The sequence below is a fragment of the Pseudomonas sp. YH-1 genome (assembly GCF_051990045.1).
Classification (GTDB): domain Bacteria; phylum Pseudomonadota; class Gammaproteobacteria; order Pseudomonadales; family Pseudomonadaceae; genus Pseudomonas; species Pseudomonas nicosulfuronedens.
Genome location: NZ_CP178184.1, coordinates 1,093,306 through 1,148,450 on the forward strand (window position 1 = coordinate 1,093,306; position 55,145 = coordinate 1,148,450).

At 65.4% G+C, this 55,145-nt stretch carries 51 protein-coding genes and 1 pseudogene; 26 read left to right on the forward strand and 26 right to left on the reverse strand.

All coding sequences use genetic code 11. The features are described from left to right. Positions 1–332: 332 nt before the first annotated feature. From dnaA to gyrB, 4 genes and pseudogenes are all read left to right on the forward strand, one after another. Positions 333–1,862, forward strand: a complete 1,530-nt coding sequence (gene dnaA / locus ACKI1H_RS04935) for a chromosomal replication initiator protein DnaA (RefSeq protein ID WP_138520021.1) — start codon at positions 333–335, stop codon at positions 1,860–1,862. Between the two features lie 29 nt (positions 1,863–1,891). Then, complete coding sequence (gene dnaN / locus ACKI1H_RS04940; protein ID WP_017518853.1) at positions 1,892–2,998, forward strand: DNA polymerase III subunit beta; 1,107 nt, start codon at positions 1,892–1,894, stop codon at positions 2,996–2,998. Between the two features lie 9 nt (positions 2,999–3,007). After that, positions 3,008–4,110, forward strand: a pseudogene (recF, locus tag ACKI1H_RS04945) (DNA replication/repair protein RecF). A 3-nt stretch (positions 4,111–4,113) separates the two neighbouring features. Next, a complete protein-coding gene (gyrB, locus tag ACKI1H_RS04950) occupies positions 4,114–6,531 on the forward strand; it encodes a DNA topoisomerase (ATP-hydrolyzing) subunit B (RefSeq protein WP_440467795.1) in 2,418 nt (805 codons plus the stop codon). Between the two features lie 70 nt (positions 6,532–6,601). On the opposite strand, the gene ACKI1H_RS04955 is transcribed toward gyrB, so the two are convergent. From ACKI1H_RS04955 to glyQ, 4 genes are all read right to left on the reverse strand, one after another. Then, positions 6,602–7,375, reverse strand: a complete 774-nt coding sequence (locus ACKI1H_RS04955; protein ID WP_440467796.1) for a lysophospholipid acyltransferase family protein — start codon at positions 7,373–7,375, stop codon at positions 6,602–6,604. A 13-nt stretch (positions 7,376–7,388) separates the two neighbouring features. Next, positions 7,389–7,919, reverse strand: coding sequence for a D-glycero-beta-D-manno-heptose 1,7-bisphosphate 7-phosphatase (gene gmhB / locus ACKI1H_RS04960; protein ID WP_440467797.1), 531 nt, complete (start codon positions 7,917–7,919; stop codon positions 7,389–7,391). A 93-nt stretch (positions 7,920–8,012) separates the two neighbouring features. Beyond that, positions 8,013–10,067, reverse strand: coding sequence for a glycine--tRNA ligase subunit beta (gene glyS / locus ACKI1H_RS04965; RefSeq protein ID WP_440467798.1), 2,055 nt, complete (start codon positions 10,065–10,067; stop codon positions 8,013–8,015). Continuing rightward, on the reverse strand, positions 10,067–11,014 hold the full coding sequence (glyQ, locus tag ACKI1H_RS04970) for a glycine--tRNA ligase subunit alpha (RefSeq protein ID WP_081518980.1): 948 nt from the start codon (positions 11,012–11,014) through the stop codon (positions 10,067–10,069). Before glyQ ends, glyS begins: the two co-directional genes overlap by 1 nt. Positions 11,015–11,202: 188 nt before the next feature. Here glyQ and ACKI1H_RS04975 point away from each other — a divergent pair, with 188 nt between their 5' ends. After that, entirely contained in the window at positions 11,203–11,757 is a 555-nt protein-coding gene (locus ACKI1H_RS04975; RefSeq protein ID WP_440467799.1) for a DNA-3-methyladenine glycosylase I, read from the forward strand. Here ACKI1H_RS04975 and xrtQ read toward each other — a convergent pair. Then, entirely contained in the window at positions 11,754–13,094 is a 1,341-nt protein-coding gene (xrtQ, locus tag ACKI1H_RS04980) for an exosortase Q (protein ID WP_440467800.1), read from the reverse strand. The genes ACKI1H_RS04975 and xrtQ overlap by 4 nt on opposite strands. Further along, entirely contained in the window at positions 13,091–15,082 is a 1,992-nt protein-coding gene (locus ACKI1H_RS04985) for a VIT and vWA domain-containing protein (RefSeq protein ID WP_440467801.1), read from the reverse strand. The genes xrtQ and ACKI1H_RS04985 overlap by 4 nt, the downstream gene beginning before the upstream one ends. A gap of 157 nt (positions 15,083–15,239) precedes the next feature. Between ACKI1H_RS04985 and ACKI1H_RS04990 the strand changes: the two genes are divergently transcribed. The 4 genes from ACKI1H_RS04990 (at position 15,240) to ACKI1H_RS05005 (ending at position 18,682) form a co-directional block, all read left to right on the forward strand. Continuing rightward, entirely contained in the window at positions 15,240–16,127 is an 888-nt protein-coding gene (locus ACKI1H_RS04990; RefSeq protein WP_440467802.1) for a lysophospholipid acyltransferase, read from the forward strand. 97 nt (positions 16,128–16,224) lie between these two features. Then, positions 16,225–17,538 carry an Nramp family divalent metal transporter gene (locus tag ACKI1H_RS04995; protein WP_138520013.1) on the forward strand — a complete coding sequence of 438 codons (1,314 nt, stop codon included), beginning with the start codon at positions 16,225–16,227 and terminating at the stop codon, positions 17,536–17,538. A gap of 58 nt (positions 17,539–17,596) precedes the next feature. After that, positions 17,597–17,863, forward strand: a complete 267-nt coding sequence (locus tag ACKI1H_RS05000) for a PilZ domain-containing protein (RefSeq protein ID WP_440467803.1) — start codon at positions 17,597–17,599, stop codon at positions 17,861–17,863. A 168-nt stretch (positions 17,864–18,031) separates the two neighbouring features. After that, complete coding sequence (locus tag ACKI1H_RS05005; RefSeq protein WP_440467804.1) at positions 18,032–18,682, forward strand: 7-cyano-7-deazaguanine/7-aminomethyl-7-deazaguanine transporter; 651 nt, start codon at positions 18,032–18,034, stop codon at positions 18,680–18,682. A 50-nt stretch (positions 18,683–18,732) separates the two neighbouring features. On the opposite strand, the gene ACKI1H_RS05010 is transcribed toward ACKI1H_RS05005, so the two are convergent. From ACKI1H_RS05010 to def, 6 genes are all read right to left on the reverse strand, one after another. Further along, on the reverse strand, positions 18,733–19,050 hold the full coding sequence (locus ACKI1H_RS05010; protein ID WP_138520010.1) for a tetratricopeptide repeat protein: 318 nt from the start codon (positions 19,048–19,050) through the stop codon (positions 18,733–18,735). A 47-nt stretch (positions 19,051–19,097) separates the two neighbouring features. Beyond that, positions 19,098–20,549, reverse strand: a complete 1,452-nt coding sequence (locus tag ACKI1H_RS05015) for a TrkH family potassium uptake protein (protein ID WP_440467805.1) — start codon at positions 20,547–20,549, stop codon at positions 19,098–19,100. Between the two features lie 127 nt (positions 20,550–20,676). Next, positions 20,677–22,050: a Trk system potassium transporter TrkA gene (trkA, locus tag ACKI1H_RS05020; protein WP_017518880.1), complete on the reverse strand. Its 1,374-nt coding sequence runs from the start codon at positions 22,048–22,050 to the stop codon at positions 20,677–20,679. Positions 22,051–22,095: 45 nt separating this feature from the next. Further along, positions 22,096–23,406: a 16S rRNA (cytosine(967)-C(5))-methyltransferase RsmB gene (gene rsmB, locus ACKI1H_RS05025; protein WP_440467806.1), complete on the reverse strand. Its 1,311-nt coding sequence runs from the start codon at positions 23,404–23,406 to the stop codon at positions 22,096–22,098. After that, on the reverse strand, positions 23,403–24,362 hold the full coding sequence (fmt, locus tag ACKI1H_RS05030) for a methionyl-tRNA formyltransferase (protein ID WP_440467807.1): 960 nt from the start codon (positions 24,360–24,362) through the stop codon (positions 23,403–23,405). Before fmt ends, rsmB begins: the two co-directional genes overlap by 4 nt. Positions 24,363–24,416: 54 nt before the next feature. Then, positions 24,417–24,923 (reverse strand): peptide deformylase, encoded by a 507-nt coding sequence (gene def, locus ACKI1H_RS05035; protein ID WP_138520006.1) that lies wholly within the window; start codon positions 24,921–24,923, stop codon positions 24,417–24,419. Between the two features lie 138 nt (positions 24,924–25,061). Here def and ACKI1H_RS05040 point away from each other — a divergent pair, with 138 nt between their 5' ends. The 3 genes from ACKI1H_RS05040 (at position 25,062) to ACKI1H_RS05050 (ending at position 27,918) form a co-directional block, all read left to right on the forward strand. Next, positions 25,062–26,087 (forward strand): LysM peptidoglycan-binding domain-containing protein, encoded by a 1,026-nt coding sequence (locus ACKI1H_RS05040; protein WP_138520005.1) that lies wholly within the window; start codon positions 25,062–25,064, stop codon positions 26,085–26,087. Between the two features lie 131 nt (positions 26,088–26,218). Further along, the gene (dprA, locus tag ACKI1H_RS05045; protein WP_440467808.1) at positions 26,219–27,319 is read left to right on the forward strand and encodes a DNA-processing protein DprA; all 1,101 of its coding nucleotides are present in this window, start codon (positions 26,219–26,221) and stop codon (positions 27,317–27,319) included. 41 nt (positions 27,320–27,360) lie between these two features. Beyond that, a complete protein-coding gene (locus tag ACKI1H_RS05050) occupies positions 27,361–27,918 on the forward strand; it encodes an L-threonylcarbamoyladenylate synthase (RefSeq protein WP_138520003.1) in 558 nt (185 codons plus the stop codon). An 83-nt stretch (positions 27,919–28,001) separates the two neighbouring features. Here the strand turns inward: ACKI1H_RS05050 and ACKI1H_RS05055 are convergent, their stop codons facing one another. Continuing rightward, on the reverse strand, positions 28,002–28,979 hold the full coding sequence (locus ACKI1H_RS05055) for an NADPH:quinone reductase (protein ID WP_440467809.1): 978 nt from the start codon (positions 28,977–28,979) through the stop codon (positions 28,002–28,004). Between the two features lie 182 nt (positions 28,980–29,161). Between ACKI1H_RS05055 and hemF the strand changes: the two genes are divergently transcribed. Both hemF and aroE read left to right on the forward strand, forming a co-directional pair. Next, entirely contained in the window at positions 29,162–30,076 is a 915-nt protein-coding gene (gene hemF / locus ACKI1H_RS05060; protein ID WP_081518953.1) for an oxygen-dependent coproporphyrinogen oxidase, read from the forward strand. 165 nt (positions 30,077–30,241) lie between these two features. After that, positions 30,242–31,063, forward strand: coding sequence for a shikimate dehydrogenase (gene aroE, locus ACKI1H_RS05065; protein WP_440467810.1), 822 nt, complete (start codon positions 30,242–30,244; stop codon positions 31,061–31,063). Between the two features lie 120 nt (positions 31,064–31,183). Here the strand turns inward: aroE and ACKI1H_RS05070 are convergent, their stop codons facing one another. The 3 genes from ACKI1H_RS05070 to betC are packed head-to-tail and all read right to left on the reverse strand — an operon-like array spanning position 31,184 to position 35,240. After that, positions 31,184–32,743, reverse strand: coding sequence for a SulP family inorganic anion transporter (locus tag ACKI1H_RS05070; protein WP_440467811.1), 1,560 nt, complete (start codon positions 32,741–32,743; stop codon positions 31,184–31,186). A gap of 7 nt (positions 32,744–32,750) precedes the next feature. Next, positions 32,751–33,692 carry a choline ABC transporter substrate-binding protein gene (choX, locus tag ACKI1H_RS05075; protein WP_440467812.1) on the reverse strand — a complete coding sequence of 314 codons (942 nt, stop codon included), beginning with the start codon at positions 33,690–33,692 and terminating at the stop codon, positions 32,751–32,753. Between the two features lie 33 nt (positions 33,693–33,725). After that, on the reverse strand, positions 33,726–35,240 hold the full coding sequence (gene betC, locus ACKI1H_RS05080) for a choline-sulfatase (RefSeq protein ID WP_440467813.1): 1,515 nt from the start codon (positions 35,238–35,240) through the stop codon (positions 33,726–33,728). Between the two features lie 114 nt (positions 35,241–35,354). On the opposite strand from betC, the gene ACKI1H_RS05085 reads away from it, so the two are divergent. From ACKI1H_RS05085 to ACKI1H_RS05105, 5 genes are all read left to right on the forward strand, one after another. Then, entirely contained in the window at positions 35,355–36,266 is a 912-nt protein-coding gene (locus ACKI1H_RS05085) for a choline sulfate utilization transcriptional regulator (RefSeq protein ID WP_440467814.1), read from the forward strand. Then, positions 36,263–36,595 carry a DOPA 4,5-dioxygenase family protein gene (locus ACKI1H_RS05090; protein ID WP_239744589.1) on the forward strand — a complete coding sequence of 111 codons (333 nt, stop codon included), beginning with the start codon at positions 36,263–36,265 and terminating at the stop codon, positions 36,593–36,595. Before ACKI1H_RS05085 ends, ACKI1H_RS05090 begins: the two co-directional genes overlap by 4 nt. Positions 36,596–36,698: 103 nt before the next feature. Continuing rightward, positions 36,699–37,220, forward strand: coding sequence for a sigma-70 family RNA polymerase sigma factor (locus ACKI1H_RS05095; protein WP_138519994.1), 522 nt, complete (start codon positions 36,699–36,701; stop codon positions 37,218–37,220). Next, on the forward strand, positions 37,217–38,155 hold the full coding sequence (locus tag ACKI1H_RS05100) for a FecR family protein (protein ID WP_440467815.1): 939 nt from the start codon (positions 37,217–37,219) through the stop codon (positions 38,153–38,155). Before ACKI1H_RS05095 ends, ACKI1H_RS05100 begins: the two co-directional genes overlap by 4 nt. A gap of 252 nt (positions 38,156–38,407) precedes the next feature. After that, positions 38,408–40,783: a TonB-dependent receptor gene (locus ACKI1H_RS05105; RefSeq protein ID WP_440467816.1), complete on the forward strand. Its 2,376-nt coding sequence runs from the start codon at positions 38,408–38,410 to the stop codon at positions 40,781–40,783. Between the two features lie 28 nt (positions 40,784–40,811). Here the strand turns inward: ACKI1H_RS05105 and ACKI1H_RS05110 are convergent, their stop codons facing one another. After that, positions 40,812–41,129 (reverse strand): antibiotic biosynthesis monooxygenase family protein, encoded by a 318-nt coding sequence (locus tag ACKI1H_RS05110; RefSeq protein WP_440467817.1) that lies wholly within the window; start codon positions 41,127–41,129, stop codon positions 40,812–40,814. A gap of 309 nt (positions 41,130–41,438) precedes the next feature. Between ACKI1H_RS05110 and ACKI1H_RS05115 the strand changes: the two genes are divergently transcribed. After that, positions 41,439–42,380 (forward strand): AraC family transcriptional regulator, encoded by a 942-nt coding sequence (locus ACKI1H_RS05115; protein WP_138519990.1) that lies wholly within the window; start codon positions 41,439–41,441, stop codon positions 42,378–42,380. 122 nt (positions 42,381–42,502) lie between these two features. On the opposite strand, the gene gloA2 is transcribed toward ACKI1H_RS05115, so the two are convergent. Further along, on the reverse strand, positions 42,503–42,889 hold the full coding sequence (gene gloA2, locus ACKI1H_RS05120; RefSeq protein WP_138519989.1) for an SMU1112c/YaeR family gloxylase I-like metalloprotein: 387 nt from the start codon (positions 42,887–42,889) through the stop codon (positions 42,503–42,505). A gap of 189 nt (positions 42,890–43,078) precedes the next feature. Here gloA2 and ACKI1H_RS05125 point away from each other — a divergent pair, with 189 nt between their 5' ends. Then, positions 43,079–44,587 (forward strand): YdgA family protein, encoded by a 1,509-nt coding sequence (locus ACKI1H_RS05125; RefSeq protein WP_440467818.1) that lies wholly within the window; start codon positions 43,079–43,081, stop codon positions 44,585–44,587. A gap of 240 nt (positions 44,588–44,827) precedes the next feature. Here the strand turns inward: ACKI1H_RS05125 and trpA are convergent, their stop codons facing one another. Continuing rightward, positions 44,828–45,634 carry a tryptophan synthase subunit alpha gene (gene trpA / locus ACKI1H_RS05130; protein ID WP_138519987.1) on the reverse strand — a complete coding sequence of 269 codons (807 nt, stop codon included), beginning with the start codon at positions 45,632–45,634 and terminating at the stop codon, positions 44,828–44,830. Beyond that, on the reverse strand, positions 45,631–46,839 hold the full coding sequence (gene trpB / locus ACKI1H_RS05135; protein ID WP_138519986.1) for a tryptophan synthase subunit beta: 1,209 nt from the start codon (positions 46,837–46,839) through the stop codon (positions 45,631–45,633). Before trpB ends, trpA begins: the two co-directional genes overlap by 4 nt. Positions 46,840–47,130: 291 nt before the next feature. On the opposite strand from trpB, the gene ACKI1H_RS05140 reads away from it, so the two are divergent. After that, positions 47,131–48,018, forward strand: coding sequence for a LysR family transcriptional regulator (locus ACKI1H_RS05140; RefSeq protein WP_440467819.1), 888 nt, complete (start codon positions 47,131–47,133; stop codon positions 48,016–48,018). A gap of 7 nt (positions 48,019–48,025) precedes the next feature. On the opposite strand, the gene ACKI1H_RS05145 is transcribed toward ACKI1H_RS05140, so the two are convergent. The 3 genes from ACKI1H_RS05145 to ACKI1H_RS05155 form a co-directional block, all read right to left on the reverse strand. Next, positions 48,026–50,428: a TonB-dependent siderophore receptor gene (locus ACKI1H_RS05145; RefSeq protein ID WP_440467820.1), complete on the reverse strand. Its 2,403-nt coding sequence runs from the start codon at positions 50,426–50,428 to the stop codon at positions 48,026–48,028. Positions 50,429–50,525: 97 nt separating this feature from the next. After that, positions 50,526–51,476 (reverse strand): FecR family protein, encoded by a 951-nt coding sequence (locus ACKI1H_RS05150; RefSeq protein ID WP_440467821.1) that lies wholly within the window; start codon positions 51,474–51,476, stop codon positions 50,526–50,528. Beyond that, the gene (locus ACKI1H_RS05155) at positions 51,473–51,979 is read right to left on the reverse strand and encodes a sigma-70 family RNA polymerase sigma factor (protein WP_440467822.1); all 507 of its coding nucleotides are present in this window, start codon (positions 51,977–51,979) and stop codon (positions 51,473–51,475) included. Before ACKI1H_RS05155 ends, ACKI1H_RS05150 begins: the two co-directional genes overlap by 4 nt. A gap of 166 nt (positions 51,980–52,145) precedes the next feature. On the opposite strand from ACKI1H_RS05155, the gene ACKI1H_RS05160 reads away from it, so the two are divergent. From ACKI1H_RS05160 to ACKI1H_RS05175, 4 genes are all read left to right on the forward strand, one after another. Then, a complete protein-coding gene (locus ACKI1H_RS05160) occupies positions 52,146–52,361 on the forward strand; it encodes a dodecin (RefSeq protein ID WP_017518905.1) in 216 nt (71 codons plus the stop codon). A gap of 160 nt (positions 52,362–52,521) precedes the next feature. Then, positions 52,522–52,743, forward strand: a complete 222-nt coding sequence (locus tag ACKI1H_RS05165) for a DUF1161 domain-containing protein (RefSeq protein ID WP_138519982.1) — start codon at positions 52,522–52,524, stop codon at positions 52,741–52,743. Between the two features lie 215 nt (positions 52,744–52,958). Further along, entirely contained in the window at positions 52,959–53,381 is a 423-nt protein-coding gene (locus ACKI1H_RS05170) for an OsmC family protein (protein ID WP_138519981.1), read from the forward strand. A gap of 121 nt (positions 53,382–53,502) precedes the next feature. After that, positions 53,503–53,709: a DUF1161 domain-containing protein gene (locus ACKI1H_RS05175; RefSeq protein ID WP_440468823.1), complete on the forward strand. Its 207-nt coding sequence runs from the start codon at positions 53,503–53,505 to the stop codon at positions 53,707–53,709. Between the two features lie 38 nt (positions 53,710–53,747). Here ACKI1H_RS05175 and ACKI1H_RS05180 read toward each other — a convergent pair whose 3' ends face one another. From ACKI1H_RS05180 to ACKI1H_RS05190, 3 genes are all read right to left on the reverse strand, one after another. Next, positions 53,748–54,110 (reverse strand): hypothetical protein, encoded by a 363-nt coding sequence (locus ACKI1H_RS05180; RefSeq protein WP_138519980.1) that lies wholly within the window; start codon positions 54,108–54,110, stop codon positions 53,748–53,750. Between the two features lie 131 nt (positions 54,111–54,241). Continuing rightward, positions 54,242–54,682: a PA0061/PA0062 family lipoprotein gene (locus ACKI1H_RS05185; protein WP_440467823.1), complete on the reverse strand. Its 441-nt coding sequence runs from the start codon at positions 54,680–54,682 to the stop codon at positions 54,242–54,244. A 43-nt stretch (positions 54,683–54,725) separates the two neighbouring features. Next, on the reverse strand, positions 54,726–55,142 hold the full coding sequence (locus tag ACKI1H_RS05190; RefSeq protein WP_017517676.1) for a PA0061/PA0062 family lipoprotein: 417 nt from the start codon (positions 55,140–55,142) through the stop codon (positions 54,726–54,728). Positions 55,143–55,145: the final 3 nt, after the last annotated feature.

Here is a 55,145-nt window from a genome sequence, read left to right on the forward strand (position 1 = left end):
ATAAGTCGTCAGGCGCCTTTGAATGAGCGGGTCAGGGGAAATGATAACCCTGTCGGGAAGGCGTGGGCTGCTTGTGGGGGGCCAGTTGGAAAGCTGGGTATGGAATGGGGATTTTTCCACAGGGATTTTTTCCACAGAACGATCACCAGGGTCTTCCCCTGCCCCATCAAGCTGTTATCCACAAGGTTCAAGACACTATTACCCGACCGCCGGTAAAATCATTAACACCTTGATTTTGCTTACATCCCTGCGTGCTTAACTGTGGATAAGTTGGTCCGGCGAGGCTACAATAGCGGCCTGTTTCGCTTTGCGACTTCTTTTGGGGGATATCCGTGTCCGTGGAACTTTGGCAGCAGTGCGTGGAGCTTCTGCGTGACGAGCTGCCGTCCCAGCAATTCAACACCTGGATCAGACCTCTACAGGTCGAGGCAGAAGGTGAGGAGTTGCGCGTCTACGCACCTAACCGCTTCGTACTCGACTGGGTCAATGAGAAGTACATGGGGCGTCTGCTCGAATTGCTGGGCGAACGTGGCAATGGCCAGATTCCGGCGATTTCGCTGTTGATTGGCAGCCGCCGTAGCCGCGCTCCGCGCCCGGCCCTGGTCCCGACACCGCAGGTGAGCGTGCAGGCGGCTCCCGTTGCCACTGCAGCTGCGCCGGTGGTTGCGCCAGCGCCGGTGGCTCTCTCCATGCCTGAGCCGCAGCCCGTCCAGACAGCGCCGGTGCAGACCATCGCCGATCTCGACGAGTCCAGCCCGGGGATCGATCCGCTGGCGGCGGCTATGCCGGCCGCGGCTGTGCGTACTGAGCGCAACGTGCAGGTAGAAGGTGCGCTCAAGCACACCAGCTATCTCAACCGCACCTTCACCTTCGAGAACTTCGTTGAAGGTAAATCCAACCAGCTGGCCCGCGCGGCCGCCTGGCAGGTGGCGGACAACCTCAAGCACGGCTACAACCCGCTCTTCCTTTATGGTGGCGTCGGCTTGGGCAAGACCCACCTGATGCACGCTGTGGGTAACCATCTGCTGAAGAAAAATCCCAATGCAAAGGTCGTGTACCTGCATTCGGAGCGCTTCGTCGCCGACATGGTGAAGGCGCTGCAGCTGAACGCCATCAACGAGTTCAAGCGTTTCTACCGTTCGGTGGATGCGCTGCTGATCGACGATATCCAGTTCTTCGCCCGCAAGGAGCGTTCCCAGGAAGAGTTCTTCCACACCTTCAACGCCCTTCTCGAAGGCGGTCAGCAGGTCATCCTGACCAGCGACCGCTACCCGAAGGAAATCGAAGGCCTCGAAGAGCGCCTGAAATCGCGCTTCGGCTGGGGTTTGACGGTGGCCGTGGAGCCGCCCGAGCTGGAAACCCGTGTGGCGATCCTGATGAAAAAGGCCGAGCAGGCCAAGGTCGAACTGCCGCACGACGCCGCGTTCTTCATTGCCCAGCGCATTCGCTCCAACGTGCGTGAGCTTGAAGGTGCGCTCAAGCGCGTGATCGCCCACTCCCACTTCATGGGCCGGCCGATCACCATCGAGCTGATCCGCGAGTCGTTGAAGGATCTGCTGGCCCTGCAGGACAAGCTGGTCAGCATCGACAACATCCAGCGTACCGTCGCTGAGTACTACAAGATCAAGATTGCCGACCTGTTGTCCAAGCGCCGCTCGCGCTCGGTGGCACGTCCGCGTCAGGTTGCCATGGCACTCTCCAAGGAACTGACCAACCACAGCCTGCCGGAGATCGGCGTGGCCTTCGGCGGTCGGGATCACACCACGGTGCTGCACGCCTGTCGTAAGATCGCTCAACTCAAGGAATCCGACGCGGATATCCGCGAGGACTACAAGAACCTGCTGCGTACTCTGACCACCTGACGCAGCCTCACGAGGCAAGGGACTAGACCATGCATTTCACTATTCAACGCGAAGCTCTGTTGAAACCCCTGCAACTGGTCGCTGGCGTTGTCGAGCGCCGCCAGACGCTGCCGGTTCTTTCCAACGTCCTGCTGGTCGTCGAAGGCCAGCAACTGTCGCTGACCGGCACCGACCTGGAAGTCGAGCTGGTAGGTCGCGTCACTCTGGAAGATGCCGCTGAGCCGGGTGAAATCACCGTGCCGGCGCGCAAGCTGATGGATATCTGCAAGAGCCTGCCCAGCGATGCCGTGATTGACATCCGCGTCGACGAGCAGAAGCTCCTGGTGAAGGCCGGCCGCAGTCGCTTCACTCTTTCCACCCTGCCGGCCAATGACTTCCCCACCGTGGAAGAAGGGCCGGGCTCGCTGACCTTCAGCCTGGTGCAGAGCAAGCTGCGTCGACTGATCGATCGCACCAGCTTCGCCATGGCGCAGCAGGATGTTCGCTACTACCTGAACGGCATGCTGCTGGAAGTGGGTGGCGGCACCCTGCGTGCCGTGGCCACCGATGGCCACCGCCTGGCCATGTGCTCGCTGAGCAACGGCGTGCCGGAAGCCCAGGATCGCCACCAGGTGATCGTGCCGCGTAAAGGCATTCTCGAGCTGGCTCGCCTGCTCACCGAGCAGGACGGCGAAGTGTCCATCGTCCTCGGCCAGCATCACATCCGTGCGACCACTGGGGAGTTCACCTTCACCTCCAAGCTGGTGGACGGCAAGTTCCCGGATTACGAGCGCGTACTGCCCAAGGGCGGTGACAAGCTGGTGTTGGGTGACCGACAGGTACTGCGCGAAGCCTTCAGCCGTACCGCAATCCTGTCCAACGAAAAGTACCGCGGTATTCGTCTGCAGCTCTCCAACGGTCTCCTGAAAATCCAGGCGAACAACCCGGAGCAGGAAGAGGCGGAAGAAGAAGTGCAGGTCGACTACAACGGCGGCAGCCTGGAGATCGGCTTCAACGTCAGCTATCTGCTGGACGTCCTGGGTGTCATGGGTACCGAGCAGGTGCGCATGATCCTCTCCGACTCCAACAGCAGTGCGCTGCTGCAGGAAGCGGACAACGACGATTCTGCCTACGTCGTCATGCCGATGCGCCTCTGACGCGTATCGATGTCCCTTAGCCGCCTTTCGGTCACCGCGGTGCGTAATCTGCACCCGGTGACCTTCTCCCCCTCCCCCCGCATCAACATCCTCTACGGCGAAAACGGCAGCGGCAAGACCAGCGTGCTGGAAGCCATCTACCTGCTCGGCCTTGCTCGCTCCTTCCGCAGCATGCGCCTGCAACCTGTCATCCAGTACGAAGAGCCGGCTTGCACGGTTTTCGGACAGGTACGCCTGGGTAATGGCTTTGATAGCAGCCTGGGGGTATCACGTGATCGCCAAGGCGAGTTCCAGATTCGTATCGATGGTCAGAATGCACGCAGCGCTGCTCAGTTGGCCGAGACCTTGCCGCTTCAGTTGATCAATCCTGATAGTTTTCGCTTGCTGGAAGGTGCGCCGAAGATTCGCCGGCAGTTCCTCGACTGGGGAGTGTTCCACGTGGAACAACGCTTCATGGTCGCTTGGCAAAGACTGCAGAAGGCCCTGAGGCAGCGGAACTCGTGGCTCCGACATGGTAAACTGGACGGTGCTTCGCAGGCTGCTTGGGACCGCGAATTGTGCGCGGCGAGCGACGAAATCGACGCGTATCGGAGGTCCTATATCCAGGCTCTCAAGCCCCAGTTTGAGAAGACTCTGGCCGAGCTGATTCAGATCGATGATCTGACGCTCAGCTACTACCGGGGATGGGACAAGGAGCGCGACCTGAGCGAAGTGCTGTCATCCAGCTTGCTGCGCGATCAGCAGATGGGACACACCCAGGCGGGACCGCAACGGGCGGACCTGAGAATCCGTCTGGGGGGACACAATGCCGCGGAGATTCTTTCCCGTGGCCAACAGAAACTGGTGGTCTGCGCGTTGCGGATCGCCCAGGGGCACTTGATCAATCAGGCCAAGCGCGGGCAATGCGTCTACCTGGTGGATGACCTCCCCTCCGAATTGGATGAGAAGCATCGGTTGTCTTTGTGCCGGCTTCTCGAAGATCTGGGTTGCCAGGTATTCATCACCTGCGTCGACCCGCACTTATTGAAAGACGGCTGGCAAACGGAAACGCCGGTGTCGATGTTCCACGTGGAACATGGGCGCGTCTCTCAGGACACTACCATCGGGAGTGAAGAATGAGCGAGAACACCTACGACTCTTCCAGTATCAAGGTACTGAAGGGGCTGGACGCCGTACGTAAGCGTCCGGGCATGTACATCGGTGATACCGACGACGGCACTGGCCTGCACCACATGGTCTTCGAGGTCGTGGACAACTCGATCGACGAAGCGCTGGCGGGCTACTGCAGCGAGATCAGCATCACCATTCACACCGATGAATCCATCACCGTGCGCGACAACGGTCGCGGCATCCCAGTGGATATCCACAAGGAAGAAGGGGTCTCCGCGGCCGAGGTCATCATGACCGTCCTCCACGCCGGCGGTAAGTTCGACGACAACAGCTACAAGGTCTCCGGCGGTCTGCACGGCGTGGGTGTGTCGGTGGTGAACGCCCTCTCCCACGAGCTGCGCCTGACCATTCGCCGCGAAGGCAAAGTCTGGGAGCAGGTCTACCATCACGGTGTCCCGCAGTTCCCGCTGCGCCCAGTAGGCGATACCGAAGGCTCGGGCACCGAGGTGCACTTCAAACCGTCCCCGGAAACCTTCCATAACATCCACTTCAGCTGGGACATCCTGGCCAAGCGGATCCGCGAGCTGTCCTTCCTGAACTCCGGCGTCGGCATCGTCCTGCGTGACGAGCGTGCCGGCAAGGAAGAGCTGTTCAAGTACGAGGGTGGCCTGCGCGCCTTCGTCGAGTACCTGAACACCAACAAGACCGCGGTGAACCAGGTCTTCCACTTCAACTGCCAGCGCGAAGAAGACGGCGTCGGTGTAGAAGTCGCTCTGCAGTGGAACGACAGCTTCAACGAGAATATCCTCTGCTTCACCAACAACATTCCCCAGCGCGACGGGGGCACCCACCTGGCGGGCTTCCGCTCCGCCCTCACCCGCCACCTGAACAACTACATCGAACAGGAAGGCCTGGCGAAGAAGTTCAAGATCGCCACCACCGGCGACGACGCCCGTGAAGGTCTGACCGCGATTATTTCGGTAAAGGTGCCGGATCCGAAGTTCAGCTCGCAGACCAAGGACAAGCTGGTTTCCTCGGAGGTGAAGACCGCCGTGGAACAGGAGATGGGCAAGTACTTCGCCGACTTCCTGCTGGAGAACCCGAACGAGGCCAAGGCCGTGGTCGGCAAGATGATCGACGCCGCTCGTGCTCGTGAGGCTGCGCGCAAGGCTCGCGAGATGACCCGCCGCAAGGGCGCGCTGGACATCGCTGGCCTGCCGGGCAAGCTGGCCGACTGCCAGGAGAAGGACCCCGCCCTCTCCGAGCTGTACATCGTGGAAGGTGACTCCGCGGGCGGTTCTGCGAAGCAGGGCCGTAACCGCAAGACCCAGGCGATCCTGCCGCTCAAGGGCAAGATCCTCAACGTCGAGAAAGCTCGCTTCGACAAGATGCTGTCCTCCCAGGAGGTTGGCACGCTGATCACCGCGCTGGGCTGCGGTATCGGGCGCGAGGAGTACAACATCGACAAGCTGCGTTACCACAACATCATCATCATGACCGATGCTGACGTCGACGGTTCGCACATCCGCACCCTGCTGCTGACCTTCTTCTTCCGTCAGCTGCCGGAGCTGGTCGAGCGCGGCTACATCTACATCGCTCAGCCGCCGCTGTACAAGGTGAAGCGTGGCAAGCAGGAGCAGTACATCAAGGACGACGTGGCCATGGAGGAATACATGACCCAGTCGGCCCTCGAGGAAGCCAGCGTCCACGTCAATGAAAGCGCCCCGGGCCTGTCCGGTGAGGCGCTGGAGAAGCTGGTCAACGAGTATCGCGGCGTCATGCGCACCCTCTCCCGCCTGTCCCGTCTGTACCCGCAGGACCTGACCGAGCACTTCATCTATCTGCCGCGCATCGAGGCGGAAAAGCTGGGTGACGAGGCCACCATGCAGTCCTGGATCGAGCAGTTCCAGGCGCGCCTGAAGGCTGTCGAAAAGTCCGGCCTGACCTACAAGGTCAGCCTGCGCGAAGACCGCGAGCGTCACCTGTGGCTGCCGGAAGTCGAGATGGTGGCCCACGGTCTGTCGAACTACGTCACCTTCAATCGCGACTTCTTCGCCAGCAACGATTACCGCGCGGTGACCGAGCTGGGCAGCAAGCTGAACAGCCTGCTGGAAGAAGGCGCCTACGTGCAGAAGGGCGAACGCAAGAAAAACGTCAGCAGCTTCAAGGAAGCCCTGGACTGGCTGATGACCGAAGGCACCAAGCGCCACAGCATCCAGCGATACAAAGGTCTGGGCGAGATGAACCCGGATCAGCTGTGGGAAACCACCATGGACCCGAACGTGCGCCGCATGCTGAAGGTAACCATCGAGGATGCCATTGCTGCCGACCAGCTGTTCAACACCCTGATGGGCGATGCCGTGGAGCCGCGCCGCGACTTCATCGAAAGCAACGCGCTGGCGGTGTCCAACCTGGACGTCTGATGCTGTTCAGCTATAGCCAGGCAAAAAGAAAGGGCCCTTCGGGGCCCTTTTCTTTTGCTTGAGGAAAGTATCAGGAGGCTTCGGCCACCGCCTGAGGCGCCGAATCTGCCGACAGCTCACCCATATCGCGCAGGGTCTGGATGACCCAGTTCTCGGCTCGCTGGTTGAGCTCGGTGATGGCGCGTGCGCCCTCCCCTTCAGCGTACATCGCCGGGCCAATCACCACCTGGATGGTGCCAGGGTACTTCGCCCAGCCGTTCTTCGGCCAGCAGTGCCCGGCGTTGTGGGCGATCGGCAGCACCGGAAGGTTGGCGTTGATCGCCAGGGAGGCGCCGCCGCGGGAGAATTTGCCGATCTGGCCGGTGGGAACGCGGGTGCCTTCCGGGAAGATCAGTACCCAGGCGCCCTTCTTGAGACACTCATCGCCCTGCTTGGCGATCTGCTTGAGCGCCACCTTGGGCTGCTCGCGGTTGATGGCGATCGGCTTGAGCAGCGCCATGGCCCAACCGAAAAAGGGCACGAACAGCAGCTCGCGTTTGAGTACCAGGGCCAGCGGCTCAAAGTAGCCGGTGAGGAAGAAGGTCTCCCAGGTGCTCTGGTGTTTGGCGAGGATCACGCAGGGCTGGTCAGGAATGTTCTCCACCCCCTTGAGTTCGTAGCGCACGCCGACCATCCAGCTGGCGAGCCAGACGGCGAACTTGCACCAGGCCTGGGCAATGAAACGGTAGCGCGCGCGGTAGGGCAGGAAGGGGGCAATGAGCAGGCTGAGGGTGCCCCAGACGAAGGCGCTGGACGACAGCAGCAGGTAGAAAAGTACGGTTCTGATGGCCTGCACTATCGACATGGGGGATGGGTCCTCAGGAAAGAAGTTGGTCGGCTACTGCCGCCAGGTCGTCGAATACCAGCGTGCCTTCGGGCAACGGCTTGGTCAGGGTTCGCTCGCCTTTGCCGGTCTTTACCAACACTGGCTGACAATCGACGGCCAGCGCGGCGTCCAGGTCACCCCGGCTGTCACCCACGAACCAGGTGCCGCGTAAATTCGAGCTGTAGTGGTGGGCAATCTGCAGCAGCATACCGGGTTTCGGCTTGCGGCAGGCGCAGCCCTCGTCGGGACCATGCGGGCAGTAGACCACCAGACCGAGTTCACCGCCCTGCTCTTCCACCAGCTCGCGCAGGCGCTGGTGCATGCTCTCCAGGGTGGCCAGGTCGTAATAACCACGGGCGATGCCCGACTGGTTGGTGGCCACGGCCACGGTCCAGCCGGCCTTGCTCAGGCGGGCGATGGCGGTGATCGCGCTGGGGATCGGAATCCACTCGTCGAGGGATTTGATGTAGGCGTCGGAGTCCTGGTTGATGACACCGTCGCGGTCGAGGATCAGTAGCTTCATGCTGGATAGGTCACGCGCTTCGAAAGTCGGAAATGAAAAAGCCGGGAGTTCGTCACGGCGAACCGTTGCGAACTCCCGGCTTTCAGGTGGGCATCAACCCAGCAGCGAGATGTCGGCGACGCCGAGGAACAGCCCGCGCAACTTCGCCAGCAGCGCGTAGCGGTTGGCCTTCACGGCGTTGTCGTCCGCGTTGACCAGTACTTCCTCGAAGAAGGCATCCACCGGCGCGCGCAGGGCCGCCAGCTGGGCCAGGGCGGCGCGGTAGTCGCGAGCTGCGGCCAGCGGAGCCACTTCCGCCTCGGCGCTTGCCACGGCGCTGCCAAGGGCCTTCTCGGCGGTCTCGGCAAACAGGCTGGCATTGACGCTCGCGGGCACTTCGCCCTCGGCCTTGGCCAGGATGTTCGACACGCGCTTGTTGGCGGCGGCCAGGGCTTCGGCTTCCGGCAGCTGACGGAAGGCCTGGACGGCCTGCACGCGCTGATCGAAGTCCAGCGGCGCGGTCGGCTTGAGCGCGCGCACGGCCTGGTACACGGCGACGTTTACACCCTCGTCCTCGTAGCGGGCACGCAGACGGTCGAAGACGAAGTCCTGCACCTGTTCGGACAGGCCGTCGGCCTTCACCTTGTCGCCGTACTGGGCTACGGCAACGCCAATGGCGTCGACCAGGTCCAGGTCCAGCTGCTTCTCGATGAGGATGCGCAGCACACCCAGGGCGGCACGGCGCAGGGCGTACGGGTCCTTGCTGCCCGTGGGGAGCATGCCGATGCCGAAGATGCCCACCAGGGTGTCGAGCTTGTCGGCCACGGCCACCGCCGCACCGGTCAGGGTGCCCGGCAGCTCGGCGCCAGCGCCGCGCGGCATGTACTGCTCGTTCAGCGCCAGGGCGACGTCCTTGGCCTCGCCACCCGCGGTGGCGTAGTAGTAACCGGCGATGCCCTGCATCTCCGGGAACTCGCCGACCATCTCGGTGGCCAGGTCGCACTTGGAGAGGATGCCGGCACGGGCCGCGTTGGTCGCATCACCACCGATGCGTTCGGCGATGTAGGCGGCCAGTTTGGAGACGCGTTCGGCTTTCTCGTAGACGGTGCCGAGTTGGGCCTGGAACACCACGTTCTTCAGGCGGGCGTTGAAGGCTTCCAGCGGCTGCTTCTGGTCCTGCTTGAAGAAGAACTCGGCGTCGGTCAGGCGCGGACGCACGACCTTCTCGTTACCGGAGACGATGTGCTCCGGCGCCTTGCTCTCGACGTTGGCCACGGTGATGAAGCGCGGCAGCAGCTTGCCGTTGGCGTCCAGCAGGCAGAAGTACTTCTGGTTGTCCTGCATGGTGGTGATCAGGGCTTCCTGCGGCACGGCGAGGAACCGCTCCTCGAAGGAGCACACCAGCGGCACCGGCCACTCGACCAGCGCGGTCACTTCGTCCAGCAGGTCGGCCGGGACGATGGCGCTGCCCTTCTGCTCGGCAGCCAGTTCGGCGACACGCTTGGAGATGATCTCGCGGCGCTCGGCGAAGTCGGCCAGCACGTGGGCGCTGCGCAGGTCTTCCAGGTAGTTGGCCGGTGCCGAGATGCGCACGTTGGCCGGGTTGTGGAAGCGGTGGCCACGGGATTCGCGACCGGCCTTCTTGGTGAGAATCTCGCAGTCGACGACGTCGTCGCCGAACAGCATCACCAGCCACTGGGTCGGACGCACGAACTCTTCGCGGCGGGCCGCCCAGCGCATGCGCTTGGGAATCGGCAGCTCGTTCAGCGAGGCCTCGACGATCCCTGGCAGCAGGCCTACGGCCGGCTGGCCGGCGATGCTCTGGCTGAACTTGAGTTTCGGGCCGCTCTTGTCGATCTGCTCCAGGTCTACGCCGCACTTCTTGGCGAAGCCGAGGGCGGCCTGGGTCGGGTTGCCGCTGGCATCGAAGGCAGCCTGCAGCGGTGGGCCATCGAGGTTCACGGTGCGATCCGGCTGTTGCACGGCGAGTTGGTCGATCTGCACGGCCAGACGGCGCGGCGCGGCGTAGCAGCGCGCGGCGGCGTAGGTGAGGCCGGCGGCCTTCAGGCCCTTCTCGATGCCGGCCAGGAAGGCTTCACCGAGGCTTTTCAGCGCCTTGGGTGGCAGCTCTTCGGTGCCCAGTTCGACGAGGAAATCCTTCGCGCTCATTATTCGGCCTCCTTCAGCTTGGCCAGTACTTCGTCACGCAGTGCGGGGGTGGCCATCGGGAAGCCGAGGCGGGCGCGGGCCTGCAGGTAGCTCTGCGCCACCGCGCGGGCCAGGGTGCGTACGCGCAGGATGTAGCGCTGACGCTCGGTCACCGAGATGGCGCGGCGGGCGTCCAGCAGGTTGAAGGTGTGCGAGGCCTTGAGGACCATCTCGTAGGTCGGCAGCGGCAGCTGCAGTTCGATCAGGCGGTTGGCTTCGCTTTCGTAGAAGTCGAACAGCTCGAAGAGTTTCTCGACGTTGGCGTGTTCGAAGTTGTAGGTCGACTGCTCCACTTCGTTCTGGTGGAACACATCGCCATAGGTGACCTTGCCGAACGGGCCGTCAGCCCAGACCAGGTCGTACACCGAGTCGACACCCTGGATGTACATGGCCAGGCGTTCCAGGCCGTAGGTGATCTCACCGGTGACCGGGTAGCACTCGATGCCGCCGACCTGCTGGAAGTAGGTGAACTGGGTGACTTCCATGCCGTTCAGCCAGATTTCCCAGCCCAGGCCCCAGGCGCCGAGGGTCGGCGATTCCCAGTTGTCCTCGACGAAACGAATGTCGTGCACCAGTGGGTCGATGCCGATGGCCTGCAGCGAGCCCAGGTACAACTCCTGGAAGTTTTCCGGATTGGGCTTCAAGACCACCTGGAACTGGTAGTAGTGCTGCAGGCGGTTGGGGTTCTCGCCGTAGCGACCGTCGGTGGGACGGCGGCTCGGTTGCACGTACGCCGCGTTCCAGGTTTCCGGGCCCACGGCGCGGAGGAAGGTGGCGGTGTGGAAGGTGCCTGCGCCTACTTCCATGTCGTAGGGCTGCAGCACCACACAGCCCTGATCGGCCCAGTATTTTTGCAGGGCGAGGATCAGGTCCTGGAAGGTGGGCACGGCGGGCGTAGTCTGGCTCACGAATTTCACCTGTGCTGGATATGCGACTAAAACCCGGCAGTATACCCCAAGACGCTTGCAGCTTGGGCCTCACAGCGCTGCAGAGGCGCCCGGCGGGAGATCACGAATGTGTCGGAAATCATGTGAATGACTGTATCTTCATACAGTATTTTGGCTATAGTCGGACTTTCCCTGTCAGGACGACCGCCATGCCCCGCTGCTTCTGGTGTAACGACGACCCGCTGTACATCGCCTACCACGATGCCGAATGGGGCGTGCCGCAGCGTGACGCCCGCGCCCTGTTCGAGATGATCATCCTCGAAGGTGCCCAGGCTGGCCTGTCGTGGATCACCGTGCTGAAGAAGCGCGAACGCTACCGTGAGGTGCTGTTCGGCTTCGACCCGGAACGCCTGGCACGCATGACCGACGAGGAAATCGAGGAGCGCATGCAGGACCCGGGCATCATCCGCAACCTCGCCAAGCTCAAGGCGGCGCGGCAGAATGCCCAGGCCTGGTTGAAGCTGGAGGACCCGGTGGGCTTCCTCTGGTCCTTCGTTGGCGGTCAGCCCAAGGTCAACCACTTCAGCGAGCGTGGCCAGGTCCCGGCGGTGACGCCCGAGGCGGAGGCGATGAGCAAGGCACTGCGCAAGGCCGGCTTCAACTTCGTCGGCCCGACCATCTGCTACGCCTTCATGCAGGCCACCGGCATGGTCATGGACCACACAACCGACTGTGACCGCTACGCCCAGCTGACCCGCGCCTAAGGCAGCGGGCTGGCCAGGGTGACCGCCTGCCATGGCCCGGCGGAGCGGCCGGAGAGTGCCGACCAGTACCAGGCCGACGTGTCGGAGAAGGACTGGCCGGCGGCGTCCTCGATGTAGTCGCAGACCTGCAACTTCACGCCGTTGCGCGTGACGACGAAGCAGCGCTGCAAACCTTCCGCTCCCACGCGCTTGCGCAGTTGGGACTGCTCGATGCGGTAGCCGATCGCACGGAAGCAGTCCTCTGCCGGGTGCAGCTTGCGCGTCGGCCGTAGCACCTGGCGTAGCACGATACTGCGCTGGCCGTCGGTGAAGCGGCCAAGCTGGCCAGGGAAGTTCTCGGCGAAGCGTTGCTCGACCGGCGAAAGCGCCAGCGGACGCAAGGTGCGACCTTCGAACTGAAGCGGCCATTCATGGACTATCCGAGTGGACTCCGACGCAGTGGTAGCCGGCGCCACGAATGGCCAGAGCGTTACCAGCAGCAAGGCGCCAAGCAGGCCGCCGGTGAAGCGCATCGAAGCGTCAGGCCGCACAGCTTCGACCGAAGCTGACAGCGCAAAAGCGCGCCGCCCTATCACCCGGAAAATCATCCCGCAGACGCCGACGAATACCAGCAGCCCGACTGTCTCGTGGGCCCAGCCGGGAAAGCCGCTCGCCCCGCTCTCGCCCCACACCAGCAGCGTGTTGCGCAGGATGTTGCCGCCCAGCACCAGCAGTCCCACCAGCGGCAGGCGGCGTGCCAGCGCGCGGTCCGGCAAGCGCAGCCAGGCCGCCAGCGCGCAGGCGGTGAAGTAGCCGACCCAGGCCATCTGGATACCCGAGCACGGCGCATCGACCATCACCCATTGGCCGTCCACCAGCAGTGCACTGCCCTGCCGTTCCACCGACCAGCTGCCCAGGCGCAACAGCCAGGCGCTGACCTCGGCGGTGACAACTCGTAGCGGGTATCCGACGAAGAACTGCAGCGAAGACAGCAGCGGCAACGACAGCACGCCCAGCCCCAGCCAGCCCACCCAGGGCTGGCCGGGGGCGCGCAGGCTGAGGATCACCAGCAGCAGTGCCAGCACCGAGATCAGTCCCCGCAGCAGCGGCGGCAGGACTGATTGGGACAATGCCCCGGCGATCAGCAGAAGCGCTGCGACGCACAGCCAACGCAAACGAGGTTGCGCGCGCAGGCTGGAGCGATCGCGCCAGAGCAACAGGCCGAGTGCCGCCAAAGCGATGATGCCCAGCGGGTCATCCGAACCATCACCGAGGCGCCGCGCCGCCCACAGCCAGCTGGGCCAGGCCGCCAGCGCGGCAAACAGTACCCAGCTCCAGCCGGGTAGGCGGCGGATCATGAGGCCTTCCTCCGCCAGAACCAGCCACTCAGTGCGGCCAACAGCAACATGGCCCATACCCCCGGTTCCGGAGTGCCCGGCACGGTACTGCCGATGGCGCTGTTGCTCACGCCCTGGGGCATAGGCAGTGGCTGATCGACCGTCCTGTTCGCCTGGAGATCGGGATTGCGCACCTGCTGGTCGACGGCGATGAACGAGGTATAGGGCGTGAGCAGCTGATATTTCAGCCCGAGGTCGAGGATCTGCGAGCTGAACTCGAAGCCACCGTCGAGAGCTTCCTGGTCCATCAGGGTGGCGAGGCGTTGGCGTGCCCACAGGTGAGCGAGCGCACCATTGTTGTCGGTGAGGTTGCCGGCGCTGATTGGCAGTCGTACCTGGAACGGGCCTTCGGCGGCGTGGGCGTCGAGTCGCAGCTCACCGCGTGGCTCGCCCTTCCACTTGCCGAACAGCACCAGCGGGCGATTGGCAAACAGGTCGGGCAGTTGCAGCGGCTCCACGTCGTACACATCGAGGCCTTCGAAGCGGGCGTGGATGCCCTTGAGCAGGGGGCTGTCGATCATCCGGCGGAAACGTTGCGCCGCCTGGCCTGCCGACTGATCGTCGGTCACCACGAAGGGCTCGCCCTGCCCCGCCCGCGCCAGGCCTTCGATCAGGCTGCGGTTCACCGCACTGCCGATGCCGAAGGCGAACAGGTTGGCCTTGCTCAGGTTTTCGCGCACCAGTTTGTAGGCACTGCTCTCGATGGTGACGTAGCCGTCGGTGACCACCACGAAGCTGCGCGAGCGCTCCGGGTCGGTCGGCATCGCCAGCGCCTCGCGCAGGGCCGGTATGAGCTCGGTGCCACCGGCGCCGACCTGGCTGTCCAGCAGGTCGATGGCAAGGCGGGTGTTCTCCGGGGTAGCAGCCAGCGAACGGTCGGCCAGCTTGCGATTGTCGCCGGCGAACAGCAGCAGGTTGAAAGTATCGCTGGGGCGCAGCCGGCCGATCAGGTCGCGCAGTAAGGTCTTGGTGGTGTCCAGGGGGAAGCCATTCATGGAGCCGGAGACGTCCACCACGAAGACGTAGTCGCGCGGGACGATGAGTCGGGCATCCGGTGCCCGTGGGGGCGCGACCATGGCGAGGAAGAAGTTCTCCTGCACGCCCCGTGACAGCAGCAGGCCGCTTTGAACGGCCTCTCCACCGAGTTGGTAGTCGAGAATGAAATCGCGGTTGCTGGCGGTGTCATCGTCGGCCGCTACGCGAGCGGTGGCGCGCTGGCCATCTCGCTGGATAACCAGGCGATGGGAGGGCGAGGTGATCTCGCCGATTTGCACCGGCGCCAGCAGTTCGACCTGCAGGGCGAACTTCGTGGCTGAAGGCTGCCCTGTCGGCAGGTACGGCGACTCGATCCACTGCTGCTGGCCGCTGCCGGATTCATCGCGACCGTTGTAGCGCGGCCCGACCACCGTGGGGAAGACAAACTGGAAGTGACCGTCGGTGGGCACCAGTAGCTCGCTGTAGCGCAGCTCCACCTGCACCACGTCGCCGGGGAGGATGTTGGCGACGTTCATCTGGAACACGTTCTCGCGCTCCTGCTCCAGCAGCGCGGCGGTCTTGCCGTCCTGCCTGGCCTGCTGGTACTCGGCCTTGGCCTTCTGCTTCTCGCGGATCTGCGCCTGGATCACCCTGTCTCCCAGGTGCACGGTCATGCCGTGGACGGCGGCACGGGTCGAAGCGGGGAAAACGTAGCGCGCCTCCAGCGGCGTCTTGCCCTGGTTGCGGTATTCCTGGGTCACCGTGACTTCGGCGATGTTGCCCAGCACACGGGCATCCACACGGGTTGCCTTGAGCGGCAGCGCATCGACGGCCGGATCGGCGTTTTCGACGAAGAAATACGGGCTGGAGCTGCTGTCGCTGGAAGAGCTGTTGTCGGCGGCCAGCGCCGCCAGGCTGGCACTCATCGCCATCAGCAGCCAGCACAGCCGTGCAAGGAAGGTTGGGGTACGCATCGCGGGCCTCCGGGCCAGTGGATCGAATGGCCGCAGGTTGCGCGCGCGCCGTGGGCGCAATGTGCTCGCTGGGTGGAGATTGTGTGGAGCCTCGATGGCGTCCGAAATATCGGCGCGAGCGGCTACAATGGCCGCCATCTGCTTGAAGGAGTTTTCCGTGGAGAAATTCAAGGGCGCACTGGTGGTGGGCTTCCTGCGCTTGTTCGCCATGCTGCCGTGGCGTGCGGTGGGCGCTTTGGGCGCCGGTATCGGCTGGTTGATGTGGAAGCTGCCCAACCGCTCCCGCGAGATCGTGCGGATCAACCTGTCGCACTGCTTCCCCGAGCTGTCCGAAGCCGAGTTGGAGAAACTCGTCGGCCAGAGCCTGATGGACATCGGCCGTACACTGACCGAGAGCGCCTGCGCCTGGATGTGGTCACCGCAGAAGTCGCTGCAGTACATCCGTGAAGTCGAAGGCATGGAGGTGCTGGAAGAAGCGCTGGCCTCCGGCGACGGCCTGGTCGGCATCACCAGCCACCTGGGCAACTGGGAAGTGCTCAACCACTTCTACTGCTCCTACGCCAAACCGATCATTTTCTACCGCCCGCCGAAGCTCAAGGCGGTGGATGAGCTGCTGAAGAAACAGCGCGTGCAGCTGGGCAACCGCGTCGCGCCGTCGACGCCCGAAGGCATCAAGAGCGTGATCAAGGAAGTGAAGAACGGCGGCTGCGTCGGCATCCCCTGCGACCCGGAACCGGACCTGGGCTCGGGCCTGTTCGTGCCCTACCTGGGCACCACCGCGCTGACCAGCAAGTTCGTGCCCTCGCTGCTGTCGCGCGGCAAGGCACGTGGAGTGTTCTTCCATGCCGTGCGCCTGCCCGATGGCAGTGGTTACAAGGTGATCCTCGAAGCCGCGCCGGCGGACATGTACGACAAGGATATGGAAGTGTCGGTCGCCGCACTCAGCCGCGAGCTGGCCAAGTACGTGCGTGCCTACCCCAGCCAGTACATGTGGACCATGAAGCGCTTCAAGAAGCGTCCCGAAGGCGAGGCTCGCTGGTACTGATCCGCCCCGCTCAATCGACGCGATAGGTACGCCGCCCCTGGATTGTTGATGCCAGGGGCGTCAGGCTGAATCTCCCTCGCTCTCCGGAATCACCCACATGCTCGGCCTGCCGACCACCGCTACTGCGCCGTTCTGTCCCTCGGAAGTCAAAGGCAGCATCCAGGTCGCGGCCGGCGCGCCGTTGTGGAAACGCATCCTCCAGTTCGCCGGCCCCGGCCTGCTGGTCTCCATCGGCTACATGGACCCGGGCAACTGGGCCACCGCCATCGAAGCCGGCTCGGGATTCGGCTACCAGCTGCTGTTCGTGGTACTGCTCTCAAGTCTTGCCGGGATGGTCCTGCAGTGCCTGGCAATGCGCCTGGGGATCGTCACCGGCCAGGACCTGGCACAGCTCTCGCGCAGCCGCTACAGCCTCGGCACGGCGCGTTTGCAGTGGCTGCTGGCGGAGCTGTCGATCGTCGCCACGGACCTCGCCGAAGTGCTCGGCTGCGCCCTGGCCTTCCACCTCCTGCTGGGCGTCGACCTGGTCACCGGCGTCATCCTCACCGCCTTCGACACACTCATCGTGCTCGGCCTCAAGGGCCAGCGCTTCCGCCACCTGGAAGCGATCATGCTCGGCCTGATCGTGACCATCAGCGGCTGCTACCTGGTCGAGCTGATCCTCATCAAACCCTACTGGCCCGACGTCGCCGCCGGCTTCTTGCCCAGCTGGGACGCGGTGACCCAGCGCGAGCCGCTGTACCTGGCGATTGGCATCCTCGGTGCCACGGTGATGCCGCACAACCTCTACCTGCACTCGTCCATCGTGCAGACGCGGCAGGTCAGCGGCAGCAACGGCAAAGCTGCGGCGATCCGCCTGACGCGTATCGACACCGTGGTGTCGCTGAGCCTGGCGCTGCTGGTCAACGCGGCGATCCTGATCCTCGCCGCCGCGGCCTTCCACGAGACCGGCCACACCGGCGTCACCGAAATCCAGGACGCCTACCGCCTGCTCGAACCGCTGGTGGGCACCGGCCTGGCGGCGATCCTCTTCGGCGTCGCCCTGCTCGCCTCCGGGCAGAGCTCCACCTTCACCGGCACCATCGCCGGGCAGGTGATCATGGACGGCTTCCTGCAAATGAAGATCCCCTGCTGGCAGCGCCGCCTGATCACCCGTGCCTTGGCGTTGATCCCGGCACTGATCGGCGTGGTGATGCTCGGCGACAAGGCCGTGGGCAAGCTGCTGGTGATGAGCCAGGTGGTGCTCAGCCTGCAATTGCCCTTCGCGCTCTGGCCTTTGATCCGCTTCACCAGCGATCGCGCGCTGATGGGCGAGTTCGCCAACTCCCTGCTCACCCGCCTCCTGGCCTGGGGCTTGTTCTGCGTCATCAGCGCGGCCAATCTCTGGCTGCTCGTGCAACTGCTGGCTTGACCTGACCCTCGGGTTTGAGGCCCATTAGTGCGCTGACATTCAGGGCGGATGCCATTTCATGTCGAACCAAAGGCAGTACCCGCGTACCCCGATGAAGTGCCGGATAAAGATCAGTCATTCCAGCTTCGGTGATGTGTTCGGCCATACCCGTGATCTGTCCGACGGCGGCGTCTACGTTCGCCACGAAGTGCTCGCCGCCTTGCCTGCCGGTACGCGGGTCACCGGCCAGGTGCAGGACATGCCCTTCGATGCACCCATCCTGGAGATGGAAGTGATGCGCACCGACGCCGAGGGCGCGGGTTTCCGCTTCGTCGGCAACGCCTGACGTCTGTCCTCCGCATGGGGCTGTTCGTGGTGGCAGGCGCCGGTCGCCGCTGAACAAAAAACGTCCAGAAAAACCTGACTTCCAGGTCCGGATCGTATACAATGCGCGCCGCTCGGCATGGTGCCGGGCATGGGTTCCCTCACCCCATCGACGAAAAAGGCCCAAAGCATGTCGGCATCCCTTCCGGCGGCAAGGCGCGGCGCACTCGCCGGTCTGGTCGCGTTCCACATCCTGATCATCATTGCCAGCAACTATCTGGTGCAGCTGCCAATGACCCTCTTTGGCTGGCATACCACCTGGGGCGCATTCAGCTTCCCGTTCATCTTCCTGGCCACCGACCTTACTGTCCGCCTGCTCGGCAAGCGCCCGGCGCGGCTGGTCATCGCGCGGGTGATGGTGCCGGCGCTGCTGGCTTCCTACGTGATCTCGGTGATCTTCCAGGAAGGTGGCTTCCGAGGCTTCGCCTCCCTGGGCGAATTCAACACCTTCGTCGCGCGGATTTCCCTGGCCAGCTTCCTGGCCTACGTATTCGGCCAGATCCTCGACATCCAGGTCTTCGATCGCCTGCGCCGCATGCGCCAGTGGTGGATCGCCCCGGTGGTTTCGACCCTGTTCGGCAACCTGCTGGACACCTTCACCTTCTTCTCCATCGCCTTCTGGCACAGCGACAACCCCTTCATGGCCGAGCACTGGGTGGAGATCGCCTGGGTCGACTACGGCGTGAAGCTGGCGGTGATGCTGATGCTGTTCGTGCCGCTCTACGGCATGCTGCTGAGCGCCATCACCCGCAACCTGCGACGGCAACCCTCGGTGGCCTGAGGCCGCGAGAGAGGCATCGGCACTGAACGGCCGAGCATGACAAAGGGCGCCTAGGCGCCCTTTGTCTTGTCCAGCTTGCGCAGGAACACCGTCATTTCCTTCTCCGCCTGCTTGTCGCCGTGGGCTTGTGCGGCGGCGAGGCCGTCGGTCCAGGCGGTGCGCGCGCCGTCCAGGTCGCCCTGGGCCTGCAGCGCCTTGCCCAGCAGCTTCCAGGCAGCAGAATACTTGGGGTCCTGCTCCACGCAGCGACGCAGGTGTTCGCTGGCCCTGGCGGCATCACCGGCGTCCAGGTAGCCCTTGCCCAGGCCGAAGCGCAGCAGCGAATTGTCCACGCCCTTGGCGAGCATCTTTTCCAGCGAGTCGATCATGGCGAGCCTCCGTCAGCAGGCCGCCATTCTGCCTCAAGATCAGTGCCTCAAGTGCGCCAGAAGGCGGGCGTGAGCAGGATCAGCAAGGAGAACACCTCCAGCCGCCCGAGTACCATCGCCAGGCTCAGCACCAGTTTGGCGCTGGCTGGCAGGCTGCCATAGTGCACGGCGGCTTCGCCCAGCGCCGGGCCCAGGTTGTTCAGGCAGGAGGCGAGCGTGGAGAACGCGGTGAGCTGATCCACGCCCAGCGCCAGCAGCACCAGCATCAGGCTGACGAAGGTCAGCAGGTAGATCGAGAAGAACGCCCACACCGACTCCACCACACGGTCGGGTACCGTGCGCCGCCCGAGTTTCACCAGAAACACCCCGTTCGGGTGCAGCAGGCGGAGGAATTCGCGCATGCCCTGGCGGTAGACCAGCAGCATGCGCATCACTTTCATGCCGCCGCCGGTGGAGCCGGCGCAGGCGCCAATGAAGGTGCTGTACAGGAGCAGGTAGGGCAACAGGGTCGGCCAGCTGCTGAAGTCGGCGAGGCCGAAGCCGGTGGTGGTCGCCACCGAGATCACCATGAACGCGGCGTAGCGGATCGACTGCAGCGGCGAGTCGTAGTGGTGCTTGAGGATCAGCGTCGCCGCGGTGATCAGGAACAGCACCAGCAGGATACCGAGGTAGGCCCGGCACTCGGTGTCCTTCAGGTAGTGCCGCAGGCTGCGTTGGCGCCAGGCGAGGAAGTGCAGGCTGAAGTTGATCCCGGAAATTACCAGGAAGGTCATGCAGATCAGCTCGATCAGCGGGCTGTCGAAGTAGCCGATGCTGGCGTCATGGGTGGAAAAGCCGCCGATGGCGATGGTGGAGAAACTGTGTCCTACGGCGTCGAACAGCTTCATGCCGGCCGCCCAGTAGGCCAGCGCGCAGGCCAGGGTCAGGCCGCAGTAGAGGAACCAGAGCGTCTTGGCGGTATCGGCGATGCGCGGCGAGAGCTTGTGCTCCTTCAGCGGGCCGGGCATTTCCGCGCGATACAGCTGCATGCCGCCGATGCCGAGCATCGGCATCACTGCCACTGCCAGCACCACGATGCCCATGCCGCCCAGCCATTGCAGCTGCTGGCGGTAGTAGAGGATGGCGTGGGGCAGCGAATCCAGGCCGGTGAGCACGGTGGCGCCGGTGGTGCTGAGTCCGGAGAAAGACTCGAACAGCGCATCGACCACGCCCATGTGCGGCGCGTCCGATAGCGCGAACGGCAAGGCGCCGAAGGAACCCAGCACGATCCAGAACAGCGCCGTCACCAGGTAGCCGTCGCGGATGCGCAGGTCCTGCTTGTGTCGCCGGCACGGCCACCAGATGGCGAAGCCGGTCAGCAGTGTGACCAGAAACGACAGTGCGAAGGGCTGCCAGGAGCGTTCGGCGTAATGAAGGTCCACGAGCAGGGGCGGCAGGTGCGTGGCGCTGAACAGCATCAGCAGCACGCCGAGGATTCGACCGATGGAGGAGTAGCGCATGACCGGAGGCTGGCTAGCAGGAACAGGCCGCGCAGGGTGACAAGAGACGTGAACTGGCGCAGTAGGACCTGTCTGAATCCGTCTGGGATTGATCTGGCGGGCCGCTAAATGGCGGCCCGCCAGTCGATCAGAAGAAGGTCAGGCCGGCCTGGAACAGTCGCTCGACGTCGCGGATGCGCTTCTTGTCCACCACGAAGAGGATCACGTGGTCGCCAGATTCGATCTTCGTCTCGCCGTGGGCGATCAGCACGTCGTCGTCGCGGATCACCGCGCCGATGGTGGTGCCCGGCGGCAGCTGCACTTCGTTGATCTTGCGGCCGATCACCTTGCTCGACTTGGCGTCGCCGTGGGCGACCACCTCGATGGCCTCGGCGGCGCCGCGGCGCAGGGAGTGCACGCTCTCGATGTCGCCCCGGCGTACGTGGGTGAGCAACGTGCCGATGGTGGCCAGCTGGGGGCTGATGGCGATGTCGATCTCACCGCCCTGCACCAGGTCGACGTAGGCGGGGTTGTTGATCAGCGTCATCACCTTGCGCGCGCCCAGGCGCTTGGCCAGCAGCGAGGACATGATGTTGGCCTCGTCGTCGTTGGTCAGGGCGAGGAACAGGTCGGTGTCGCCGATGTTCTCTTCCAGCAGCAGGTCGCGGTCCGAGGCGCTGCCCTGCAGCACGATGGAGCTGTCCAGGCTGTCGGAGAGGTGTCGGCAGCGCGCCGGGTTCATCTCGATGATCTTCACCTGGTAGCGGCTCTCGATGGCCTCGGCCAGGCGCTCGCCGATGTTGCCGCCGCCGGCGATGATGATCCGCTTGTAGCTGTCCTCCAGCCGGCGCATCTCGCCCATCACCGCGCGGATGTGGGCCTTGGCGGCGATGAAGAACACCTCGTCGTCGGCCTCGATCACCGTGTCGCCCTGGGGAATGATCGGCCGGTTGCGCCGGTAGATCGCCGCCACGCGGGTATCGGCGTTGGGCATGTGCTCGCGCAGCTGGCGCAGTTCCTGCCCCACCAGCGGGCCGCCGTAGTAGGCGCGGATGCCCACCAGCTGGGCCTTGCCTTCGGCGAAGTCGATCACCTGCAGGGCGCCGGGATACTCCACCAGGCGCTTGATGTAGTTGGTCACCACCTGCTCGGGGCTGATCAGCACATCGACCGGGATCGCCTCGTTGTCGAACAGCCCCGCGCGGGTCAGGTACGCCGCCTCGCGGACGCGGGCGATCCGCGTTGGGGTATTGAACAGGGTGTAGGCGACCTGGCAGGCCACCATGTTCACCTCGTCGCTGTTGGTCACCGCCACCAGCATGTCGGCGTCGTCGGCGCCGGCCTGGCGCAGCACGGTGGGGAACGAGGCCTTGCCGTGGACGGTACGGATGTCCAGGCGGTCGTTGAGGTCGCGCAGGCGTTCGCCGTCGGTGTCGACCACGGTGATGTCGTTGGCTTCGCTGGCCAGGTGCTCGGCCAGAGTGCCGCCGACCTGGCCGGCACCGAGGATGATGATCTTCATGGAGCAGGGGGCTTTCCGTTTCGATCCGTTGGGAGTCGGCGGCTGTTACTTCGCCGAAATCTTGATCAGCTTGGCATAGTAGAAACCGTCATGCCCGCCTTGCTGCGGTAACAGCTGGCGGCCGTGAGGCTGCTTGAGGCCCCAGGGACCGGGCAGGTCCAGCTCGCGGGCGCCGGGAGTGCGACCGAGGAACGCGGCGATCTGCTCGCTGTTCTCCTGCGGCATCACCGAACACGTCGCATAGACCATCACGCCGCCGACCTCGAGGGTCGCCCACAGCGCGTCGAGCAGCTCGCCCTGCAGCTTTGCCAGCGCCTCGATGTCCTCGGCGGTGCGGGTCAGCTTGATGTCCGGGTGACGACGGATCACGCCCGTGGCGGAGCACGGCGCGTCCAGCAGGATGCGCTGGAAGAGTTTTCCGTCCCACCAGGCAGCGGTGTCGCGGGCATCGGCGGCGAACAGCTGGGCGTCGAGCTGCAGGCGCGCGAGGTTTTCGCGTACGCGCACCAGGCGGCTTTCTTCCAGGTCCACGGCAACCACGCCGGCCAGCGCGGACTCGGCTTCCATCAGGTGGCAGGTCTTGCCGCCGGGGGCGCAGCAGGCGTCCAGCACGCGTTGGTTAGGCGCCAGCTCCAGCAGGTCGGCGGCCAGTTGCGCGGCTTCGTCCTGCACGCTGACGCGGCCCTCGGCGAAGCCGGGCAGCTCGCGTACATCGCACGGCTGTACGAGGTTAATGCCATCGCGGCTGAACTCGCAGGCGGTCGCTTCGAAGCCGACACGATTGAGCTCTTCCAGGTAGGCATCTCGGCTGCCGTGGCGACGGTTCACCCGCAGGGTCATTGGCGGGTGCGCATTGTTGGCGGCGCAGATGGCTTCGAACTGCTCCGGCCAGGATTTCTTCAGGGCCTTCTGCAGCCAGCGTGGGTGTGCCAGGCGCGCGGCTGGGTCCTTGTCCACCTCGGCCAGCAGGATTTCGCTCTCGCGCTGGGCGCGGCGCAACACGGCGTTGAGCAGGCCCTTGGCCCAGGGCTTCTTCAGCTTGTCGGCGCAGCCGACGGTCTCGCCGATGGCCGCGTGCGGGGGAATACGGGTGTAGAGCAGCTGGTAGAGGCCGACCAGCAGCAGCGCCTCGACGTCACGGTCGCCGGCCTTGAACGGCTTCTGCAGCAGGCGAGCGGCGAGGGTGGACAGACGCGGTTGCCAGCGGGCGGCGCCAAAGGCCAGCTCCTGCACCAGGCCACGGTCGCGCGGCTCGACGTTCTCCAGCTGGGTCGGCAGCGAGCTGCCCAGCGAGGCGCGGCCGGCGAGGACTGCGGCCAGCGCGCGGGCGGCCGCCAGGCGAGGATTGGTACTCATGCGCCCTGCCCTTGTTGTCCCAGCACCTGTCCAGGCGCGAACTGCTCGCGGCGGCTGTTGAACAGGTCGGCGAAGGCCAGCGGCTTGCCGCCGGGCAGTTGCAGGCGGGTCAGTAGCAGCGCGCCCTCACCGCAGGCGACCAGCAGGCCGTCGCGGCTGGCATCGAGGATCTTGCCCGGCTCGCCCTTGCCCTCTGCCGGCTTGGCGCCGAGCACTTTCAGCGCGGCTTCGCCGAGGGTGGTATGGCACACCGGCCAGGGCGTGAAGGCGCGGATGCGGCGCTCCAGTTCGTCAGCCGGACGTGCCCAGTCGATGCGCGCCTCTTCCTTGTTCAGCTTGTGAGCGTAGGTAGCCAGGGCGTCATCCTGCACCTCGCCCTTGAGCGTGCCGGCGGCGAGGCCGGTGATGGCTTCGACGACGGCTTTCGGGCCGAGCTCGGCCAAACGGTCGTGGAGGCTGCCGCCGGTGTCGTCAGCGGTAATCGCTGTGCTGACCTTGAGCAGCATCGGCCCGGTGTCCAGGCCCGCTTCCATCTGCATCACGGTCACGCCGCTCTCGGCGTCGCCGGCTTCCACCGCGCGCTGGATCGGCGCAGCGCCGCGCCAGCGCGGCAACAGAGAGGCGTGGCTGTTGATGCAGCCCAGACGTGGGATATCCAGCACCACCTGCGGCAGGATCAGGCCGTAGGCGACCACCACCATCAGGTCCGGCTTGAGCGCGGCCAGCTCGGCCTGGGCGTCAGCGTCGCGCAGGGTCGGCGGCTGCAGCACCGGCAGGCCGTTCTCCACGGCGAGCTGTTTGACCGGGCTGGGCATCAGCTTCTGGCCACGGCCCGCCGGGCGGTCCGGCTGGGTGTAGACGGCGACGATCTCGTGCGGCGTATCCAGCAGGGCCTTGAGGTGTTCGGCGGCGAATTCCGGGGTGCCGGCGAAGACGATGCGCAGTGCTTGGCTCATATCGGGCTCACAAAAAACAAAAGGCTTGCCGGGGCAAGCCTTTGGGGGATGGGGTCACGCCTGTTGTCGGTGCTGCTTTTCCAGCTTCTTGCGGATGCGGTCGCGCTTGAGGTTGGACAGGTAGTCGACGAACAGCTTGCCGTTGAGGTGATCGCACTCGTGCTGGATGCACACGGCGAGCAGGCCCTCGGCCACTTCCTCGAACGGATTGCCATCGCGGTCCTGGGCCTTGATCCGCACTTTCTGCGGACGGTCTACATTTTCGTAGAAGCCGGGTACCGACAGGCAGCCTTCCTGGTACTGGTCCATTTCCTCGGTGAGGAATTCGAACTCCGGGTTGATGTAGACCCGGGGTTCGGACTTGTCCTCGGACAGGTCCATCACCACGACGCGCTTGTGCACGTTGATCTGCGTCGCCGCAAGACCGATGCCCGGCGCCTCGTACATGGTCTCGAACATGTCGTCGATCAGCGTACGCAGGGCGTCATCGAAGACCGTGACCGGCTTGGCGATGGTCCGCAGGCGCGGATCGGGGAATTCGAGAATGTTCAGAATGGCCATATACGTTTGTGATGCACTTGTGGAATAAAGTCAAAATCGGCTGCTAATATGCTGAGCAGCATCGAAAAACGGCTGGAAAGCGCGGTAGGGGCGGCTTCCAGGCGTTTCATGTGTACACATAATAAAGGGATTCACCGCATGAGGAAAACACTACTCGCCCTGCTGCTGCTCGCCGCAGGCGGGGTGGCGCAGGCTGCCGTGCAGCTCAAGGAAGGCCATCCGGATCGCTACACCGTAGTGAAGGGCGACACCCTCTGGGACATCTCCGGCAAGTTCCTCAGCAAGCCGTGGAAGTGGCCGGAAATCTGGCAGGTGAATCCGCAGATTCAGAACCCGCACCTGATCTACCCGGGTGACGTGCTGAGCCTTACCTATATCGACGGCCAGCCACGCCTGATGCTCAACCGCGGCGAATCGCGCGGGACCATCAAGCTGTCGCCGCGGGTGCGCAGCACCCCGATCGCCGAGGCGATCCCGACCATCCCGCTGGACAAGATCAACGCCTTCCTGCTGTCCAACCGTATCGTCGACAGCGACGCCGACTTCTCCAACGCCCCCTATGTGGTCGCGGGCGACCAGGAAAGCGTGATCAGCGGCGCCGGCGACCGTGCCTACGCTCGTGGCAACGCACTGTCCGAAGAGGGCAGCTACGGCATCTTCCGCCAGGCGAAGGTCTACCGCGATCCGGAAACCAACGAAGTCCTGGGCATCGACGCCATGGACGTCGGCAGCAGCAATGTCACGGCGAAGGAAGGCGATATCGCTACCCTGAACCTGACCCGCACGACCCAGGAAGTCCGTCCGGGCGACCGCCTGTTCCCCACCGAGGAACGTGCGATCACCTCGACCTTCATGCCCAGCGAACCGAGCACTCCGATCAAGGGCATCATCATTGACGTGCCGCGTGGCGTGACCCAGATCGGCAAGTACGACGTGGTGACCATCGACAAGGGTACTCGCGATGGCCTGGCCGAAGGCAACGTGCTGGCGATCTACAAGCTGGGCGAAACCGTGCGCGACCGCGTTACCGAAGAGATGGTGAAGATCCCGGACGAGCGCTCTGGCCTGGTGATGATCTTCCGCACCTACAACCGTCTGAGCTACGGCCTGGTGCTGAGCGCCACCCGTTCGCTGGAAGTCAACGATCGCGTCCTGAACCCCTGATCGACGCATGAGTTGAAGAAAACCCCGCTCCGGCGGGGTTTTTTGTGGGCGCGATCCGGAAGGGTCCGACAGCGGGGGCGCCACCCGGCGCGGCATAGTCCGGGCGTCTTCCCCACGCCAAGGACTGCGCCATGCCCCTCGATCCGACCCTTTCTCCGTCCGAACTCGAAGCGCGGCTGCGCCTGCATGGATTGCCCGAACTGGGGCCCCGGCGCTTTCGCCGTTTGCTGGGGGCCTTCGGCTCGGCTTCCGCCGCCTTGAGCGCGCCGGCGGCGGCCTGGCGCTCCCTGGGATTGCCCGCCGTTTGCGCGGAACCACGCCGCGATGCCGCCATCCGCGAGCAGGCGGCCAAGGCGCTGCACTGGCTGGAGGCGCCCGAGCATCATCTGGTCATGTGGGACGCGCCAGCTTACCCCGCCCTGCTCGCCGAACTGGATGATGCGCCGCCGCTTCTGTTCCTGGCCGGCGATCCTCGCCTGCTGGAGCGGCCGCAGCTGGCGATGGTCGGCAGTCGCCGGGCCAGCAAACCGGGGTTGGATACCGCACGGGCCTTCGCCCGCAGCCTGGCCGGCGGTGGCTTCGTGATCACCAGCGGGCTGGCGCTGGGCATCGACGGCGCGGCCCATGAAGGGGCACTGGAGGCCGATGGCAAGACCGTTGCCGTACTGGGCACAGGCCTGGAGCATCTCTATCCGCGTCGTCACCTCGGGCTGGCGAAACGCATCGTCGAGCAGGGCGGAGCGGTGATCTCGGAGCTGCCGCTGAACTGCGCGCCCCAGGCTTCGAACTTCCCACGGCGCAACCGGATCATCAGCGGCCTCTCCCTGGGCACGCTGGTGGTGGAAGCCAGCCCGTCCAGCGGGTCGCTGATCACCGCGCGACTGGCTGCCGAGCAGGGCCGCGAGGTCTATGCAATTCCCGGCTCCATCCACCACCCCGGCGCGCGTGGATGCCACGAGCTGATCCGCCAGGGAGCGATGCTGGTGGAGACGGTCGAGCACATCCTCGAAGGGCTGCAGGGATGGACGCAAGGCGTTCCGACGGTTGAGGTCGCGCCAGCGTTGCCGCCTCACCCTCTGGTCGATCTGCTGCGCGCCGCGCCGCAAAGCAGTGAGCAACTGGCCTTGCGTAGCGGTCTGGAACTACCGCAGGTGCTGGTGGAGCTCACCGAGCTGGAGCTGGACGGGCGGGTGGCCTGCGAGGCCGGAGTCTGGGTGCATCGCGCCCCCTGAGCACGTAAACTGCCGCGCATCGCAGACCTGAGGAATTCATGATGTACAGCAACTGGCGTACCCAGCGCATGGCCCAGGTCGTGCGCGATGGCGGTGTGATCGCTTACCCGACCGAAGCCGTCTGGGGCCTGGGCTGCGACCCGTGGAGCGCCGATGCCGTGTACCGCCTGCTGGCGATCAAGGCGCGCCCGGTGGAAAAGGGCATGATCGTGGTGGCCGGCGACATCCGCCAGTTCGACTTTCTCCTGGAGGACCTGCCCGAAGCCTGGCAGGAGAAACTTGCCGCCAGTTGGCCGGGCCCGAACACCTGGTTGGTGCCGCACCAGGGCCGCCTGCCCGAGTGGGTGACCGGCGAGCACGATACCGTCGCCCTGCGCGTCACCGACCATCCGCTGGTGCGCGAGCTGTGCCGCTTCACCGGCCCGCTGATCTCGACCTCCGCCAACCCTGCCGGCCGCCCCGCTGCGCGCAGTCGCCTGCGCGTCGAGCAGTATTTCCGTGGCGAACTGGATGGCGTGCTCGGTGGCGCCCTGGGCGGGCGCCGTAATCCGAGCCTTATTCGTGACCTGCGCACTGGCGAGACGGTTCGCCCGTCATAGGCTGGAGAGCCGGGCGTCCTCCTCGCTCCTACAGGTTGCTTCCGCTCTTGTAGGAGCGAGCTTGCTTGCGAATGCTCTTCAGATCAGGGCAGCAGGATGGTCGACCCGGTGGTACGCCGCGCCGCCAGCTCGGTCTGCGCCTTGGCCGCTTCCGCCAGGGCGAAGCGCTGGTTGATCTCCACCTTCACCTTGCCGCTGGTGATCATGCCGAACAGGTCGTCGGCCATGGCCTGCAGGCGTTCCGGCGTGCTGGCGTAACCGAACAGCGTCGGGCGGGTGACATAGAGCGAACCCTTCTGCGAGAGGATGCCCAGGTTCACCCCTTCCACCGGGCCGGAGGCGTTGCCGAAGCTCACCACCAGACCGCGCTGCGCGGTGCAGTCCAGCGAGGTCAGCCAGGTGTCCTTGCCTACCGAGTCATAGACCACCGGGCACTTCTTGCCGTCGGTCAGCGCCAGTACGCGTTCCACCACGTTCTCGTGGCTGTAGTCGATGGTTGCCCAGGCGCCGTGGGCTTTCGCGAGCTCCGCCTTGGCAGTCGAGCTCACGGTGCCGATGAGGTGTGCGCCGATGGCCTTCGCCCACTGACAGGCGATCAGCCCGACACCGCCGGCGGCCGCGTGCCAGAGAATGGTCTGGCCCGGCTGCACGTTGTAGGTCTGGCGCAGCAGATACTGCACGGTCAGGCCCTTGAGCATGACGGCGGCGGCCTGCTCGAAGGTGATCGCATCCGGCAGCTTCACCACGCTGGCCGCCGGCAGCACATGCTGCTCGCTGTACGCGCCCAGTGGGCCAGTGGCGTAGCCGACGCGGTCGCCGACCTTCACGTTGGTCACCGCGCTGCCCACCGCTTCCACCTCGCCTGCGCCCTCGGTGCCGACACCGGACGGCATGCTCGGCGCGGGGTACAGGCCGCTGCGGTAGTAGGTGTCGATGAAGTTCAGGCCGATGGCGCGGTTGCGCACCCGCACCTCGTTCGGGCCGGGCTCGGCCGGGGTGTAGTCGACTATCTCGAGGACTTCCGGGCCGCCGGTCTTGGCGAATTGAACACGCTTGGCCATGTCGCTCTCCTGATGGCGCGAGGCCCTGCCTCGCCGGGGAAAAGACTTTCATCCAAGCCGGACGTCGGACGGGCGTCAAGACCAGCTTTGCCAGCGACGATGGTATGCTGGCGCCCGTTTTCGACCCTGAACCCCGCTCCGGCCCGCGCCACGCGTGGCTTTCCCGCTCCAAGGTGATTCTCGTGACCGACCGCATCGAGGCCGTGAAGGCCTACCTGCTCGACCTGCAAGACCGCATCTGCGCCGCACTCGAAGCCGAGGACGGCAGTGCCCGTTTCGTCGAGGACGCCTGGCAGCGGCCGGCGGGCGGCGGTGGTCGGACGCGGGTGATCGGTGACGGCGCGCTGATCGAGAAGGGCGGTGTGAACTTCTCCCACGTCTTCGGTGCCGGCTTGCCGCCGAGCGCCAGCGCGCACCGCCCGGAACTGGCAGGTCGTGGCTTCCAGGCGCTGGGCGTGTCGCTGGTGATCCACCCGACCAACCCCCACGTGCCGACCTCCCACGCCAATGTGCGCTTCTTCATCGCCGAGAAGGAAGGTGAAGAGGCTGTGTGGTGGTTCGGTGGCGGCTTCGACCTGACGCCCTACTACGCCCACGAAGAAGACTGCGTGCTCTGGCACCAGGTCGCCCGCGATGCCTGCGCGCCCTTCGGCGAGGACGTCTACCCGCGCTACAAGGAGTGGTGCGACCGCTACTTCCACATCAAGCATCGCAACGAGCCACGCGGTGTCGGCGGCCTGTTCTTCGACGACCTGAACCAGTGGGACTTCGACACCAGCTTCGCCTTCCTGCGCGCCATCGGCGATGCCTACATCGACGCCTACCTGCCCATCGTGCGCAAGCGCAAGGACACTCCCTATACCGAGCAGCAGCGCGAGTTCCAGGCTTTCCGCCGTGGCCGCTACGTCGAGTTCAACCTGGTCTACGACCGCGGCACCCTGTTCGGCCTGCAGTCGGGCGGGCGCACCGAGTCGATCCTCATGTCGCTGCCGCCGCAGGTGCGCTGGGGTTACGACTGGAAACCCGAGCCGGGCAGCGAGGAAGCACGCCTGACCGAGTACTTCCTCACCGACCGTGACTGGCTGGCGCAGGCCTGACGTTCGTATCTCCGGGCGGCTCGCGAGCAAGCTCGCTCCTACAGGAAGCTCGCGTGCCGAGCTAGCTCTTCGTAGGAGCGAGCTTGCTCGCGAACACCGTCTGGCACCGAAGTGGAAAAACCGGCACTCTCTCGGCCTTTCGATTTTCACGTCCCAGGATTCCCCATGGACCGCTACTGCGTCTTCGGCAACCCCATCGGCCACAGCAAGTCGCCGCAGATCCACCGCCTGTTCGCCGAGCAGACCGGCCAGGCGTTGAGTTATGACGCGAGGCTGGCACCGCTGGATGATTTCGCCGGGAACGCCCGCGAATTCTTTGTCGAGGGCCTGGGCGGCAACGTTACCGTACCGTTCAAGGAAGACGCCTACCGACTGACCACCGAGCTGAGCGAACGTGCGCGTCGGGCTGGCGCGGTAAATACCCTGAAGAAGCTCGAAGGCGGCGGACTGCTGGGCGACAACACCGACGGCGCCGGGCTGACCCGAGACCTCACGGTGAACCATGGCGTCGTCCTGCGCGGTGCGCGCATCCTGGTGCTGGGCGCGGGCGGTGCCGTGCGCGGCATCCTCGAACCCTTCCTCGGCCAGCAGCCGGCCTGCATCGTCATTGCCAACCGCACGGCGTCGAAGGCCGAGCAACTGGCCGGGGAGTTCAAGGATCTAGGCGATGTGCGTGGCGGCGGGTTTGACCTGCGCGACGAGCCGTTCGACCTGATCGTCAACGGCACCTCGGCTTCCCTGGCCGGCGAGCTGCCGCCCATCGATCCCGCGCTGATCAAACCGGGGCATACCGTCTGCTACGACATGATGTACGGCAAGGACGAGACGGCCTTCAACCGCTGGGCCGCCGAGCATGGCGCGGCGCGCTGCATCGACGGGCTGGGCATGCTGGTGGAGCAGGCGGCGGAAGCCTTCCTGCTGTGGCGCGGTGTGCGGCCGGATTCGGCACCGGTCCTCGAGGAGTTGCGTCGTCAGCTCAAGGGCTGACACCCGCGGTACGGACCGGCTTCCTGTAGGAGCGAGCTTGCTCGCGAACCAGCGCCCAGCAGCGGAGTAGCCTGGAAACTCTGTTCGCGAGCAAGCTCGCTCCTACAACTGCCCCCGGTTCTATTCCTCGACCTGCAACACGCCGCCCTGCCCCATCTGCTTCACCAGCTCCGCCTTCACTCGCGGCCGCGCATTGCGCAGCACCAGGCAACGCCCTTCGCTGGCCAGGCGGTGGGCTTCCTGCTGCAGCATCTGCGCGCCGGCGAAGTCGATGAAGTTCACGTGGTGTGCGTCCAGTACCAGGCGTTCGCCCCGACTGTGCTGCATCAGTTTCTGCAGGTAGTCGCAGGCGCCGAAGAAGATCGAGCCTTCGATGCGCAGGACTTCCTCGTCCTCGCGCGCCCATTGCTGCACGCGCGGTTGCGAGGTGCGCTTGAGGTAGAAGAACAACGAGGCCAGCACGCCGGCGTAGATGGCGTTCTGCAGCGGCAGCAGCAAGGTGGCGGCTAGGGTCAGCAGCATCACCAGGGATTCCGCGCGGCTGCCATTCCATAGCGCGCGCAAGGACGGGCGATCGACCAGGTTCCAGCAGATCAGCAGGATGCCGGCGGCCATGGCCGGCAGCGGGATGTGGGTGATCAGGCTGGCGCCGGCCACGGCCAGCAGCGCCACCCACAGCGCGGAGAACACCCCGGCCAGCGGCGTGCGTGCGCCAGCATCCTGGTTCAACCCGGAGCGGGTGAAGGAGCCAGCGGACAGCGTGCCGGACAGCCACGGCCCGATCAGGTTGGACAACCCCTGCGCGCGTACCTCCTGGTTCGCGTCCAGCGGCTGGTGCGAGCGCGCGGCCAGCGCGCGGGCAATCGACAGGCTGGTGACCAGCCCGAGCATGCCGCAGGCCACGGCGGCAGGGAGCAACTGGGCAATGGCGGACAGATCGAACCTCAGCAGACTCAGTGGCGGTAGCGCGCTGCGGAACGCAGCCACCTTGGCGACTCCGGCGAATGTGGCCGGCATCGCCCAGACCAGTGCGCTGGCGCCGATCAGGCCGACCAGCAACGCCGGTCCGCCTCGCCACAACCGCTTCACGACCAGGCTCAGCACCAGGCTGAACAGTCCGACCAGCAGTGACGGCATATGAAACTGCGGCAGCTTCCACCAGAGCGCGGCAGCGCTGCTCAGCGCCGTACCCTGCCCTCCTGCGGCGATGCCGAGCAGGTACGGCAACTGGCCGATCACGATCACCAGTGCGGCGCCACAGGTGAAGCCGAGCAGCACCGAGTGCGAAACGAAGTTCACCAGCACGCCGAAGCGCAGCAGGCCCAGCAGCCACTGGAACAGCCCGGCGAGGAAAGTCAGCAGCAGCGCGTACTGGATGAACTGAGTGCTGCCCGGTGGTGCCAGCGGGGCGATGGCGGTGAACAGCACCACCGAGATCGCCGCCGTCGGCCCGCCGACCATGTGCTTCGACGAACCCCACAGGCAGGCAATCAGCACCGGCAGCATCGCCGCGTAGAGCCCGTACTCCGCCGGCAACCCGGCGATCAGTGCGTAGGCCATGGACTGCGGCAATGCCAGCACCGCGCCGGAGAGGCCGACGCCCAGATCACGGCGCAGGTCGCGACCGCTGACCTGGGGCAGCCAGGCGAGGAACGGCAGCAGGCGGATCAGACGCTCCATCGATGGTCTACAGCTTCGCCTTCACCGCCGCCAGCGCGTCGCCGCCGTCGCGGGTCTTCACGCCCTGCAGCCAGGTGTCGAGGCTCTGTGGGTTGGCCTTGATCCAGGCTTTCACCGCGTCGGGGTTCTTCACATTCTTCTCCAGCACCTCGGCCATGATGGCGTTCTCCATCTTCAGGTCGAAGGACAGGTTGGCCAGCAGCTTGCCGCTGTTCGGGCATTGCTCGGCGTAGCCGTTGCGGGTCACGGTGAAGACGCTGCCGGTGCTGCCGAAGTACTTCTCGCCACCGGTGAGGTATTTCATGTCGTATTTGACGTTCATCGGGTGCGGCGTCCAGCCGAGGAATACCACCCAGCGCTGGCGCTTCACCGCGCGACCCACTTCGGCGAGCATCGCCTGTTCGCTGGACTCCACCAGCTTCCAGTCGCCCAGGCCGAATTCGTCGCCGCTGATCATCTTCTGGATCGACTGGTTGGCCGGCGCGCCGGAGCCGATGCCGTAGACCTTCCTGTTGAACTGCTCGGCGTGCGGGTCCAGGTCGGCGAATGTCTTCACCCCGGCGTTCCAGACATAGGTCGGAACGGCCAGGGTGAACTCGGTGCCCTGGAGGTTCATCGCCAGCTGGGTGACCTGCTTGCTGGCGATGAACTGGTCGTAGAAGCCCTGTTGCGCCGGCATCCAGTTGCCGAGGAAGGCGTCCACCTGGCCGTCGCGCAGGCCGCCGTAGGTGATGGGCACCGACAGGGTGTCGATCTTCACCTGGTAGCCCAGGCCTTCGAGGAGGAAGGCGGCGATGCCGTTGGTGACCGCGATGTCGGTCCAGCCCGGATCGGCCAGCTTCACCGTACCGCAGGCTTCATCCTCGGCCCAGGCCAGCGGGCCGCTCAGCGCGAGTGCGCTGGCAAGCAATAGCGTCGATGCATGTCGTGCGGTGAATAGCTGGGTCATGCTCCCTTCCCCTTCGGCTTGTTGTGGTTGTTGTCACGGTTGCGGATAGCGGGCGCGGCGCTCCAGATCGTCGAGGTCGATGTGGTTGCGCATGTACTGCTGGCTGGCATCGACCATGGGCTGGTGATCCCAGCTTTTCAGCGTCCCGTGGGTCAGCGCGTCGGCCACCAGCCGGCGGCGGCGCTGGCTGGCGAGGACCTGTCTGGTGATGGCGGAGATATCCCAGCGCGCGCGGGCTTCGCCCAGCAGGTCGCGTACCAGGTTGGCGTGGGCGGGCGAGCCCATGAGGTTCTCCAGCTCGCGCGGGTCGTGCTTCACGTCGAACAGCAGGCAAGGGTCCTGCTCGGAATAGACGAATTTGAAGTCGCCGCGGCGGATCATCATCAGCGGGCTGACGGTGCCTTCGGCGGTGTATTCGCCGATCACCTCGTCGTGGCCGCCCACGCCTTGCAGGTGCGGCAGCAGCGAGCGGCCATCGAGGTGGATGCCGGGTTCGACCTGTCCGCCGGCCAGTTCGACGAGGGTTGGCAGCAGGTCGACGGTGGACACCGACTGGCTGACCCGATGCGGGGCGAAACGCCTGGGTGCGTGCACCAGCAGCGGGACGCGGGCGGCCATCTCGAACCAGTGCATCTTGTACCAGAGGCCGCGCTCGCCCAGCATGTCGCCGTGGTCGCCGGAGAACACGATCAGCGTGTCTTCACTCAGGCCGCATTCTTCCAGGGTGCGCAGCAGCGCGCCGATCTGCGCGTCGACATAGCTGCAGGCGCCGAAGTAGGCGCGGCGCGCGGCGCGGATTTTCTCCTCGGGCATTTCCTGGTCCCACAGATCGATCACCTTCAGAAGTCGCTGCGAGTGCGGGTCCTGCTCGTTCTGGGCGATCTGTACCGAAGGCAGCGGGATGTCCTCGTCGCGGTACAGGTCCCAGTACTCGCGCGGGATGGTGTAGGGATCGTGCGGGTGGGTCATGGACACGGTGAGGCAGAACGGCTGCTCGGGATGCTCGCGGACGTGGTCGTAGAGGTACTGGCGCGCCTTGAACACCACTTCCTCGTCGAAATCGAGCTGATTGGTGCGCACGCACGGGCCGGCCTGCAGCACTGAAGACATGTTGTGGTACCAGCTCGGGCGCACGTCCGGCTCGTCCCAGTTCACCGCCCAGCCGTAGTCGGCGGGGTAGATGTCGCTGGTCAGGCGTTCCTCGTAGCCGTGCAACTGGTCCGGGCCGCAGAAGTGCATCTTGCCCGACAGCGCGGTGCGGTAGCCCAGGCGCCGCAGGTAGTGCGCGTAGGTGGGGATGTCGGCGGCGAAGTCGGCGGCGTTGTCCCAGGCGCCGATCCTGGTCGGCAGCTGGCCGCTCACCAGGGTGAAGCGCGAGGGCGCGCAGAGCGGGCTGTTGCAGTAGGCCGAGTCGAACACCACGCCCTCGCCGGCGAGGCGCGAGAGGTTGGGCAGCTTGATCGGCGACTGGGCGTCGTAGAAGGGCAGGAGCGGCGCGGCCATCTGGTCGGCCATGATGAAGAGGATGTTCGGGCGCTGGCGCTTCATGGCGTTGGGCTTATCCTGTTGGTGCTGTTATGGGATGCTGTGCGGTATGAGTCTGTTGGCTACTGGATAGGGGGTAAAGCGCATGGCGCCGCATGCTTCGGATAACGCGTGCTTATGCGAGAGCCAGCCTTGAGCGTGCCGCTGGAACTGCTGCGGGTATTCGAGTCCGCCGCCCGGCTGCTCAGCTTCACCGCCGCCGCCGGAGAGCTGGGTACCACCCAGCCGGCGGTCAGCCAGCAGATCAAGCGGCTGGAGAAACTCCTCGCCGTGCGCCTGTTCGACCGCATCCACCGGGGCATCGCCCTCACCGAAAGTGGACAGGTGCTGCAGCAGCACGTGCAGGCCGGGTTGGAGAGCATCGACGCCGGCATCGCTGCGGTGACTGCACAACATCCTCACGAAGTGCTGCAGGTCGCCACTGACTTCGCCTTTGCCGCCTACTGGCTGATGCCGCGCCTGCCGCGCTTTCGCCAGGCGCACCCGGAACTGGATGTCGGCCTGATCAGCAGCGACCGCAGCCCGATATCCCTGCGCAGCGACATCGACGTGGCCATCGCTTTCGGCGATGGGCGCTTCAAGCACGGCGAGGCGCTGCGCCTGTTCAGCGAGGAAGTCTTCCCGGTGTGCAGCCCGCGTCTGCTGGAAGGACGCGAGCTGCCGTTGGCGCCTCAGGCGCTCACCGAATTGCCGCTGCTGCACCTCAAGCCCGAAGCGTCCAGTCGCTGGTTCGACTGGGGCGGTGTCTATCGCGCGCTGGGCATCGACGGCTCCCCAGCGCCCGCCGGGCTACGCTTCGACAACTACACCCTGCTGATCCAGGCGGCCATCGCCGGGCAGGGCGTGGCCATCGGCTGGCGGCATCTGGTCGACGAACTGCTGGAACAGGGGTTACTGTGCCGGCCCGTTGCCGAAGCCGTGGAATCGCGGTTCGGTTATTACGCCGTGCTGCCCGAGCGCAAACGGCGCATGCGCCTGGTACAGCGCTTCGTCGACTGGCTGCAGGCGGAACTGGAGCAGGACCGATGACCGAGATTCAAGACTTCCACGCCCACGTCTATTTCGACGCGACCACCCTCGAACGCGCCCGTGCGCTGTGCGAGGAAGCAGCGCGCCGTTTCGGCGCGAAGATGGGCCGCGTCCACGAACGCCCGGTCGGCCCGCACCCGGACTGGAGCTGCCAACTGGCCTTCGACAACGCCACCTTCGCGACCCTGGTGCCCTGGCTGGCGCTGAACCGCGACGGCCTGGTCGTGTTCGTCCATCCCAACACCGGCAACGATCTGCGCGATCACCGGGACTACGGCATGTGGCTGGGCGAAGTACGGCCGCTGGACCTTTCGTTGTTCACGAGCTGACACTTTTTTGCATTCGATAATAATTCTCGATTCGGTGTATGCTGCCGACCCTTCGCTCCGGCCTGACAGACGTTGGCCGGTTTTTCAGGGTATTTCGGCCATCATGCGGCGCTTCGCTTCCTCCTCCCTGCTGCAGAGCTTCCAGGCGCACTACGCGGACCTGATGCGCTTCCTCGCCCGCAGGCTGGGGGACAACCAGCGCGCCGCCGACGTTGCCCAGGACACCTGGCTGCGCCTGGCCGACCACCCTGCCGAAGCCGAAGTGCAGGACCCGCGCGCCTACCTGTTCCGCGTCGCCGGCAACATCGCCATCGACAACCTGCGCCGCGAAGGCCGGCTGGCCGAGCTGCATGCCGATGAAACCGCCGCCAATGATCTGAGCGATCCCGCTTCCGGGCTGGAGCACCGCCTGCTCGCCCATGAGGCGCTGGAACATCTGGACGCCGCCCTCGACCAGTTGCCGTCGAACGCCCGCGAGGCGCTGCTGATGAACCGCCTCGACGGCCTCACCCATGCGCAGATCGCCCAGCGCCTGGGCGTATCCGAGAGCATGGTGGGCAAATACATCGTCCAGGCCATGCGCCATTGCCGCGACTGGGCGCAGCGCCAGGAAGGCACGCCATGAACCGCGCGGAGCTGTCGCTTTCCGATGAGGCCATCGAGCGCCTGGTGCGGCTGCATTCAGGCGGTGCCGGCGCGGCTGAGCGCATGGACTTCCTGCGCTGGCGCGGCCTGAGCATGGATCATGAGCGTGCCGCCCGCGAGGCTGAGGCACTGTGGGGCGCGTTGCCGGAAACCCGCCATGCCGAAGATTACCGCCGTCGCGTGCGCCGCCCACGTCGCTGGTTGGCGCTGGCCGCCGCGGCCTGCGTCGCCGCCATTGCGGTGACCATTGCCCTGCCTGAACCGCTGGCTGGGCTGTATTCCGACTACGCCACCCGCACCGGCGAGCGGCGGATGCTGGAGCTGGCCGATGGCAGCCGCGTCTGGCTGAACAGCGACAGCGCGCTGTCCGTGGACTTCAGCCCGCAGCAGCGGCGCTTGCGCCTGCACAGCGGCGAAGCCCTGTTCGAAGTGGCCAAGGATGCGGCACGGCCCTTCATCGTCGAGGCCAGGGGCGGCGAGGTGCGCGCGGTGGGCACGCGCTTCGATGTCGACAGCCGTGGGCCGCAGGTGCGCGTCGACGTGACCGAGGGCGTGGTGCAGGTGAACAGCGCCGGCAGCGAGCCGGTTCGCTTGTCCGCCGGCGAGCGTCTGAGCTACCGCGAGGCTGCCGCGCCCGAACCGGTGCAGCCGCTGGACCTGTCCAGCGCCAGCGCCTGGCAGCGCGGCAAGCTGATCTTCAACCAGCGCCCGCTGGGCGAGGTGCTCGATGAGCTGGAGCGCTACGTGCCCGGCCGCATCGTGCTGACCGACAACGCGCTGCGCCAGCATAAGGTCAGCGGCGTGTTCGACCTCAAGGACCCGGACGCGCTGCTCAAGACCCTGGAGCGACTGCAGCCGGTGAAGGTCACCCATATGCCCTGGCTGGTGCTGATCCGTCCCGCGCCCAAAGCCTGATAGAAGCCGCTTTGTAGGATGGGTGGAGCTTGCGATACCCATGCTGCGGGCGGGATGGAGTTGATGGGTATCGCTGCGCTCCACACCATCCTACGACGTTACTGACGGCACAGGTTCCGGAGCGGCAGCGCAAGAAAATGAAAATATTTTTCATTCAGCACTGCAAGGTTTGCATGACCGTTTCGTCGTAGGCAGGAACGCGAAAAATTCTCACTACGCGACCCTGACCCCACAAGAACGGATTTCACCCGCATGCATTACCGTCCTTCCCCGTTGCACCGCGCGATCCTGCTCGCTTCCCTGCTCGGCGCCGTCGCCCCCGCTGCCCACGCTGCCACCGTCGAGCTGCATATCGCCCCACGCAGCCTGGACAGCGCGCTGACCCAGTTCGCCGACCAGGCCGGGCTGCACCTGCTGTTCAACTCCGAGGATATCCAGGGCTTGCAGAGCGAAGGACTGGACGGCACCTACAGCACCGAAGAGGCGCTCAACCAGCTGCTCTCCGGCAGTGGCGTGAGCTGGCGCTTCACCGACGAGCGCACCGTGCTGCTCAAGCGCGAAAAGGACGACTCCGCCGCCCTGAGCCTGGCACCGATGCAGATCAGCGTGGCGGCGCGGACTCCCACCGACATCAGCTCGATTCCCGGTACCGTCTGGGTCGTGGACCAGACCCAGTTGCGCGAGCAGCTGGACACCGGCGTGAGCCTGAAGGAGGCCGTGGGAAAGCTGGTTCCCGGTCTTGACCTGGCACCCGAGGGCCGCACCAACTACGGCCAGAACATGCGCGGGCGCAACGTGCTGGTAATGATCGACGGCGTCAGCCAGAACAGCTCGCGCGGCCTGTCGCGCCAGTTCGACAGCATTTCGCCGTTCAACGTCGAGCGCATCGAAGTGCTCTCCGGCGCCAGCGCCATCTACGGCGGCGGCGCCACCGGCGGCATCATCAACATCATCACCAAGAAGGGCGCGGTCGGTGATGCGCGCTTCGAGACGCAGCTGGGCGCCACCAGCGGCTTCAACAACAGCGACGACCTCTCTACCCGCGCCGCACAGTCCATCAGTGGCGGCAACGACCGCGTGGCCGGGCGCCTGGGCATTTCGGCGGAGAAGAACGAAGCCTTCTACGACGGCGGCGGCAACCAGATCTTCATCGACAACACCCAGACCGACCTGCAGTACAACCGCACCGTCGACGTGATGGGCAACCTCACCGCGCAGTTCACCGACGAGCAGAGCCTCGACCTGCTGGCGCAGTACTACGACTCGGGCAACGACGGCAGCACCGGCATCTACTTTCCCAACCTGAAGTACCAGGGCCCGTCGAACCTGGAAGACGCGGAAATCCGCAGCGGCCTGGATACCGATCTGGAACCGCGCTCGCGCCGCGTGTTGCTCAACGCCAATTACCACCACAGCAACCTGCTGGAGCAGGACTTCTACCTGCAGGCGTACTACCGCAAGGAAGACGACAACTTCTATCCCTTCCCCTACTACAACACCGGCAAGCCCACGGGTTCCAAGGGCGTGTACTTCGCCGGCTCGCAGCAGAACTTCGAGGTCAGCGGCTTGAAGGGCCTGTTCAGCAAGCAGTGGGATGCGTTCAAGTTCACCTACGGCGTGGACTTCGATCACGAGCGCTTCAACGCCGAGCAGAAGGTCTTCGACCAGCGCCTGTCTTCCGAGAGCGGCGGGCTGGACCTGGAGACCGCCAGCAGCGCCCCGCGCTACCCGAGCTACATCGTCGACGGGCTGTCGTTCTACGGTCAGCTGGACTGGAAGGCCACCGACAACCTGACTATCTCCGGCGGCGCGCGCCACCAGAAGATGGACGTCGAGGTGGACGACTTCAAAGGCGTGCCCGGCGGCAGCAACGACTACCAGGTCAACCTGTTCAACCTCGGCGCGATCTACGACTTCAAGAACGGCCACCAGCTGTGGACCAACTACAGCGAAGGCTTCGACCTGCCCGACCCGGCCAAGTACTACGGCAAGGCCGGGCTGTCGGTGGACGACAATCCGTTGGCCGGCATCAAGAGCCGCCAGGTCGAGACCGGCTGGCGCTACAGCGACATGCAGTGGCAGGCGCAGGCGGCGGTGTACTACATCTGGTCGGACAAGATCATCACCACCGACGCCGCGACCCTGACCATCGACGTGGAAGACCAGAAGAGCCGCGATTTCGGTTTCGAGGGCGCGGTCACCCGCTACTTCGAGAATGGCTGGCAGGGCGGCACCACGCTGCACCTGGTGCGCTCGGAAGAGGAAGATGCCGACGGCGACTGGATCAAGCGTGATGCGCGCTATGCGTCGCTGTCCAAGTCCACCGCCTTCGTTGGCTGGGGCGATGGCGAGCGTAGTGCCCGCCTGCAGGCCCAGCATGCGTTCAACCTGAAGGACGACGCGGATCACGAGATCGACGGCTACACCACCTTCGACCTGATGGGCGAGCAGAAGACCGGTTTCGGTACCTTCAGCGCCGGTATCCAGAACCTGCTGGACAAGCAGTACAGCACCGTCTGGGGCCAGCGCGCCGCGCTGTTCTATTCGCCGACCTACGGGCCGGCCTACCTGTACGACTACCAGGGGCGCGGTCGTACCTTCACGGTGGGCTGGAGCCTGGAATACTGAGAGCCTGAAAAGCTCTCTTCCTAAAAACTCAGGCCACCTTTCCGGTGGCCTGATTGGGCGTTTCGACGATGCCGCCGCTGAGGCTTCGGCAGTGGCATAAAAGTACTTCGCCGAGCAGCTGCAACGAGGGCGTGGCGAAGTAGTCCAGCAGCGCTTCCTCGTCCTTCCAGCTCCCCTGCAGCAGCCACGGCTCGCCGTTCTCGCGGGCGACCAACTGGCAGCGCAGGCACCCTGGCGCGCGGCGTGCGCCGTCGACGAGGTTGTCGATCAATGCGCCCAGTTCTGCCTCGTGCCCCAGCCGGGGATGGATCTGCAATTCATGTTCGATGGGTGTTTGCCAGTGCATGTCCTGTCCTCCGCATTACAGGAAGAAGTCCGAAGTGGCTCCTCGGACGACTGACAGGAAGATTACGGCGCGGCCAGCGCCGGGCGTTATCCGGATGCTGTCGGCTTCTTGCCTGATCCTGCGTTGCGCTCGCCCACCCTTGTAACAGACCGTTTCCAGGCCCTGCACTGCAACGGTGCGCGCTGGAATACCACGCTGGCTTGTCCATTCCTGCCGATTGCTTGCCTGATCCTCCAGCGGCTGCCTTACTGTCACACTCGCGCACGCGTCGCGGGCGTAAGCTGCGTGCGCCGCCACTGGAGGTCCCGCATGTCCCAGTCCGTTCCCGCCTACGATCCCATTGCCGCCGGCCGCCAGGAGCTGGCCGACATCATCCAACGCCACTGCCAGGGTGAAGGTGTCTTCGAAACCGCTATCGACTCCCTGCTGGTCGGCCGCAGCGATTGCCCCCACGAAGGCCGCATGCCGACCCTCTACCGCCCCGCCCTGTGCGTGATTGCCCAGGGCTGCAAGGAGGTGCGCCTGGGCAGCGAGGTGTATCGCTACGACGAACTCAACCTGCTGGTGGTGTCGGTGACGCTGCCGGTGTCCGGCCAGGTGATCGAGGCCTCGCCGGAGAAGCCCTACCTGTCCATCCGCCTGGACATCGACCCGGGCGAACTGACCCGGCTGATCGCCGAAGCGGGCCTGGCCGGCAGCGCGCCGCGCCCGGCCAGCCGTGGCATCTACCTGCAGCGCCTGGACTGCACCGTGCTCGACGCCTTGCTGCGGCTGATGCGCCTGCTGGATACGCCGCGGGACATCGAGATGCTCGCGCCGCTGTTCGTCCGCGAAATCCTCTACCGCCTGTTGCGCGGCCCGCAGGGGCATCTGCTGCACGACCTGGCGATGACCGACAGCCAGACCCATCGCGTCACCCGTGCCATCGAGTGGCTCAACCGCAATTACGACAAATCCCTGCGCATCGAGGACCTGGCCCGCGAGGTGAACCTCAGCGTGTCCACCCTGCACCACCGCTTCAAGGAAGTGACTGCGTTGAGCCCGCTGCAATACCAGAAGCAGTTGCGCCTGCAGGAAGCCCGGCGATTGATGCTCTCGGAAGGACTGGAGGTGGCGGTGGCCGGGCATCGCGTTGGTTATGAGAGCCCGTCGCAGTTCAGCCGCGAATACAGCCGCCTGTTCGGTGCGCCGCCGCTACGCGATCTGGCGAGCCTGCGTGGGGCGTTGGACAGCGAGGCCGTGCCGGCCTGAGCGGATTCAGGAGCACTTTCGTAGGATGGGTGGAGCGCAGCGATACCCATGCTGTCGGCGCACCGGATTGATGGGTATCGCTGCGCTCCACGCCATCCTACTAAGGCGTTGGCCGAGGGGACTTAGCGCTCGTAAAGCTCCAGCGGGAGGTCGTCCGGATCGGCGAAGAAGGTGAAGCGCTTGCCGGTCAGTTCGTCCTCGCGGATCGGTTCGCAGGCCACACCGTGGCTCTGCAGATGGGCCACGGCACTCTCCAGTTCATCCACGGCGAACGCCAGGTGGCGCAGCCCCTGCGCCTCGGGATAGGACGGCCGCGCCGGCGCACCGGGGAACGAGAACAGCTCCAGCCGCGCATCGCCCAGTTCCAGGTCGAGCTTCCAGGAGTCGCGGGCGGTGCGGTAGGTCTCGGCGACGACCTTCAGGCCCAGCACCTGGGTGTAGAAGTGCTTGGAGCGCGGGTAGTCCGAACAGATCAGGGCAACATGATGGAGGCTGTGCAGCAGGGCCATGGGCGGTTCTTCCCGGTGGGTCGGAGCGCTCTATCCTGACAGCCGTGCCCCGACGGTCAATGCTGGCGCTGTGAAGTCTGTCGCCAACGGCGCTGGAGTGATGGCAGTGCGCCTGCTAGCATCCCGCCGCCCACTCCCATAAACGGTCGACAGGATGTCCCCCGTACGGCCTCATTGAAAGGACTCAGCATGAAGAAGACCGCCCTGGCCATCGCCATTCCCGTTGCCATCGTTGGCGCCGCCGTTGCCGGCGCCTGGTACACCGGCAGCCGTGTCGAGCAGGAAGTGAACCGTGGCATCACCGAAGCCAACCAACTGTTCGAGCAGGAAGCCCCCGGCCTGGGCGCTCACCTGACGCTGGTGGACATCCAGCGTGGCGTGCTCTCCAGCACCGCGCGCTACAACCTGTCCTTCACCGGCAAGGAAGGCGAAGAGCCGCAGGTCCTGGTCTTCACCGACCGCCTGGAACATGGTCCCTTCCCGGCCTCACGCCTGGCAGCCGGCAAGCTGGCGCCGGTCATGGCGCAGAGCCATTTTGCCCTCGAGCAGAACGAACTCACTGCCCCGCTGTTCACCGCCTCCGGTGGCAAGGCCCCGCTGTCCGGCGAGCTGACCATCCACTACGACCAGAAGCAGGAAGGCCGCGTCGAAACCGCCGCCCTGGAGTTCGCCAAGGACAGCGACAAGCTGCGCCTGTCTCCGGCCAAGGTGACTTTCAGCGTTTCCGCCGACAAGAAGGACGTGAGCGCTGTGGGCAACCTCGCCGAGGTTGACCTGGACTTCACCGACGAGAACACCGGCCAGCCGGCTCGCGTGCAGCTGCGTGATCTGGGCATGCAGGGCGACAAGAAGGAAAACGCCAATGGCTTCGCCCTGGGCCCCAGCTCCGCCACGATCAAGAGCCTGAACATCAAGTCGCCGGGCGCGCCGGAAGTCGAGCTGCGCGAAGCCGTGGTCGAGGAAACCCTCAAGCAGGGCGGCAAGGGCCTGGACCAGAGCGTTTCCTACCGTATCGGCAAGGTCGTGGTGCAGGGCCAGGAAATCGGCGGCATGAAGCTGGACCTGAGCCTGCGCAACCTCGACGAAGGCGTGCTCAAGACCTTCAAGGAGTCCTACAACAAGATGGCGCTGGACAGCCTGGAAAGCACCGAGCTGACTCCGGCGCAGGAAGAAGAGCTCAAACGCCTGGGCCTGGCCCTGCTGGAAGGCTCGCCGGTGCTGTCGCTGGACGAACTGTCCCTGCAGACCAGCCATGGTGTGGCCAAGGCTTCCCTGTCGGTCGACCTGCGCAAGCCCAACGCTGCCGCTGCGACTCCTGACGAGATGGCCCGCAGCATCCTGGCTGCGCTCAAGGCCGACCTGAAGGTGGACAAGGCCGTGATCGGCGACATCGTCGCCCTGCAGGGTTCGCTGGGTGGCGAGGCTGCCGGCAGCGTCGACCCGGTAGCGCTCAAGCAGCAGTCCGATGCCATGACTGACCTGTTCAGCGGCATGGCGCTGAACTCGCAGTGGGCCGTTCTGGACGGCAATGCGCTGTCCAGCTCGCTGGCCTACGCCAACGACCAGGTGAAGTTCAACGGCAAGGACATGAGCGTGCCCGAATTCATGGCCTTCGCCATGGGCTCCGCGCAAGGCCAGGGCCTGGGTGGTCCGGCGGCTGGCGCCGAAGAAGAGCCGCAGGAAGAAAGCGTGCAGTAAGTTTCGCCTGAAACGAAAAAGCCCGGCATTCGCCGGGCTTTTTTGCTTTTCGTGGGAGCGAGCTTGCTCGCGAACCCGTCCGGCATCAGAGCTGCCGGCAAGAACTGTTCGCGAGCCAGCTCGCTCCTACAGAGGCATACGTAGGATGGGTGGAGCGGAGCGATACCCATGCTGTCGGTGCACGGAATCGATGGGTATCGCTTCGCTCCACGCCATCCTACGCAGAGCGAGTCGCGGCCATCAGCGGGCGGTGCGCACGCCCTCGGCCAGCTGACGGCACAGGCCGAGCACGCTCTGCACTGCGTCGGCGGAGCTGGTGGCTTCGGCGATCTTGTCGATCAGCGCCGAGCCCACCACCACGCCATCGGCCAGGCGGGCGATGCTCGCCGCGTGTTCCGGGGTGCGGATGCCGAAGCCGATGGATACCGGCAGGTCGGTGTGGCGACGCAGGCGCGCCACGGCTTCCTCGACGTGGTCCAGGGTAGCGGCACCCGCGCCGGTCACGCCGGCTACCGAGACGTAGTAGACGAAGCCGGAGCTGCCCTCGAGCACGGTGGGCAGGCGTTTGTCGTCGGTGGTCGGAGTGGTCAGGCGGATGAAGTCGATGCCCGCGGCCTGGGCCGGGTGGCAGAGGTCTTCGTTGTGCTCGGGCGGCAGGTCCACCACGATCAGGCCGTCGACGCCGGCCTCTTTCGCATCGGCGATGAACTTGTCCACACCGTAGTAGTGGATCGGGTTGAAGTAGCCCATCAGTACCAGCGGCGTGGTGGTGTTGCCGGCGCGGAATTCGCGGACCATCTTCAGCGTCTTGGCCAGGTTCTGGCCGTTGCCCAGGGCGCGGATGTTGGCCAGCTGGATCGCCGGGCCGTCGGCCATCGGGTCGGTGAAGGGCATGCCCAGCTCGATCACGTCGGCGCCGGCTTCGGGCAGGCCCTTGAGGATGTCCAGCGAGGTCGAGTAGCCCGGATCGCCAGCGGTGATGAAGGTCACCAGGGCGGCGCGGTTCTGCTCTTTGAGTTCGGCGAAGCGGGTCTGCAGGCGGCTCATGCTTGCGGCTCCTGTTGCATGTGGTGCATGACGGTCTGCATGTCCTTGTCGCCACGACCGGACAGGTTCACCACCATGATGTGGTCCTTGGGCAAGTTCGGCGCGCGCTTGAAGACTTCGGCCAGCGCGTGGGAGGACTCCAGCGCGGGGATGATGCCTTCCAGGCGGCAGCACTGGTGGAACGCGTCGAGGGCTTCGTGATCGGTGATCGAGGTGTACTCGACGCGACCGATGTCATGCAGCCACGCGTGTTCCGGACCGATGCCGGGGTAGTCCAGGCCGGCGGAGATGGAGTGCGCGTCGATTATCTGGCCGTCTTCGTCCTGCAGCAGGAAGGTGCGGTTGCCGTGCAGCACGCCCGGCACGCCACCGTTCAGGCTGGCCGCGTGCTTGCCGGTCTCGATGCCGTGACCGGCGGCTTCGACGCCGATGATCTTGACGCTGGCGTCATCGAGGAACGGGTGGAACAGGCCCATGGCGTTGGAGCCGCCGCCGATGCAGGCGACCAGCGAATCGGGCAGGCGCCCTTCCTTCTCGGCCAGCTGCTCGCGGGTCTCCTTGCCGATCACCGCCTGGAAGTCGCGGACCATCGCCGGGTACGGGTGCGGGCCGGCCACGGTGCCGATCAGGTAGAAGGTGCTGTCGACGTTGGTCACCCAGTCGCGCAGGGCTTCGTTCATCGCATCCTTCAGGGTGCCGGTGCCGGCGGTGACCGGGATCACCTCGGCGCCCAGCAGCTTCATGCGGAACACGTTGGCCTGCTGGCGATCGATGTCGGTGGTGCCCATGTAGATCACGCATTGCAGGCCGAAGCGTGCGGCCACGGTGGCGGTGGCCACGCCGTGCATACCGGCGCCGGTCTCGGCGATGATGCGTTTCTTGCCCATGCGCCGGGCCAGCAGGATCTGGCCGATGCAGTTGTTGATCTTGTGTGCGCCGGTGTGGTTCAGCTCTTCGCGCTTCAAGTAGATCTTCGCGCCGCCGCAATGCTCGGTCAGGCGCTCGGCGAAGTACAGCGGGCTCGGGCGACCGACGTAGTCGCGCTGGAAGTAGGCGAGTTCCTTCTGGAACTCCGGATCGTCCTTGGCCTTCTCGTACTCGCGGGCCAGGTCGTGGATCAGCGGCATCAGGGTCTCGGCGACGTACTGGCCGCCGAAGCTGCCGAACAGGCCCTTGGCGTCTGGACCGGTGCGCAGTGTGGACATGGGATCACTCCTGGTTGGAACCTGTCTCTCTCCGAGACATTGGGCCTGGGCTTACCCTCTCCCCAGCCCTCTCCCTGAAGGGAGAGGGAGCCGAATGTGCCGGCTGATACCAAGGTTTCAACCTGCACCGAACGGTCCCCTCTCCCGCTTGCGGGAGAGGGTCAGGGAGAGGGGCTCTGATCTTGTAGGGGCGGGGCACCTACGAATGGGGCTCAGGATACGGCTGTGTGAGGCCGGGGAAAAGCGATAAGATCGCCAGGATACGTCAGAAAAACTCACGGATAGACTGCCATGAGCCGAGACCTTCCACCGCTCAATGCCCTGCGCGCCTTCGAAGCTGCTGCCCGCCTGCGCGGTGTGAGCGCAGCGGCAGATGAGCTGAGCGTCACCCACGGAGCGATCAGCCGACAGGTTCGTCTGCTCGAAGAGGAGCTGGGCGTGACCCTGTTCGTCAAGGAAGGGCGCGGCGTAAAACTCACCGATGCCGGCATGCGTCTGAGCGAGGTGGCCAGCGATTCCTTCGAGCGCCTGCGCAGCGTCTGTGCTGAATTGCGCCGCCAGGCCGGCGGCGATGCGCCTTTCGTGCTCGGCTGTCCCGGCAGCCTGCTGGCGCGCTGGTTCATCCCGCGTCTGGACCGCCTGAATCGAGACCTCCCCGACCTGCGCCTGCAGCTCTCTGCCAGTGATGGCGACCTCGACCCGCGTCGTGGTGGCCTCGACGCCACCCTGTGCTTTGCCGCGCCGCCCTGGCCGGCAGACATGCGCGTGCTGGAGCTGGCGGTGGAGAGCATCGGCCCGGTCCTCAGCCCACGCTCTCCGCGCTTCGATCAGTTGCGTGCGGCGCCAGCCGAAGCGCTGCTGGGCGAATCCCTGCTGCACACCGTCTCGCGCCCGCAGGCCTGGCCCGAATGGGCCGCGCGCCATGGCCTGGACCCGACGAGGCTGAAGCTCGGGCAGGGCTTCGAGCATCTCTACTATCTGCTGGAGGCCGCCGTGGCCGGCCTGGGCGTCGCCATCGCGCCGCAGCAGCTGGTGGCCGACGACCTCGCTGCCGGTCGCCTCGCTGCGCCCTGGGGCTTTGTCGAGACCACCGCGCGGCTGGCGCTGTGGGTGCCCGAGCGCCGCGCCGATCCTCGCGCCGAGCGTCTGGCGCAGTGGCTGCGCCAGGAACTCGCTTAAGCGAGACTCAGAACTCCGGCGTGTACTTCACGCTGAACATCAGGTTGCGCGGGTCGCCGAAGTTGTTGGCACCGTCGGCCGCTGCGTAACCGGGCAGGTAGTAGCGCTTGTCGAACAGGTTGTTGGCGTTCACCGCCAGGTCGATCTCGCGGCTCAGGCGGTAGCCCAGGCGCGCGCTCCAGACGGTGAAGCCGGGGACGTCGAACTCGCGATCGAAGCTCACGGTGTGGCTCTGGGTCACGAAGCCCAGGCCGGTGCTGACGCGATTCCAGTCGCCCGGCAGCTGGTAGTCGGCCCACATCCGCAGCATGTGCTTGGGTGTCCATTGGCTGAACACGCGGCCCTTGTTCTCCGGGTCGTCGAGGAACTTGGTGGTGTTGTAGGTGTAGCCGGCGAAAAGTTGCAGGTCGCGCACGACCTCGCCGCTGACCTCGGCCTCGATGCCCTGGCTGCGCACCTTGCCGGAGGCGGTGGAGCAGTACCAGCCGTCGCAGGCGTAGCCGGCGGATTCATCGAGTACCGAGCGGTTCTTCTGGTCATAGCGGAACACGGCCAGCGAGGTATTCACCCGGCCATCGAGCAGCTCGCCCTTGAGGCCCACCTCGTAGTTGCTGCCGATCACCGGCTCGAGCATCTTCTGCTGCGCATCGCGTGCGCTCTGCGGTTCGAACACGTCGGTGTAGCTGGCGTAGGCCGACCACTCCGGCGTCAGCGCGTAGACCAGGCCGAAGTACGGGGTGACCTCGCCGGTCTCGGTCATGCTGTCGGTGTAGTCGTCGTCCGGCAGGTTGTAGGCATAGTCGTACCAGCTCACCCGGCCACCGAGCACGGCGGTCAGTGGCTCGGCCAGCTTCACCCGCCAGCTGCTGTACAGGCCCTTCTGGCGGATGTCGTAGTCGGCGTTGGTGGAGCGGCCGCCCGGTGAGGAGAGGATGTCGTCCAGACTCGGTTTGGGGCGGTGGTGGTCGATATCGAAGATGTTGCCGCCGGAGACGAAGCGCCGCGCGTAGAAGTCATCCGTGGTGTACTTGGAATAGTTGCCGCCGAGGATCAGTTCCTGCTCCAGCGAGAACGCCTCGAATTTCCCGTCGAGGTACAGGTCCAGGCCGATCTTGGTGGACTCGAAGTTGGTGATCCAGTCGGCGAAATCCAGGCCGCTGCCATCGGGCTGCACATCCCCGTGCATGCGCTGGTGGATCGAATCGTTGTGCTCGCGCATGCGCACGGCGGCAGCCTTCAAGCTCCAGTTGTCATCGAAGCGGTGCGTCAGGTCGGCGTAGACCGTGGTCTGTTCGATGTCGTTGCTGTTCCAGGTCGCGCCGCTGTAGGTGGAGCGCGAAAAGCCGATGTCGCTGCCGTCGGGATAGCGCGGCAGACCGCGCATCATCGGGCGCGAGTCGAGGTCGGAATCGCTGAAGCCGATGCCGACCGTGGTGTCCGGGCTCAGGTCGAAGTCCAGCGCGCCATACAGCGAGGTGGTCTTGCTCCAGACGTAGTCGGTGAAGGAGTGCGTGTCGTCCTGATCGGCCACCATGCGCCCGCGGATCGTGCCGGCCTCGTTCAACGGGCCGCCGACGTCAGCCTGCAGGCCATAGTGGTCCCACGAGCCGGCCTTGCCGGTGAAGGTGGCGGTGGGCGTGCTCTGCCCGCGCTTGCGCACCAGGTTGATGGCGCCACCGGGGCTACCGGCGCCTTGCAGCAGGCCGGAGGCGCCGCGGAGGATTTCCACGCGGTCGAAGAACACCAGGTCCTGGTTCGCCCAGTTGCCCAGCACGTAGGTGTTGCGCGGGATCGGCACGCCGTCGTACTGCCAGTCGTCGATCTGGAAGCCGCGCGAGGAAATCACCATGCCCGGGCCGATACCGGTGGCGCCTACCAGGCCGGTGGTGTGGTTGACCGCGTCACGCAGGTCGGTGATGTCCTGATCGTCGAGCTGCTTGCGGGTGATGACGCTGACCGACTGGGGAATGTCCTTGAGCTTGTGCTCACCCTTGCCAATGGTGGTGGCGCGGGCGGCGTAGGAGCCGCTGCCTTCGGTGGTGGCATCCAGCCCCTGGCCGGTCACCGTGGTGCTGTCCAGTTCCAGGGCGCCGTCGCGCGGCGCGGCCTCCACGCTGTAGGCACCGCTGGCGGTGACTTTCAGGCGCAGGTTGCTGCCGGACAGGGCTTTCTCCAGCGCCTGCTCGATGCTCAGTTCACCCTGGATCGCCGGGGCGCGCTGGTCGCGCACCAGTGCCGGGTCCAGCGAGATCACCTCGCCGCTCTGCCGGGCGATGGCGTTCAGCGTGGTGGCCAGGCTCGCGGCGGGCAGTTCGAAGTGCAGCAGCGCGGGTTCGGCGGCGAACAGGTGGGGAGCGTTGGCCACCAGCACGAAGGCGGTGGCAAGGGCGCGGGGCCAGGGTGAGGACACAGCAATCTCCTGAGAATTATTCGTATTCAGGAGCTAGGTGCGATGAAGTGAAAAATCCGGACAGGCACGGCCGAAAAATTTTTCCTGCGCCGGGACATCAAGGCTCCCGCAGGCTGATCAGGGTCAGCCAGGGGCCGAAGCGGCGTACTTCCAGCGGCAACGTTTCGCCCAGCGCGGCCAGCGTGCGATGAGGCTCGTCTAGCGGGAAGACGCCCTGCACCCGCAGGTTGCGTGCACGCGGCTCGACGCGGACGTAGCCCGGCAGGTAAGGACGCAGCGAATCGATCACCGCTTCCAGCGGCTCATCGGTGACGCTCAGCCGGCCATTCAGCCAGTCCGCACGGGCGGCCTGCTCGCGCAGCGGATGGATGCCGTCCGCGGCCAGCAATGCCGCCTCCCCTTCGCCCAGCTCGCGCCACTCGGCTTGCCCGACGAGGCTGGCGCGGACGCGATGTTCCAGCACCACCACGCGGGTGGCGTGGTCCTCCTGGCTGACCAGGAAGCGTGTGCCCAGGGCGCGAACTTCGCCCTGGGCGCTCCGGACGATCAGCGGACGCTGTGGGTCAGGTGCCACCTGGATTACCAGTTCGCCGTGGCGCAGCAGGATCAGACGCTGGCGCGAGTCGAAGGCCAGGTCAACCGAGCTTCCGGCATTCAGGCTCAGGCGGCTGCCGTCTTCGAGGGTGAAGTGTCGGCGCTCACCGGTACCGGTGCGCAGGTCGGCCAACAGGTCGCGTACCGGCGTGCTGCTGGCGGTCAGCCAGAGCCCGCCACCGAGCACGCCGAGGCCGGCCAGCCCGCGTAGCAGTTGGCGCCGCGAGCCCTGCTGGTGCAGCAGCAGATCGGCGGCGCCGGGCATGCGCCGCAGGTTGTCGTAGGGCGCCCCGAGGCCGCGTTGCAAGCGAGCCCAGGCGTCGGCGTGGGCTGGGTCGCTGCTCAGCCAGGCTTGCAGCTGGCGTTGCAGTCGAACATCGGCGTGCCCCGAACGCAGCCGCACCATCCAGTCGATGGCCTGCTCTGCGGCCGCGTCCAGCTGTACTTCGCTCATGGCACCAGCTCATTGAGGTAGATCTGCCGCAGCGCCTGCTTCATGTAGCGCCCCACGGTGCGTTCGCTGACAGCCAGGTGCCGGCCGATCTCGGCGTAGCCCAGGCCGTCGAGCTGGCTGAGCAGGAAAGCACGGCGCACCACCTGCGGCAGGCCATCCAGGGTGCGGTCGACCAGCAGCAGTGCTTCGAGCAGCAGCGCACGGTCTTCCGGCGAAGGCTCCAGGGCTTCGGGCTGGAGGCTGAGGTAGTCCAGGTAGGCGCGTTCCAGCCGGCGGCGGCGGTGACGGTCGTAGATGAGCCGGCGGGCAATGGTGGAGAGATAGGCGCGTGGCTGCTCGATGGTCTGTGGATCGACCTGGGCGGCGAGAATCTGGCAGAACGTCTCGGCCGCCGTGTCTTCGCCGTCGGCGCGGTTATCCAGGTAGCGCTGCACGTGCTGCAGCAGCCAGCGGTGGTGGTCGCTGAAGAAGAACCCCAGCTTGCTGGAGAGTGAGCCGGCCACGCGGACCATCCCTGGACTATTAAATAAGAATGCTTCGCATTATACATTTCCCGGGAGAGACGGCAATTCGCCGCTACCGGCAATTTGCTGCACTTGTGCCCATCGACTAGGGTCCAACTGGGACACTCACTCACCGCACGCCCTTGAGCGCGCCTGGGAGCACGCGATGTCGAATCACCACACCTACAAGAAGATCGAGCTGGTCGGCTCCTCGCGCACCAGCATCGAGGATGCGATCAACAACGCCCTGGCCGAGGCGGCCAAGAGCATCGACTTCCTGGAATGGTTCGAGGTGGTGGACACCCGCGGGCATATCGAGAACGGTGCGGTAGGGCACTACCAGGTGACCATCAAGGTTGGCTTCCGCATCGCCAACAGCTAGATCGCCTGCGGCTCGATCCTGTTTGTCGAGGGCCTTTGCACGTGGCTCTTTTGTCACGCGCTGCTGCCATGTTGGCGAGGCGCGTGGTCGTGCGTACCGGGGTAGCCCGGTTTTCCGGCCCGTTCGGGCCTTTTCTGTGAACGACGAGGGAGCGCTACCGATGAAGAAGTTCCTGATCGCTGTGGGGGTCTTCGCCCTGGCTGGCAACGTCTTTGCCGCCGGCAAGCCGTGCGAAGAGCTGAAGTCGGAAATCGAGGCGAAGATCAAGGCCAAGGGCGTCGCCTCTTTCAACCTGGAGGTCGTCGACAAGGGCAGCGCGGGCGGCAAGCAAGTCGTCGGCACCTGCGAAGGCGGCACCAAGGAAATCGTTTACTCCAAGTAAACGCCTGGACGTGAATCGAGGCCGGGCTCCGCGAGGGGCCCGGCCTTTTTCATCGCACCTGCTGCCTGTAGGAGCGAGCTTGCTCGCGAACGGTGCTCGCCGGCAGCTACTCGGCTGGGCGGGTTCGCGAGCAAGCTCGCTCCTACGAAAAGCTGAACCCCGCAAACCTTCCCGGCCTCGAAAGTCCTGACTGCAACCCACGCGGAGGACGCGACATGAAGAAATCGGCATCGGCCCACTGGCAGGGTGGCCTGAAGGACGGCAAGGGCACGATCTCCACCGAAAGCGGCGCGCTCAAGGAGCAGCCCTACGGCTTCAACACCCGCTTCGAGGGCGCACCGGGCACCAATCCGGAAGAACTGATCGGCGCGGCTCACGCTGGTTGCTTCTCCATGGCGCTGTCGATGATGCTCGGCGAGGCCGGCCTGACGGCCGAAAGTATCGACACCCAAGCCGAGGTCAGCCTGGAAAAGCTCACTGATGGTTTCACCATCACCGCCGTGCACCTGACGTTGAAGGCGAAGGTGCCGGGCACCGATGCGCAGACCTTCCAGGCCATCGCCGACAAGGCCAAGGCCGGCTGCCCGGTCTCGCGGGTGCTCAACGCGCGCATCACCCTCGACGCCAGCCTCGAATGAGCCAGCGGGGCACTCTGTTGCGCGGCGGAGGTCCACCGTTAGGATAGGGTGCCCCACCGAGGGGTTCTGACGAGGGACTGTGATGACGACGATTAAGTGGGCTGTGGCGACAGGCGTGGCGATGCTGCTGGCGAGCGGCGTGAGCTGGGCGGCGGTGAAGCCCTGCGAGGAGCTCAAGGCCGAAATCGAGACCAAGATCCAGGCCGCCGGGGTGACCTCCTACACCCTGGAGATCGTGGACAAGTCCGAGGTGAAGGATCCGAACATGGTGGTCGGCACCTGCGACAACGGGCAGCGGCGGATCATCTACCAGAAGAACGACGGCTGAGCGCGGCGTTCGATCGGGCCAGCACGCCTTGCGCGCGACTAAAGATCCAGCAGGTAACCCACCGCGGCTGCACTCAGGGCTAGCGCTGAGAACACCAGCGCCGGTTTGGATGTCAGCAGCCCGAGCAACATCTGGCGGCCCTTGCGACGAGCCTCCCAACGGATCTTGCGTAGTTCATCGGCAGCCTCGGGGTGGATGTCGCGGATGAAGTACGTGCTGGAGTAGATCAGGTAGCGCGCCTGATTCATCTCACTCACATTGGGGCATGCGATGGAGAACAGCGGACTGCCGTCAGGGGCAACGCCGACATTGAAGACGTAAGAGTCCAGCCCGTGCCGGCGCAGGGCCGAATTCAGGTATTCGGCCAGCGCTTCTTCCTTGAAATCGAGCAGCGTATGCATGTGTTCGCGAGGCTCCGCTCACTGGGAGCGCGACTGTACGACAGGACGCTGCGCGGGAGGAACTCATCGACTACAGGAGCGCACCATCGCGAGCGTCGGCCAGGCGTTCCACCGCTCCTGCAGGTTGCGGCTCAGAACGGCCCGCAGCGCACCGCACCCTGGAAGTCCGTCTTCGCCACCAGCTTGCCGTTGGCGTCCGTCAGCAGTGCCAGCGCGCTGCGCAATTGCGGGCGCAGCTCCAGGCGGTAGCGTTCACCGGCGGCGAAGTCGTCGTAGGTCACCTTGACCCGGCAGGTCAGCTCCGAGGGATCGGTCATCTGGCCCATGCCGCCGCCGCTGGAGACTTCGTACTGGAAGCGCACCACCAGCTCGTGGCGCCCCGGCGTCACCTGGTAGAAGCGGCCGTCGTTCACCGATTGGCCATCCAGGCGCTCGGCCATCAGGGTCTTGCCCGGCGTGGTGTAGAGGTCGATCCAGGCCATCTGCGGATCGTGGGCCGGCAGCGGGCTGGCGCAGCCGGCGAGCAGGGCGAAGCCCAGGGAAAGGAGGCCGGGGAGATGACGCGGGCGCATGGAAGTTCACCGTGGAATGGGCTTATCCCACAGCATACCCCGCTCAGGCCTTGGCGCAGCCCCGTTCGCGGCCGCGGGCGATTTCGCCACCCTGGGCATCGTAGAGCTTGGCCCAGGGGCGGAAGCCGATGCTGCCAGTTTCCAGGCGGTAGCGCTGACCGGCGCTGAACTCCTTGTATTGCACGGTCATTTCGCAGTCGCGCCACAGCGCCTCGTCCACCGGGCCGATGTCCACCGGCTCGACCTGGAACTGGAAGCGCACACGCAATTCGTGGGAGCCCGGGTCGACCTCGAAGTAGCGGGTGCTGGACCACTCCTTGTTGTCCACTTCCATGGCCGCCAGATCGCTCTGGCTGTTGGTGTCCAGGTCGACCCAGGCGCGGTTCGGGTCCGGCTGGGGCATCAGCATCGAACAGCCGCTCAGGGCGAGCAGGCCGGCAGGTATGAGAAGGGCGCGCATCGG

Bases quoted from the DNA above. Each gene is read 5' to 3' on its own strand.
- dnaN (WP_017518853.1), top strand. From the start codon at position 1,892: ATGCATTTCACTATTCAACGCGAAGCTCTGTTGAAACCCCTGCAACTG.
- gyrB (WP_440467795.1), top strand. From the start codon at position 4,114: ATGAGCGAGAACACCTACGACTCTTCCAGTATCAAGGTACTGAAGGGG.
- ACKI1H_RS04955 (WP_440467796.1), bottom strand. From the start codon at position 7,375: ATGTCGATAGTGCAGGCCATCAGAACCGTACTTTTCTACCTGCTGCTG.
- gmhB (WP_440467797.1), bottom strand. From the start codon at position 7,919: ATGAAGCTACTGATCCTCGACCGCGACGGTGTCATCAACCAGGACTCC.
- glyS (WP_440467798.1), bottom strand. From the start codon at position 10,067: ATGAGCGCGAAGGATTTCCTCGTCGAACTGGGCACCGAAGAGCTGCCA.
- ACKI1H_RS04975 (WP_440467799.1), top strand. From the start codon at position 11,203: ATGCCCCGCTGCTTCTGGTGTAACGACGACCCGCTGTACATCGCCTAC.
- xrtQ (WP_440467800.1), bottom strand. From the start codon at position 13,094: ATGATCCGCCGCCTACCCGGCTGGAGCTGGGTACTGTTTGCCGCGCTG.
- ACKI1H_RS04985 (WP_440467801.1), bottom strand. From the start codon at position 15,082: ATGCGTACCCCAACCTTCCTTGCACGGCTGTGCTGGCTGCTGATGGCG.
- ACKI1H_RS04995 (WP_138520013.1), top strand. From the start codon at position 16,225: ATGCTCGGCCTGCCGACCACCGCTACTGCGCCGTTCTGTCCCTCGGAA.
- ACKI1H_RS05000 (WP_440467803.1), top strand. From the start codon at position 17,597: ATGTCGAACCAAAGGCAGTACCCGCGTACCCCGATGAAGTGCCGGATA.
- ACKI1H_RS05005 (WP_440467804.1), top strand. From the start codon at position 18,032: ATGTCGGCATCCCTTCCGGCGGCAAGGCGCGGCGCACTCGCCGGTCTG.
- ACKI1H_RS05010 (WP_138520010.1), bottom strand. From the start codon at position 19,050: ATGATCGACTCGCTGGAAAAGATGCTCGCCAAGGGCGTGGACAATTCG.
- ACKI1H_RS05015 (WP_440467805.1), bottom strand. From the start codon at position 20,549: ATGCGCTACTCCTCCATCGGTCGAATCCTCGGCGTGCTGCTGATGCTG.
- trkA (WP_017518880.1), bottom strand. From the start codon at position 22,050: ATGAAGATCATCATCCTCGGTGCCGGCCAGGTCGGCGGCACTCTGGCC.
- rsmB (WP_440467806.1), bottom strand. From the start codon at position 23,406: ATGAGTACCAATCCTCGCCTGGCGGCCGCCCGCGCGCTGGCCGCAGTC.
- fmt (WP_440467807.1), bottom strand. From the start codon at position 24,362: ATGAGCCAAGCACTGCGCATCGTCTTCGCCGGCACCCCGGAATTCGCC.
- def (WP_138520006.1), bottom strand. From the start codon at position 24,923: ATGGCCATTCTGAACATTCTCGAATTCCCCGATCCGCGCCTGCGGACC.
- ACKI1H_RS05040 (WP_138520005.1), top strand. From the start codon at position 25,062: ATGAGGAAAACACTACTCGCCCTGCTGCTGCTCGCCGCAGGCGGGGTG.
- dprA (WP_440467808.1), top strand. From the start codon at position 26,219: ATGCCCCTCGATCCGACCCTTTCTCCGTCCGAACTCGAAGCGCGGCTG.
- ACKI1H_RS05050 (WP_138520003.1), top strand. From the start codon at position 27,361: ATGTACAGCAACTGGCGTACCCAGCGCATGGCCCAGGTCGTGCGCGAT.
- ACKI1H_RS05055 (WP_440467809.1), bottom strand. From the start codon at position 28,979: ATGGCCAAGCGTGTTCAATTCGCCAAGACCGGCGGCCCGGAAGTCCTC.
- aroE (WP_440467810.1), top strand. From the start codon at position 30,242: ATGGACCGCTACTGCGTCTTCGGCAACCCCATCGGCCACAGCAAGTCG.
- ACKI1H_RS05070 (WP_440467811.1), bottom strand. From the start codon at position 32,743: ATGGAGCGTCTGATCCGCCTGCTGCCGTTCCTCGCCTGGCTGCCCCAG.
- choX (WP_440467812.1), bottom strand. From the start codon at position 33,692: ATGACCCAGCTATTCACCGCACGACATGCATCGACGCTATTGCTTGCC.
- betC (WP_440467813.1), bottom strand. From the start codon at position 35,240: ATGAAGCGCCAGCGCCCGAACATCCTCTTCATCATGGCCGACCAGATG.
- ACKI1H_RS05085 (WP_440467814.1), top strand. From the start codon at position 35,355: ATGCGAGAGCCAGCCTTGAGCGTGCCGCTGGAACTGCTGCGGGTATTC.
- ACKI1H_RS05090 (WP_239744589.1), top strand. From the start codon at position 36,263: ATGACCGAGATTCAAGACTTCCACGCCCACGTCTATTTCGACGCGACC.
- ACKI1H_RS05095 (WP_138519994.1), top strand. From the start codon at position 36,699: ATGCGGCGCTTCGCTTCCTCCTCCCTGCTGCAGAGCTTCCAGGCGCAC.
- ACKI1H_RS05100 (WP_440467815.1), top strand. From the start codon at position 37,217: ATGAACCGCGCGGAGCTGTCGCTTTCCGATGAGGCCATCGAGCGCCTG.
- ACKI1H_RS05105 (WP_440467816.1), top strand. From the start codon at position 38,408: ATGCATTACCGTCCTTCCCCGTTGCACCGCGCGATCCTGCTCGCTTCC.
- ACKI1H_RS05110 (WP_440467817.1), bottom strand. From the start codon at position 41,129: ATGCACTGGCAAACACCCATCGAACATGAATTGCAGATCCATCCCCGG.
- ACKI1H_RS05115 (WP_138519990.1), top strand. From the start codon at position 41,439: ATGTCCCAGTCCGTTCCCGCCTACGATCCCATTGCCGCCGGCCGCCAG.
- gloA2 (WP_138519989.1), bottom strand. From the start codon at position 42,889: ATGGCCCTGCTGCACAGCCTCCATCATGTTGCCCTGATCTGTTCGGAC.
- ACKI1H_RS05125 (WP_440467818.1), top strand. From the start codon at position 43,079: ATGAAGAAGACCGCCCTGGCCATCGCCATTCCCGTTGCCATCGTTGGC.
- trpA (WP_138519987.1), bottom strand. From the start codon at position 45,634: ATGAGCCGCCTGCAGACCCGCTTCGCCGAACTCAAAGAGCAGAACCGC.
- trpB (WP_138519986.1), bottom strand. From the start codon at position 46,839: ATGTCCACACTGCGCACCGGTCCAGACGCCAAGGGCCTGTTCGGCAGC.
- ACKI1H_RS05140 (WP_440467819.1), top strand. From the start codon at position 47,131: ATGAGCCGAGACCTTCCACCGCTCAATGCCCTGCGCGCCTTCGAAGCT.
- ACKI1H_RS05150 (WP_440467821.1), bottom strand. From the start codon at position 51,476: ATGAGCGAAGTACAGCTGGACGCGGCCGCAGAGCAGGCCATCGACTGG.
- ACKI1H_RS05160 (WP_017518905.1), top strand. From the start codon at position 52,146: ATGTCGAATCACCACACCTACAAGAAGATCGAGCTGGTCGGCTCCTCG.
- ACKI1H_RS05165 (WP_138519982.1), top strand. From the start codon at position 52,522: ATGAAGAAGTTCCTGATCGCTGTGGGGGTCTTCGCCCTGGCTGGCAAC.
- ACKI1H_RS05170 (WP_138519981.1), top strand. From the start codon at position 52,959: ATGAAGAAATCGGCATCGGCCCACTGGCAGGGTGGCCTGAAGGACGGC.
- ACKI1H_RS05175 (WP_440468823.1), top strand. From the start codon at position 53,503: ATGCTGCTGGCGAGCGGCGTGAGCTGGGCGGCGGTGAAGCCCTGCGAG.
- ACKI1H_RS05180 (WP_138519980.1), bottom strand. From the start codon at position 54,110: ATGCATACGCTGCTCGATTTCAAGGAAGAAGCGCTGGCCGAATACCTG.
- ACKI1H_RS05185 (WP_440467823.1), bottom strand. From the start codon at position 54,682: ATGCGCCCGCGTCATCTCCCCGGCCTCCTTTCCCTGGGCTTCGCCCTG.
- ACKI1H_RS05190 (WP_017517676.1), bottom strand. From the start codon at position 55,142: ATGCGCGCCCTTCTCATACCTGCCGGCCTGCTCGCCCTGAGCGGCTGT.